This is a genomic window from Streptomyces sp. NPDC044064 (genome assembly GCF_056434245.1).
Window position 1 is genome coordinate 1 of record NZ_JBWKFN010000011.1, and the last position, 57,065, is coordinate 57,065.

Here is a 57,065-nt window from a genome sequence, read left to right on the forward strand (position 1 = left end):
CGAGATCCGCAAGCAGAACCCCGCCTTCGGACTCGGCACCTACACCGAACTGCAGTCCTCCAACCCCGCCGTCCTCGCCTTCCTCCGCGACTACGGCGACGACCTGGTGCTGTGCGTGCACAACTTCTCCCGCTTCGCACAGCCCACGGAACTCGATCTGAGGGTCTACGACGGACGGCACCCCGTCGAGCTGATCGGCGGCGTGCGGTTCCCGGCGATCGGTGAACTGCCCTACCTGCTGACCCTCGCGGGCCACGGCTTCTACTGGTTCCGGCTCACCCGAGTCGCATCCCGCATCGGCCGCCGCTGAGCACCGGCGCCGAGGAAAGGACGCGTCACCATGCCGAAGACCATCACCCCCCGGCCGAGAGCCGCGGCCGGCACGGACCGGCCCCTGGCCTCGCTGAGCGGGCTGCTGCGTGAATGGCTGCCCCTGCAGCGCTGGTTCGCGGGCAAGGACCGGCCCGTCACCGATCTGTCCCTGCTGTCCATGAGCGAGCTGTTCCCGGGATGTCTGCACCTGCTGGTCCACGCCTCGCACGCGCCGGTGCCCACCCCCGGCGGCACGCCGCCACCCGGCGACTGCTACCAGCTGTTCCTGGGCGTGCGCGAGCATCTCGCACCGCGGCTGGAGCGGGCGTACGTCGGCCGCGTCGAGGAGGGTCCGTTCGCCGGCCTCGCCGTGTACGACGCGCTGCAGGACCCGCGCTCGGCCCATCTGCTCCTGGAGCGGCTGCGGCAACCCGGCACCTCGGGTCCGCTGTGCTTCGAGAAGGCCCCGGGCGTCCATCTGCCCGGCGGGCTCCCACCACGGCTGCTGGACGCCGAGCAGTCCAACTCGTCGATCGTCTACGGCGACGCGTACATCCTGAAGCTCTTCCGGCGCATCCAGCCGGGCGTCAATCCCGACCTCGAGGTGCCGGGTGCACTGGCCGCGCAGGGGTGTGCGCGGGTACCGGCTCCGGTCGCCTGGTTCAGCACGAGTGCTCCGAGCCCGGCCACGCTGGGCGTCCTGCAGCCGTTCCTGCCGGACGCCACCGACGGCTGGACGCTGGCGCTGCGCGCGCTCGCCACGGGTGACGACTTCACCGCCGAGGCCCGGGAGCTGGGCCGGTCCATGGCCGAGGTGCACCTCGCGCTGGCCGACGCCTTCCCGCCGGCCGGGCCGGGCGAGAACGGCCGTACCGCGGAGGCGATGTGCGCGCGGCTGGACGCGGCCACGCACGCGGTGCCCGCGCTGCGGCCCTTCGTACCGGGCCTGCGGGCCGCGTTCGGCGCCCTGGCCACGTGCGACACCGGGCCGCCGGCCCAGCGCATCCACGGCGATCTGCACCTCGGGCAGGTGCTGCAGGCAGGGCGCGACTGGTTCGTCATCGACTTCGAGGGCGAGCCGTCCCGGCCGCTGGCCGAGCGGCGGGCCCCGCAGTCCCCGGTGCGGGACGTGGCCGGGATGCTGCGCTCCTTCGACTACGCGGCCCGGCAGCGCCGCCCCTGGCGGCCGGAGTGGGCACGCCGTTGCCGCGAGGCGTTCTGCGCGGGCTACGCGGCCCGCGCCGGGTGGGATCCACGCAAGAAGCACGCGCTGCTGCGCGCGCACGAGACGGACAGGGCGGTGTACGAGGTGCTGTACGAGGCGAGACACCGTCCGGACTGGCTTCCGGTGCCGATGGCCGCGATCCAGCGGCTCGCGGTGTGGGGAGGCTGACGTCATGACACGGAACGACACCGCACTTCCGCGGCCGGCGGGACCCGCCCCTTCCGCGGCCGTCCCGCTCGACCAGGGCGACCGCGACCGTCTGCTCGGCGGCGCGCACCACGACCCGCACGCCCTGCTGGGCGCCCACCCGGTGGCGGGCGGCACGCTGTTCAGGGCGCTGCGCCCGAACGCCCGCAAGGTCAGCGTCGTCGTCGACGGGATGCACAGCGCACTGGCGTCGGAGGGCGGCGGTCTGTTCGCCGCCGTGCTGCCGTACGACGAGATCCCGTCGTACACGCTGCATGTCACGTACGACGACGGTGAGGAGGAGACGGAGGATCCGTACCGTTTCCTGCCCGCTCTCGGCGAGCTGGACCTGCACCTGATCCGGGAGGGCCGGCACGAGCAGCTGTGGCGGGCGCTCGGTGCCGAGCCGATGACCCATCAGGGGGTCGCGGGCACCCGCTTCACCGTGTGGGCGCCGAACGCCCGGGGTGTGCGGGTCGCGGGCGACTTCACGTACTGGGACGGCACGCAGTACCCGATGCGGTCGCTCGGCGCGTCGGGCGTGTGGGAGCTGTTCGTGCCGGGCATCGGCGAGGGCGCGCGGTACAAGTTCGAGATCACCTCGCGCCACGGCGACCGGTTCCTGAAGGCGGACCCGATGGCCCGCCGTACGGAGGTCCCGCCCGCGACCGCCTCGGTCGTAGCGGTCTCGCGGTACGAGTGGGGCGACGCCGAATGGATGGCCCACCGGGGCGACTCACCCGTCCACGAGGCGCCGTTCTCGGTGTACGAGGTCCATCTGCCCTCCTGGCACCCGGGACTGACGTACCGCCAGCTGGCGGACGAACTGCCCGCCTACGTCAAGGAGATGGGATTCACCCATGTCGAGCTGATGCCGGTCGCCGGGCATCCCTTCAGCGGCTCCTGGGGCTACCAGGTCACCTCCTACTACGCGCCCACGCCCCGCCTGGGCTCCCCCGACGACTTCAAGTACCTGGTGGACGCGCTGCACCGGGCCGGCATCGGCGTGATCATGGACTGGGTGCCGGCCCACTTCCCCAAGGACGACTGGGCGCTGGCCCGGTTCGACGGTGAGCCGCTGTACGAGCCCGGGGACTGGCGGCGGGCCGAGCATCCGGACTGGGGCACGTACGAGTTCGACTACGGGCGGACCGAGGTGCGCAACTTCCTCGTCGCCAACGCCGTTTTCTGGTGTGAGGAGTTCCACATCGACGGGCTGCGGGTGGACGCCGTCGCCTCCATGCTCTACCTCGACTACTCGCGGGACTCCGGACAGTGGGCGCCGAACGTCTTCGGCGGGCGGGAGGACCTGGACGCGGTGGCCTTCCTGCAGGAGATGAACGCCACCGTCTACCGGCGCTGCCCGGGCGTGGTCACCATCGCCGAGGAGTCCACCGCCTGGGACGGGGTGACCCGGCCGACCGACAGTGGCGGGCTCGGCTTCGGGCTGAAGTGGAACATGGGCTGGATGCACGACTCGCTGGAGTACATCCGGCACGAGCCGGTGCACCGCAAGTACCACCACAACGAGATGACGTTCTCGATGGTGTACGCCTACACCGAGAACTACGTCCTCCCCATCTCCCACGACGAGGTCGTGCACGGCAAGCAGGCCCTGGTGTCGAAAATGCCGGGCGACTGGTGGCAGCGGCGGGCCAACCACCGCGCCTATCTCGGCTTCATGTGGGCCCACCCCGGCAAGCAGCTCCTCTTCATGGGTCAGGAGTTCGCCCAGGGCGCCGAGTGGTCCGAGGCGCACGGCCCCGAGTGGTGGCTGCTTGACGAGGACTACCACTCCGCTGGGGACCACCGGGGCGTACAGCATCTCGTGCGGGACCTGAACACGCTGTACCGGGCCACTCCGGCGCTGTGGCAGCGGGACACGGATCCGGGCGGTTTCCGATGGGTGCAGTGTGACGCGGCGGACGACAACGTCTTCGCGTTCCTGCGGTTCGACACCGAGGGATCACCCTTGCTGGCGGTGTCGAACCTCTCTCCCGTGGTCCGTGACGACTACCGTCTCCGGGTTCCCGACGAGGTCCCCGGCTGGCAGGAGGCGCTGAACTCGGACGACGCGCGCTACGGCGGCAGCGGTGTCTGCGTCGGCGCTCCGGGGGCGATCAAGCCCGAGGACGGGTTCCTCCGGCTCACGCTGCCGCCGCTCGCGACTGTCTGGTTGACGCCCGTGCGCTGAACCCACAGGTGTCGGCTGCCCGCTCCGGGGGGCAGTCAGGGTCGTACAGACCTACGACTGCTCCTCGTCACCCACAGAAGGGCGGCCCACGTGCGCACTGTCGGAGTGGAGGAGGAACTCCTTCTGGTCGACCCGGACAGCGGGGAGCCGAAGCCGCTGGCGGCCGTGTTCCTGGCCCGTGCCACCCAGGACGATCCCGGACAGGACGTGTTCCAGAAGGAGTTGTTCGGGCAGATGCTGGAGTTCGCCACGCATCCGCAGGCGGACATGGCGGACCTCGGCGCCGAGATCGTGCGCTGCCGCAAGGAGGCGTCCCGGCTGGCCGGCGAGATCGGCTGCGCGGTCGCCGCGCTCGCCACGTACCCGATGCCGGTGACCCCCTCGCTCACCGTGCACGAGCGCTACCAGTGGATGGCCGGGCGGTACGGGATGACGGCCCAGGACCAGCTCGTGTGCGGCTGCCATGCGCATGTCTCGGTGAAGTCCGACGAGGAGGGCGTCGCCGTCCTCGACCGGATCCGGCCGTGGCTCCCGGTGCTCCTGGCACTGAGCGCCAACTCGCCTTTCTGGCAGGGCCGGGACACCGGCTACGTCAGCTACCGCGGCCGGGTGGTGCGCCGTTGGCCGCAGGCGGGCCCGAACGAGCTGTTCGGCTCCGCCGAGCGGTACCACCGGCTGGCGCGGGACATGGTGGCCAGCGGGGTCATCCTCGACCGGGGGATGCTGTACTTCGACGCACGCCTGTCCGCGAGCTACCCGACGGTGGAAATCCGGGTGGCGGACGTGTGTCTGCGCGCGGACACCACCGTCCTGATCGCCACGCTGGCCCGTGCCCTGGTGGAGACGGCTGCCCGTGAGTGGCGGGCGGGCCTGCCGCCGCTCGACCACAGTGTGAGCCTGCTGAGGCTCGCCGCCTGGCAGGCCGCCCAGTCCGGTCTGGACGAGGACCTGTTGGACCCCGTGACCATGCTGCCCCGGCCGGCGGCGGAGGTGCTGTACTCCCTGCTGGAGCACACCGGGGACGCGCTCACCGACAGTGGTGACGCGGCCGGCGCCGAGGAGGCCGTCGCCAGGGTGCTGCGCCGGGGCAACGGCGCTCACGAGCAGCGGCTGCTCATGGAACGGACCGGCAGCCTGCGGGACGTCGTCACCGCCTGTGTGCGGCACACCCAGGACTGAGGGGCGGTCCGCCGGGGTCCGGGTTCGCGTGACTGGTGTGCGCAACGGCCTCTGGACACGCGCAGATCATCAGCGGATCACGACTTGCCTGTTCCTGGCCCCGAAACCGCTTGCCTGGGCTACATTCGAGCACCGCGCCGGCAACTGAGCCGACCGGCGGAGTCACCCTCCGTACACCTCGGGAGCAGCGCATGCGCGACGACGCCCTCGCTCCAGCAGCCGTACCGCCGCTGACCGGCGGGCTCGCCGACAGCATCTTCGAGACCGCGGATCGCAGTCCGACCCTGCCCCTCCTCGCGCGGCGCTCTGATGCGGCGCCCGGCGTGTGGGAGGAGATGACGGCGGTCGAGCTGCGGGACGAAGTGGTCGACCTGGCCAAGGGCCTGATCGCCTCGGGGATATCCCCGGGCCACCGGGTGGCCGTGATGGCGAGGACGCGTTACGAGTGGACGGTGTTCGCCCACGCACTGTGGACCGTCGGCGCGGAGGTCGTCCCCATCCACCCGGCGTCCTCACGGGACCAGGTGGAGTGGATCCTGCGGGACGCCAACTGCGTGGCCGTGGTGGTGGAGGACGAGCAGGGCATCATGACGGTCGGCACCGTGTGTGCGGGGCTGCCGCGGCTGAAGCACGTCTGGCAGCTGGACGCGGACGCGCTGGGCCGGCTGGCCGAGCAGGGCGCGCTCGTTCCGCTGACGACGGTGGACTCGCTGCGCCGGATCGTGCTGCCCGACGCGACGGCGGTCATCGCCTACACGTCGGGCACCACCGGCCGTCCGCTGGGCTGCGCACTGAGCCACCGCGGCCTGGCCCACCCGGTCGACATCCTGCTCGCCGGCTGGGCGCACACCGCGGCGCCCCCGGGCGAACAGCCGTCGGTGCTCGCCTTCCTGCCCTTCTCCCATGTGTACGGACTCATGGTCCAGGTGATGTGCGTGCGCGGCGGGGTCCTGATGGCGCACGAGCCGGAGATGACGGCGCAGGCCCTCGCCTCGGCGCTGCAGACGTTCCGGCCGACGTACCTGTACGGCGTGCCGTCGGTGTTCGAGAAGCTGTACAAGACCTTCCTGAGGACCGCTCAGCAGGCGGGCCGGGGTGCACTGTTCGAGCGGGCGGCGCAGACCGCGCGGGACTTCGCCGAGGCGGAGGAGCGCCGGCGGCTGGGCCTCGGGCCGGGTCCCGGGTTCGACCTACGGCTGCAACACGCCCTGTACGAGCGGACGGTGTACCGCAGGCTGCGGGCCGCGCTCGGCGGCCGCGCCGTACGGGGCACCTCGGGCGGCTCGTCGCTCAGCCGGGAACTGTCCCTGTTCTACGAGGGCATCGGGCTGTACCTGCACGACGGTTACGGGCTCACGGAGACGTCCGGCGGGATCACCATGCAGCCGCTGGGCCGGGAGAAGTCCGGGACCGTGGGCCGGCCGCTGCCGGGCACCGAGGTCCAGGTGGCCGACGACGGCGAGATCCTGGTGCGCGGCCCGTCGGTGTTCCAGGGCTACGTCGGCGAGGAGGCCCGGACGCGGGCCACGCTGTACGGCGGCTGGCTGGCCACCGGGGACATCGGACGGCTGGACTCCGAGGGCTATCTGACGATCACCGGCCGGAAGAAGGACGTGATCGTCACCAGCAGCGGCAAGAGCGTGGCACCGGCCCCGCTGGAGCAGCGGCTGCGCATGCATCCGCTGGTGCACCAGGCGGTGGTCGTCGGCGACGACCGGCCCTGCGTGGGGGCCCTGATCACGCTGGACCCGGAGTTCCTCGCGCACTGGCGGGCCGGCCTGGCCCTGCAGCCCGAGTCCCCGAGCCGGGAGGCCCGGGAGGAGAACGCGCTCAGGGAGGAGATCGCGCGGGCCGTCGCCTCGGCCAACAGCGCGGTGTCCCGCTCGGAGTCCATCAGGGTCTACCGCATCCTCCCGGAGCCGTTCGCCCCGGACAACGGGCTGCTGACACCGTCCATGAAGCTGCGCCGGGACGCCATAGCGCGGCACTACGCCGCCGAGATCGACGCGATGTACGAGGCCCGGTCGCGCGCGGCACGGCGGCCGGATCACGAGGAGCCGGCCGACTGGGACGATTCGGACAACGTCTTCCGCTAGGAGGTGCGGGCAGGGAGCCCGGGCGGCCGGGTGGACGGGTAACCGGCCCGGCTGGGGGAACCCGAGCAGTGGAGTGATCAGCAACGACGACCGCCCTGGTCGCGAGGGGCCGCCGGCCCCGACCGGACGGGGCCGGGGAATGCGAGATGGCGACAGAGCCGCGTGGCGACGACACACCGCACCCGGAGGAGTGGGCCGAGCGGGCGTTCTCCTTCCCGGGTGAGCTGCGCAACGTGACCGGGGCACGGCTCGCCGCGGAGGAGTTCCTGTGCGCCCTCGCCCGGGACGCGCCGCCCGGCACGCCCGAGTGCTGGGACGACATCCTGCTGGTCGTCACGGAACTGGCCGCCAACGCCGTCCAGTACGCCCCGGGACCCTTCGGCCTGCGGATGCGCCGCACCTTCGACGGGGTGCACGTGACGATGCACGACACCAGCACCACCCGGCCCGAGCCGCGCCCCTTCCAGCCGAGTGCGGGCGGTGGCGGGATCGGCTGGCACCTGGTGCACACGCTGTGCAGTCAGGTGAGCGTGGTCGTCGAGGACCGGGGCAAGGACATCCACGTGTTCCTGCCCTGGTGACGGGGAACGCCGCGTGCGCGGTGCCCATGAGTACGACGTGTATCTGTGCGATACCTGGTTACTAAGAGCCCCAGCGGGGGCATGCTGGTGCCCACGCGTTCGTCTGCCTGCCGCACCCAGCTGGCGGAACGGCTCGGTGCACGGTGGGATCGGTGTGGCCGCAGCGATCCTGGGCACGCGAACGGCGTGGAGTCGGACCGCCTGGAGCCGCAGAGAGGGATGAACACCGTGACACGACCCAGGATCCTGGTGGTTGGCGCAGGCTTCGCCGGAGTCGATTGCGTCCGCCGCCTGGAGCGGAAGCTCGCCCCGGACGAGGCCGACGTCACGCTGGTGACGCCGTTCTCCTACCAGCTCTACCTCCCCCTGCTGCCCCAGGTCGCCTCCGGTGTGCTGACACCGCAGTCGATCGCCGTCTCGCTGCGCCGCAGCAGGAAGTACCGCACCCGGATCATCCCGGGCGGTGCGATCGGCGTGGACCTGAAGTCCAAGGTCTGTGTCATCCGCACCCTCACCGAAGACGTCGTCAACGAGCGGTACGACTACATCGTGCTGGCCCCGGGCAGCGTGACCCGCACCTTCGACATCCCGGGGCTCACCGAGCACGCGTTCGGGATGAAGACCCTCGCCGAGGCCGCCTACATCCGCGACCACGTCATCTCGCAGCTGGACCTCGCGGACGCCAGCGACGACCCGGCCGAACGGGCCGCCCGGCTCCAGTTCGTGGTGGTCGGCGGCGGTTACGCGGGCACCGAGACCGCGGCCTGTCTGCAACGGCTCACGCACGCGGCCGTGCAGCGCTATCCGCGGCTCGACCCGAACCTGATCAGGTGGCACCTCATCGACATCGCGCCCAAGCTCATGCCGGAGCTGGGCGACAAACTGGGCCGCAGCGCGCAGGAGATCCTGCGGCGGCGCGGCATCGACGTCTCGCTGGGCGTGTCGATCGACAAGGCGGGAGCCGAGGAGGTCACCTTCACCGACGGCCGGGTGGTGCCGACGCACACCCTGATCTGGACGGCCGGTGTGGTCGCGAGCCCGCTGATCGCCACGCTCGGCGCGGAGACGGTCCGCGGCAGGCTCGCGGTCACCACCGAGATGACCCTGCCCGGTCACGACGGGGTGTTCGCGCTCGGCGACGCGGCCGCCGTGCCCGACAAGACCAAGGCCGAGGAGAGCGCGGTCTGTCCGCCCACCGCCCAGCACGCCATGCGCCAGGGCCGGAAGGTCGCCGACAACGTCATCGCGACCCTGCGCAACCAGCCGCTGGTGCCGTACGTGCACAAGGACCTGGGCCTCGTCGTCGACCTGGGCGGCAAGGACGCCGTGTCCAAGCCGCTGGGCATCGAGCTGCGGGGCGTGCCCGCGCAGGCGGTGGCCCGCGGCTATCACTGGTCGGCGTTGCGCACCAACGTCGCGAAGACCCGCGTCATGACCAACTGGCTGCTGAACGCGGTCGCAGGCGACGACTTCGTCCGCACCGGCTTCCAGTCCCGCAAGCCGGCCCGGCTGAAGGACTTCGAGTACACGGACACCTATCTGACACCGGAACAGGTCCGCGCCCGGGCGGAGGGTGGCGACTCCGCGAGTTCCTGATGTGACCCGGATCACTGGAGACTGCCGGTCACTTCCGGGCCGGCCGGCGGTCTTCTCTGATGATCAGCACACGTCACACGGATGGGACACACCGCCATGACCGAGAAGACCGTGCAGGGCCCGGCGAGCTACTTCCCCTCGATCGAGAAGAAGTACGGCCGTCCGGTCGCCGAATGGCAGGAGCTGGTCCGTGCCTCCCCGCTGACCAAGCACATGGAGCTGGTCGCCTGGCTCAAGTCCGAGCACGGTCTCGGGCACGGGCACGCCAACGCTCTCGTTGCGTACACGCTGGCCGAGGGCAAGTAGCAGGCCGGCCGAGGGCGGGCGGGCCGGGCCGCCGTGCCATGCTGGGACGGAGATCAAGTTCCGGCACGGGAGAGAGCGCGGCGGCGTGAGGGCAGCGGTTCGGTCGGGGTGGGCACGAATGCGGGTCCGGCTCGCGGCGTCCGATCCCGGGCTGCTGCGGCTCACCGCGGGTCTGCGCACGGTGGCCGCCATCGTCCTCACCCTTGCCGTGCTGGCCCTGCTGCGGGTCCCGGTCCCGCAGCTCGTCGCGGGCGCCATGGCGTCGATGGTCGCGACCTTCGCCCTCCGCGAGAAGCAGCGCTCCCAGCAGGCCGTCACCCTCGCACTGGGCCTGCCGGTGGCGCTCGCCTCGGTGTCGCTGAGCGCGCTGCTGAACCAACGGGTCGTCGTGGGCGACGTGTTCTTCGTCGTTCTCATCTTCTGTGCCGTCTACGGCCGCCGGTTCGGCGACCGCGGCACGGCGCTGGGCCTCATCGGCTTCCAGATCTACTTCCTCTCCCTGTTCGTGCACGCGACCACCGCCACGCTGCCCGCCCTGTACGGCGTGATCACCGTGGCGTTCGTGTGCAGCGCCGCCGCCCGGTTCGTCCTGCTGCCCGAGACCCCGGCGGGCACCCTCGGCCTGCTGCGGCGGGCCTTCAGGGCCCGGCTCGGGCAGCTGGTCGCGACCCAGATCGAGCTGCTGGACGCCGGTCCCGACGAGGCCGAGAAGGTGCTGGAGCACCTGCGCACCGGCACCGCCCGGCTGCACGAGACGGCGCTGATGATCCAGGGCCGGCTGGAGGACGGCACCGCCGACGAGGCGACGGCACGCCTGCTGCAGCGCCGTGTCGCCGACGCCGAGATCGCCGCCGAGCGGCTCGGACTGCTGCTGCTCACGGCGCGCAGCGCCGAACGGACGGACACGCTCACCCTGCACCTGCCCGGCGCGCCCCTCCCGTCCGGCGGCGCACTGCCGGTGCGGGACGAGGCGACGACGGTGCTGCGCCGGGACCTGGAGGCGCTGCGCCTGCTGGTGCTGCGCCCGATCGGCGAGGCCTCGGGAACCGCGCTGGCGCAGGTGCGCAACCGGCTGCTCGGCTACCGCGAGGAGGAGAACCTGCCCAGGGCTTCCCCGGCCGTACAGGACGTCTACCGGGGGCTCGGCGAGGCCGCGCGGGCCGTCCTCGGGCTGCGGATCGCCCTGGACGGGCCGCAGGACGAGTCCGACGACACCCCGGCGACGGCTCGGTCCCGCGAGGAGCTGGACGCCGAGGACGCCGCCATCGAGAGCGGCGAGGAGACCGAGCCCGCCAAGCCGGAGCCGACCGGGCTCGGGCGGCCCACCACCCGGGCCGCCGTGCAGGTGGCCGTCGGGTCGGCCCTGGCCATCGTGGGCGGTGAGCTGCTGTCCAGCCAGCGCTGGTACTGGGCGGTGCTGACCTGCTGGATCGTCTTCCTGAACACCGCGTCGACCGGCGAGATCCTGGTGAAGGGCTACCGGCGGCTGGTCGGCACGGTCCTCGGCGTGGTGGCCGGCATCGGACTCGCGGGGCTGGTCGGACACCACACCTGGACGGCGTTCGCGCTGGTGCTGGTGTGCATCTTCGCCATGTTCTTCACCGCGCCCCTGTCCTACACGCTGATGTCGTTCTTCGTGACGGCGATGCTGGGGCTGCTCTACACGCTGCTGAGCACCTACAGCGTGTCGGTGCTGGTGCTGCGGGTGGAGGAGACGGCGCTCGGCGCGGCCTGCGGGATGATCGCGGCGGCGTTGGTGCTGCCGGTCCGTACCGACCGGCGCACCAACGACCTGCTCGTCGGCGTCCTCGACAAGCTGGCGCTCGTCACCCGGGCCGCCATGGACCAGCTGAGCGGCGCGCCGCCGGCCGACCTGGTGGACCAGGCGCGTGATCTGGACCAGGCGCTGGCCGATCTGCGTGCGGCCACCCAGCCGCTGACCCATCCGATCGCCCCGCAGCGCGGCCGCAGGGACACCGCCCGGTACGTGGTGGCCCTGCTGGAGACCTGCGCCTACCACGCGCGTTCGCTCGCGGCCACGGCCGAGCTGCTGCCGACGCACCCGTCGATCGCGGCTGATCCCCGGCTGCGCGGGGCGGGCCGGCGGATCGTGCACAACATCGAGGCGATCGCCGCGCACGTCGCCGACCCCCGCTCGACGGTGGAGATCGAGACCGGCCCCAGCATCGCGTCGATGCTGGAACCGGGCACCCTGCGCACCCCGCGCTACGGCCGGGTGACCGACCGGGTGCTGCGGCATCTGCAACGCCTGGACGAGGCGGTGTCGGGTCTGGCCCGGCCGCTGGGCATCGCGCGGGAGCGGTCCGGGAAGTGACGGCCGGTCACCCGGCGGTCCGGCCGCCCTGCCGCTGCCCCAGCGCCACGGCACGTACCCGGGCGCAGCTGCGGCTGATGAGCCGGGAGACGTGCATCTGGGAGATGCCGAGCCGGTCGGCGATGCGGCTCTGCGTCATGTCCTCGAAGAAGCGCATGTAGAGGATGGCCCGTTCCCGCTCGGGGAGCCGGCGCAGCCCCTCCTTGGCGGCCTCCCGGTCGACGACGACGTCGTACGAGGAGTCCGTGGCACCCAGCGTGTCGGCCAGGTTGTGCCCGTCTTCGCCGGTGGACAGCTCGGCGTCCAGCGAGAGGCTGCTGAAGCTCTCCAGCGCCTCCACGCCCTCGGCGACCTGTTCCTCGGTGAGGCCGGTGTGCGCGGCGATGTCGGCGGCGGTCGGCTCGGGGGCACCGGGGTGCTGGATGAGTTCGCGGCGGGCCAGGCGCACCCGGTTGCGCAGCTCCTGCACCCGGCGCGGCACCCGCACGGCCCACATCCGGTCCCGGAAGTGCCGCTTCACCTCGCCGGTGATGGTCGGGACGGCGTAGCTCTCGAAGGCTCCCCGGGAGGGGTCGTACCGGTCGATGGCCTTGACCAGGCCGAGCGCGGCCACCTGGCGCAGATCCTCGGTGGACTCCCCACGGTCGCGGAACCGGCCTGCGATCCGGTGGGCCATGGGCAGCCACTCGGTCGCCAGTTCGTCGCGGACGGCGTCCCGTTCGGGGCAGTCGTCCAGTTCCACGAGCCGTGCGAAGAGGGCCGCGGTGTCGGGGGCGTCGTCGTGGGTCCGCCGCTCCGAGGCGACGGATTTCGTGTCGGTCAGCATGCGGAATCGCTCCTGAACAGAGGTTTTCCGGTCCTGGACGGAAGCAAATTGCGCCTGCCCGCCCGCGCACACGGCAAACACGGCTTGTGAGCACTTCGGCCACCGGTGTGTCGTCCGGAGTGAAACGAGTCACGCGACCCGCTCTCGATTGGGCGAATTCCGGGAAGATGGTTTACCGTTCATCCATAAGTGGTGACGGAGTCGACCGGAACCGTCCTCCTTCACCGCCGCATACGGCCCTGGCTGGTCTCCCCCGTCCAGCCAGGGCTTTTTCATGCCTCCGCGGCACGTCGCCGGCAGAAACCCGCTTCCTTCGAGGTGCCCCGGACGGCGGCAGCGGCTGAAATGGGCTTGGGGAAACCACCCGAACCGCTGCCGGCGAGGAGTCCCGCGCCATGACCAAAGCGATAAAGCTGCTGACCGCCCTCCCGCAGGCCCAGCGCGAGCGGCTGATGGAGCTGGCCAAGGAGGTGTCCTTCCCGGAGGACACCCACATCTTCGAGGCGGGCGGCACCGCCGACCGCTTCTGGGTGGTCCGCTCCGGCGCGGTCCACCTGGACCAGCAGGTCACCGCCCGGCAGCGGGTCACCGTGGCCACGCTCGGCGCGGGCGACATGCTCGGCTGGTCCTGGCTGTTCCCGCCGTACGAGTGGGACTTCGGCGCCGTGGCCTTCAGCAATGTCCGGGCCTACGAGTTCGACGGACCGTCGGTGCTCGCCCTCTGCGTGGAGGACCCGCTGCTCGGGCTGTCGCTGGTGCGCACGGTCGCCGAGATCCTCGCCAACCGCCTGGAGACGACCCGCGGCAAGCTGATGGATCAGTACACGCTCCGTCGGCGCAGCGGCCCGCTCTGAGCTCCGCCGGAGGTACCGCGATGCGCCGTCGATCCACTGCGGCGCCGTCGTGGCCGGTCGCGCCCGCGCGGCGGAGCCGCACATCGACACGGCCCCGCGCCCCTGACGGGGCGCTTCAGATCCGGTAGCGCCGCAGCGCCGGGACGGCCGCGGCGAGCCCCAGCATGAGCACCACCACCAGCGCGCCCCCGCCCGCCACGGCAGTCCTGGGGCCGAACGCCGAGCCCGCGGTGCCGTGCAGCACGTCGGCCAGGCGCGGACCGCCCGCGACGACCACGGTGAACACCCCCTGCATCCGGCCGCGCATCTCGTCGGTCGCGGCGGACAGCAGGATCGCCCCGCGGAACACCATGGAGACCATGTCGGCGACCCCGGCCGCGGCGAGGAAGGCCATGGCCACCCAGAGGTTGCCGCTCAGCCCGAACCCGGCGACGGCCACGCCCCAGCCGACGACCGCGCCGATGACCATCCAGCCGTGCCGCCGCGCACGCGAGAAGACGCCGGAGAACAGGCCGCCGAGCACCGCGCCGACCGGGATCCCGGCGAACAGCACACCGAGCGCCAGCCCTTCGCCGTAGGAGCCGTACGTCTGCGCGGCCAGCTGCGGGAACAGGGCGCGGGGCATGCCGAAGACCATGGCCACGATGTCGGCCAGGAACGAGAGCAGCAGCACCTTGTGCCCCGAGATGTAGCGGAACCCGGCCGCGATCTCGCGCACCCCGGCCCGGCGGGCCGCGCCGGCGCCCAGCGGCGGCAGCGCGGGCAGCCGGAACACCGCCCACACGGTGACGCACAGCGCCAGCGCGTCGATCAGGTACAGCTCGGGCAGCCCGATGACCGGTATCAGCGCTCCGGCCAGCAGCGGACCCGCGACGAGGCCGGTCTGCATCACCGTCGAGCCGAGCGCGCCCGCCGCCGCGAGCTGCTCGGCCGGGACGAGGCGGGCTATGGAGGCGGTGCGGGCCGGGGAGTTGAGGCCGAAGAAGGCCTGTTGCACGGCGAGCAGCAGCATGAGGACCACGACGGAGTCCAGGCCGGTGACGGCCTGCGTCCAGAACAGCACCGAGGTCACGGCGATCCCGCTGTTGGTCACCAGCAGCAGCTTGCGCCGGTCCACCGTGTCGGCGACCGCCCCGCCCCACAGCGCGAACACCACCATGGGCACCAGACCGGCGAGGCTGGCGTAGCCGACCCAGGCCGAGGAGTGGGTGATGTCGTAGATCTGCTTGGGGACGGCGACCGCGGTCAGCTGGCTGCCGACGGCGGTGACGACGGTCGACGACCACAGCCGCCGGTAGGCGGGGATGCGCAGCGGCCGGGTGTCCATCGCCCAGCGGCGCCAGCCGCGCCGGGGCGGGGCCGGGGCGGCCGGGCTTTCGCTGTCGGCACCGGTGTCGGGATCGGTGCTGCTCTCGCTCGTATCCACGGGCTTCCTGGTTGCTCGATACATCTTTCGATTTCGAGCCTCACTATGGCAGCAACTTCCCCGCCTGCCGAACGGGTTGTCCCAGGATCCGGCGCCGCAGGATCCGGTGTCTGAGGATCCGGTGTCTCAGGATCCGGTGTCTCAGGATCCGGCGAGGAGCGTGGCGCCGAGCGCGAGCATGGTGACGGCGACCAGACCGTCCAGGACCCGCCAGGCCGTGGGCCGGGCGAGGAAGCGGCCGAGCAGCCGCGCGCCGAAGCCGAGCGCGGCGAACCAGCACAGGCTCGCGAGGGCGGCCCCGAGCCCGAAGGTCCAGCGCAGCGGGCCGCGGTCGGCGGCGAGGGAGCCGAGCAGGAACACGGTGTCGAGGTAGACGTGCGGGTTGAGCCAGGTCATCGCCAGGCAGGTCAGGATGGCGCGCCGCCGTGAGCCGGCCGCCTCGCCCTCCGCACGCAGGCCGGTACCGGGCCTGAGGACGCGGCGGGCGGCGAGGGCGCCGTAGCACAGCAGGAACGCGCCGCCGATGAGCCCTACGGCCCGTACCGCGCCCGGCCAGGCCACCACGACCGCGCCGACCCCGCCGACGCCGAGGGCTATGAGCAGCGCGTCGGACAGGGCGCAGATCCCGACCACGGCGAGGACGGCGTCGCGGCGCACCCCCTGGCGCAGGACGAAGGCGTTCTGGGCGCCGATGGCGACGATCAGGGAGAGGCCGGTGCCGAATCCGGCGGCCGCGGCGGTCAGTGCGTGGTTCATACCGTCGACGTTAAGCAAACGATCACTGCAGGTACAGCTAAAGATTCTTACGTATCCTTAGCGCTCGTGATGGAGGAGCTTCCCCTGGAGCAGGTGCGGACGCTGCTCGCCGTGGTGGACGAGGGCACGTTCGACGCGGCGGCCGCGGCCCTGCACGTGACGCCGTCGGCGGTCAGCCAGCGGGTCAAGGCGCTGGAGCAGCGCACCGGCCGGGTGCTGCTGCAGCGCACCAAGCCGGTGCGCCCGACGGAGTCCGGGGCGGTGCTGGTCAGGTTCGCCCGGCAGCTGGCCCGGCTGGAGCGGGACGCGCGCGGCGAGCTGGGCCTGAGCGGTGCCGGCGAGCCGACGCGGGTGTCGGTCGCGGTGAACGCGGACTCGCTGGCGACCTGGTTCCTCGGCGCACTCACCCGGGTGGAGGGCCTCTGCTACGAGCTGCACCGCGAGGACGAGGCGCATACGGCGGCGTTGCTGCGCGAGGGCCTGGTGATGGCGGCCGTGACCTCCTCGCCCGACGCGGTGCCGGGCTGCTCGGTCCGCCCGCTCGGCCGGATGAGGTACTTGGCCGCGGCCGCACCCGGGTTCGCCGAGCGGTATCTGGACGGGCCGCTGCGGGACCTCCTGCCCGAGGCGCCCGTCGTGGTCTTCGACCGCAAGGACGACTTCCAGGACGGCTTCGTACGGCGGCTGGGCGGCACGGGCGCCAGCCGGCTGCGGCACTACGTGCCGTCCTCGGAAGCCTTCGCCGAAGCGGTCACCGCGGGCCTCGGCTGGGGCATGATCCCGGAGCCCGAGGCCCGGCCGCTGCTGGCCGAGGGCCGCCTGGTCCTGCTCGCCCCGCGGGAGTGGGTCGACCTCCCGCTGTACTGGCAGCAGTGGAAACTGGACTCCCCCGCGCTGGCGGCACTGGCCGAGGCGGTGACGGCGACGGCGGCCGAGGCGCTGCGCCGGTGACGGCGAAGGTCAGGGCACCTGCGGGGCGAGCCGCCCGGCCGCGCTGTCCAGCAGCATCTCCAGGGCCGTCGGGTAGGCGCTGGTGACCATGCGCCGGGCCAGCAGCGGAGCCGCCTCGGCGATGCGGGGGTGGGTGGCGCGGGGCAGCCGGGCGTAGGTCGAGTGCCACTTGTCCTCGTCGGCCCGCTGGGAGGCGCTCGGCAGGGCCAGGGACGCGGCGTCGAGTGCGGCGAAGGCCAGCGTCTGGTCGATGAAGGCGTGGTAGACGCGGACCGTCTCCGGCAGAGAGAACCCGGCCGTGCGCAGGACGTCCAGGACCGCCTCGTCCGCGGCCAGTTCCTGGGCGCGCCCGGTGACCCGGCTGGCGGTCAGCAGCGCCGCCTGCGGGTGCGCGACGTACGCGGCGTGGATGCGCAGTCCGATCGTCCGCAGGTCCGCCCGCCACTGTCCCGTCGGCTCCCAGCCCGCCAGAGCCTGCCCGATGAGCGCGTCACCGATGGCCAGGGTCAGGTCGTCCATGCCGCGGAAGTACCGGTACAGCGTGCTGGGGTCGCAGTCCAGGGCGAGACCCAGGCGACGCGCGGTGAGCCCGGTGCTGCCGTGCTCACGCAGCAGACGCAGCGCGGTCTCGACGATGAGCGGCTCGGACAGCACGGTGCCGCTGCGGGTCGGACGGCGCCGGCGGCGCTTCTCCTCGGGCACCACGGGCTTGGGCACGGCGGGTCCTCCCTGCGGTCCTTATGCCAACGGCATTGACCTTACGCCATGCCCCGGCGTTTGATTCCCGGCAAGGCGCGCCTGCCCCGTCCCCTATACGTTCGTGTCAGGCAGGGAGATTTCGTCATGCGTGTACTGCTCGTGGGAGCCGGCGGTGTGGGCACCGCCATCACCCGGATCGCGGCCCGCCGCCCGTTCCTCGACCTGATGGTGGTCGCCGACTACGACCCCGCCAGGGCCGAGGCGGCGGTCGCGGCCCTCGGCGACGCCGGAAGCCGGTTCCGCGCCGAGCGCGTGGACGCCTCCGACGAGGCCGAGGTGGCCCGGCTGCTCGCCGACCACGGCTGCGACGTCCTGCTCAACGCCACCGACCCGCGCTTCGTCATGCCCCTGTTCCGCGCTGCGCGCGCCGCCGGCGCCGGTTATGTCGACATGGCGATGTCCCTGTCCCGGCGCCACCCCGAACGGCCGTACGAGGAGTGCGGGGTCAAGCTGGGCGACGAGCAGTTCGCGCTGGCCGAGGAGTGGGAGAAGGCGGGCGCGCTCGCCCTGGTCGGCATGGGCGTGGAGCCCGGGCTGTCGGACGTCTTCGCCCGCCACGCGGCCGACGAACTCTTCGACACCATCGAGGAGATCGGCATCCGCGACGGCGCGAACCTCACCGTCGACGGCTACGACTTCGCACCCTCCTTCAGCATCTGGACCACCATCGAGGAGTGCCTGAACCCGCCGGTCGTGTACGAGGCCGGGCGCGGCTGGTTCACCACGCCCCCGTTCAGCGAGCCGGAGGTGTTCGACTTCCCGGAGGGCATCGGCCCGGTGGAGTGTGTGAACGTCGAGCACGAGGAGGTGCTGCTGGTGCCGCGCTGGGTCGGCGCGGAGCGGGTCACCTTCAAGTACGGCCTGGGCGGCGAGTTCATCGAGACGCTGAAGACCCTGCACCGGCTGGGACTCGACCGCACCGAGGCGGTGACCGTGCCCGGCCCGGACGGACCGGTCGCCGTCTCGCCGCGGGACGTGGTCGCCGCGTGCCTGCCCGATCCGGCGACGCTGGGCGACCGGATGCGCGGCAAGACGTGCGCGGGCACCTGGGTGCGCGGCACGAAGGACGGGGCGCCGCGCGAGGTGTACCTGTACCACGTCGTCGACAACGAGTGGTCCATGACGGAGTACGGCAGTCAGGCGGTGGTGTGGCAGACGGCGGTCAACCCGGTCGTCGCCCTCGAACTGCTCGCCACCGGCGCCTGGTCGGGCACCGGCGTCCTCGGTCCGGAGGCCTTCCCCGCACGTCCCTTCCTCGACCTGCTGACCGAGTACGGCTCCCCGTGGGGGGTCCGGGAACAGTGACGCGGCCGGTATCAGTCGTTTCACCGCGCATCGACAGGTGACCCGAAGGCGAGTACGCATCTTCCAGGGGCAGGTACGACCTCGATCGCAGGTGACGTTGATGGACGACTGGCGAGACCGCGCCGCATGCCGCCGCGAGGAACCCGACCTCTTCTTCCCGATCGGCACCACGGGACCGGCACTGGTGCAGACAGAGCGGGCGAAGGCGGTGTGCGGCCGCTGCGGCGTCCGCGAGCAGTGCCTGCGCTGGGCACTGGACACCGGACAGGCCGCGGGCGTCTGGGGAGGCATGACGGAGACGGAACGCCGCACCCGGGCCCGGCGCATGGGGGCACGGCGTCCGCGCTAGGGCCGGTGTCCGGCAGGGCTCTGCGGCAGGAGAGACCCGCGGCCGATCGCATCGGTGAGGGGCGCCCCGTGCCTGATCACGGGGCGTCCACCGGCGCCGGAGCGGCCGGCAGCCGCAGGGTGAACACCGCGCCCGCGTCCGGCTCGCTCGCGGCCTCCGCCGTACCGCCGTGGGCCGCGACCAGATGGCGGACGATCGGCAGGCCGAGGCCGCTGCCGCCGGTGCGGCGGCTGCGGGACTTCTCGGCGCGCCAGAACCGGTCGAAGACGTGCGGAAGGTCCTCCGCGGCGATGCCCGAGCCGGTGTCGGTGACGGTCAGCAGGACCGACTCGCCGTCGCGGCGGGCGGCCAGGCCGACCGTGCCGTCGGCGGGGGTGTGCCGCAGCGCGTTGGAGACCAGGTTCCCGAGCGCCTGCCGCATGCGCACGGGGTCCGCGTCCAGCCAGGCGGTGTCGTCGGCCTCGGTGCGCAGGGCGACCCCGGCGGCGTCGGCGGCGACCCGGTGGGCGGCGGCGACCTGGTCGAGCAGGTCGCCGGCGTGCAGCGGCTCGCGGTGCAGGCGCAGCGTGCCGGCGTCGGCGGCCGCGAGATCCTGCAGGTCGTCGATGATCCGCTGGAGCACCAGCGACTCCTCGTGCAGGGAGGCCAGCAGGGCCGGGTCCGGGTCGACGACGCCGTCTCGGACGACCTCCAGCCAGCCACGGATGTTGGTGAGCGGGCTGCGCAGTTCGTGGGCGATGTCGCTGACCATGGCCTTGCGCTGGGCCTCCAGGCGTTCGCGTCGCTCGGTCAGGTCGTTGAACGCCTCGGCGAGGATGCCGGTCTCGTCCCGGGTGGTCACCGGCACCCGCACATGCCGTTCGGGCGGCTGCTGCGCGGCCGCGGTCAGCGCGCGCAGGGGTCGTACGAGCCTTACGGCGACGACGGCGGTCACGGCGACGGTGACGGCGAGGACCAGCCCGGCCGCGCCGACCACCTTGGCCTTGTTGCCCGTGGACATGTCGAAGCGGGCGGGGTTCTGGTCCCCGATGCCCAGGAACAGGTCGGCGACCGGGGCGACATACGGCTCCAGCTGGATGCGGCGGGCGCTCAGCACACAGCTCTTCGACGCCTGGACGGCGGCCCTGCTGTCGGCCACCCGGGGGGTCTTGGCCACCAGGAAGCCGCCGCCGAAGGGATCCCTCGCACTGGGGTCGAAGGTGAGGAACAGCCGGCCGCCGATGTCCAGCCCCGCCCGTTTCAGGCACGGCCGGGCCAGCGCCGTGAGCTCGGTCAGGGCCTGCTCCTCCGTCGGCGTGGGGGTGTTCAGCTGCCCGTCCGCGCACTGCTGCGAGGCGTAGGAGATGTCGGTGTCATCCGGGGTGCTGACCACGGGACGGCCGCTCGGGGTCCGCACGACCGTGCCGTCGACGCCGAAGTGCTCATAGCACTCCCTGCGCTTGGCGGCCAGCGCGTCCAGCCGGTGCCGCTCCCCGGCCGTGACCCGGTACGGCCCCACCACCCGGGGATCGATGCCGCTGAGCCGGCTCCCGGAGTCGGTGTAGGTGTCGGTGCGCAGGGGGTCGACGGTGGCGGCGGGCCGGGGCGGCAGCGGGGTGCCGCCGGGCGCGGAGTCGGCGATCAGGGTGCCGTCGGCGTTCGTCAGGGCGATGCGCCGGCCGGTGCCACGGGCCAGGTCACGGACCGTGCGCCGGACACCCGTCCAGTCCGGGTGGGCGGCGGCGTACCCACTGAGCCGGGCGAGGATGCTGTTGTCGGCGGCGAGGTCCTGGCCCTGTTCCTCCTTGAGGGCACTGGTGGTGGTCGTCACCGCGAGCCAGGCGGTGGCCGCCACCGAGCAGACCGCGATGAGGGCCGAGACGAACAGCAGCCGGACGAGCAACCGTTTGCGCAGCGGTACGCGGCGCTTCACGGCCGGCCGCCGGTCAGCTTGTAGCCGACGCCGAACACCGTCACCAGACGCATCGGCCGCCGCGGGTCGGCCTCGATCTTCCGGCGCAGGTTCATGATGTGCACGTCGACGGCGCGCTCGGTGGAGGCCCGGTCGAAGCCACGCGTGCACTGCAGCAACTGCCGCCGGGAGAACACCCGGTCGGGCTCCCCCGCCATGGCCAGCAGGATCTGGAACTCGGCCGGCGTGCACTCCACCGGCTTTCCGTCGCAGCGCACCTCGTGGCGTACGGGGTCCACGCCGATCCCCCCGGCCCGTACGACCGGATCATCGCCCCGGACGCTGCCGCCGCGCCCGCTGCGCCGCAGGACGGTGCGGATCCGGGCCATCAGCTCGCGCGGGCTGTACGGCTTGGTCATGTAGTCGTCGGCGCCCAGCTCCAGCCCGAGCAGCACGTCGTCCTCGGCGGCGCGTGCGGTGAGCATCACCACCGGGATGTCCGGATCCTCTCCGCCGCGCAGCACCCGGCACACCCCGAAGCCGTCGACGACCGGGAGCATCAGGTCGAGCACGACCAGGTCGGGTCTCAGGCGCCGGGCCGCGTCGAGAGCGGCGGCGCCGTCGTGCACCACCGTGGCGGTGTGCCCCTCGGCCAGCAGGGAGCGGCGGATCAGTTCGGCCTGCTTCTCGTCGTCCTCGGCGACCAGCACATGTGCGCACACGAGTTCGGATCCTAGGACGCTCAGAGGGCGAGCCAGTCGGCGTACCCCATGACGACCACCGGATGCCGCTTCGGATCGAGGGTGCGCAGGAGGTCCTTCATGTGGGACTTGGCGACGCTGACGCAGCCGTGGGTGGGGCCGCCGTGGTCGACGTGGAACCAGACTCCGCCGCCCCGGCCCGCGCCCAGGGGGCGGGTCCAGTCCAGCGGAGAGGTGCCCGGCCTGCGGTTGCAGTCGATGGCGACGACGTAGTCGAAGGACCCGGGGAGGGGCTCGCCCTCGAAGCCGGTGCCGGGCGGGACGAAGCCGCTGGAGTGGTGGTACGCAAGCCTGTTGCCCGGGTCCGCCGGCAGGCCGCCGGCGTCGCTGAGCGTGTAGACGCCGACCGGGGAGCGCAGGTCTCCGGCCGTGTGGTGGGCGCTCCAGCCGTGCAGGGCGATGGGGGTCCCCCCGGTCGAGCGGAGCCGAGACTGGGGGAGGGCGGGCCACGCGGTGCCCGGCTGCCGGCCGGTGGCGGTGCGCTCGTGCAGCACGACCGCGGACAGCGGGGAGTTCCTGCCGCGCCCGGTGACGACGACGGCCTGCCGGGAGCGGTCCGGTATCGCGGCATGGATCTTGGGGCCGAGGCCGGCCATCCGCCGGGGTGCCGGCTCCGCCACGGGCTCGGACGTGGGGGTCGGTGCGGGGGTGGCCGTCGGCGCCGGGCGGGCCGCGGAGGTGCGGCGCTCGGTCGCCTCGGCTCCACCGCCGCAGCCGGTGAGCAGCAGCGGGGAGACGAGGAGAGCGACGGCGGATCTGCGATCGAACATGGGTCGACCCTGGCCGACACATGTTTGGAACCCGTCAGGTTCCGGCAGCGGAGCCGCTAGGCCTTGCTCGGCTTGCCCTTCGTGTAGAGCCAGGTGTGGAAGAGACCGTCCAGGTCCTTGCCGGACACCCGCTCGGAGAGCTTCACGAACTGGGCCGTCGTACCGTGCCCGGCCCGGTGCTCGGTCGCCCAGGTGCGCAGGATGCGGAAGAAGTCCTGGTCACCGACCGCCTTGCGCAGCTCGTGCAGGACCATCGCGCCACGGGCGTAGACGGGCGTGTCGAAGAGGTTCTTGCCGCTGCCCGGGTCGCCGGGCGGGAAGGCCCACAGGTGGTCGTTCGCCGGGCGGGCGTAGAGCGCGTCGAAGGTCTTCTGGGCGCTGTCGCCACCGTGCTGCTCGCTGTAGAGCCACTCGGCGTAGGTCGCGAAGCCCTCGTTGAGCCAGATGTCCTTCCAGGCGGTCAGCGAGACCGAGTCGCCGAACCACTGGTGGGCGCTCTCGTGGACGAGGGTGCTCAGGTCGGGAGCCGAGTCGTAGACGGGCCGGCTCTGGGTCTCCAGGGCGTAGCCGACGTCGGGCGCGTGGTCGACGATGGAGCCGGCCGCGCGGAACGGGTACGGCCCGAACAGCTTGCTCTCCCACTCCAGCACGGAGGGCAGCTTCTTCAGCACCGGCGCGGCCGCGCGCGCCTCACGGGCGTCGACGGCGTTGTAGACCTGGATGCCGTCGTGGGTGGTGTACTGCTCGACCTTGAACTTGCCGACGGTGGCGGTGGCCAGGTAGGCGGCCATCGGCTCGGCCTGGTGCCAGCGGAAGGTGGTGCGACCGTTCTCGGTCTGCTGCCCGCGCAGGACACCGTTGGCGACGGCGGTGCGCCCCTTCGGGACCGTGATCGTGAAGTCGTACGACGACTTGTCCTTGGGGTGGTTGTTGCCCGGGAACCACGTCATGGCGCCCTGCGGCTCGCCCGCGACGAACGCCCCGTCGTCGGTGCGGATCCAGCCGTCGGCGGAGCCGTCCGGGTCGGTGACCGACTTGGGGGTGCCGTGGTAGGTGACGGTGACCCGGAACTCCTGGTCCTTGCGCAGCGTGTGGCGCGGGGTGACGACGAGTTCCTGACCGTCGCGGCGGAAGCCGGCGGCGGTGCGGTCGACGGTGACGCCGGTGACCTTCAGGCCCTTGAGGTCCAGGTCGAACCGGGTCAGCTTCTGGGTGGCGCGGGCGGTGAGGACCGCCTTGCCGTCCAGGCGCCGGGAGGTGGTGTCGTAGCGGAGCGTCAGGTCGTAGTGCTTGACGTGGTAGCCGCCGTTGCCGCTCAGCGGGAAGTACGGGTCACCGGCGCCCGAGGTGCCGATGGTGCCGGCCGACGCCGTTCCGGCGGCGCCGAGCAGTGCCGCCACGGCGACGGGGACGGTGGCGAGGACCGCCTCACGGCGGAGGACCGCGGTGCGTCGTGGTGAGGTCTGTCTGTGCGCTGCCGTCATGGGCGCTCCTTCGGGGGTGGCGATGATCATTCGTCCACAGACTAGGGCCGCGGCTGTCTCCGTTTCCCCCTCATTCAGGTCAAGTCACGCCGCGTTGCCGCCCGGTGTCGCGGGGCGGCCGAAGTACGCTCGCAGAGCCGTCCGCGACCGAGGGGAGCCAGACCGTGAGTGTGCGCGTGCGCCGGATCTACGAGCCGCCGGAGTCCGACGACGGCCTGCGGGTGCTGGTGGACCGGCTGTGGCCGCGCGGCCTCGCCAAGGAGGCGGCGCAGATCGACGAGTGGCCCAAGGGCCTCACGCCGTCGACGGAGCTGCGCCGCTGGTACCACGCGGGCGAGGGCTCGTACGAGGAGTTCCGCGGCCGCTACGAGGCGGAGCTGACGGGTCCTGAGGCCGTCGAACTCCTCGACGGCCTCAGGAAGTCGGCCCGCAAGGGGCCGGTCACGCTGCTCACGGCGTCCAAGACGCCGGAGCGGAGCCATGCCACGGTGCTGGCGGACCTGCTGAAGGGCTGACGTCAGCCCGTCTGCCGGGCCGCCGCCCGGCCCGCGGCGCGGCCCGAGAACAGGCAGCCGCCGAGGAAGGTGCCCTCCAGGGCGTTGTAGCCGTGGACGCCTCCGCCGCCGAAGCCTGCCACCTCGCCCGCCGCGTACAGGCCGCCGACGGGTGTGCCGTCGGGGCCGAGGGCGCGGGAGTCGAGGTCGGTCTGGATGCCGCCGAGGGTCTTGCGGGTCAGGACGTGCATCCGGACGCCGATCAGGGGGCCCGCAGCCGGGTCGAGGATGCGGTGCGGGGCGGCGACCCGGCCGAGGCGGTCGCCGATGTAGCGGCGGGCGTTGTGGATGCCCTGGACCTGGGAGTCCTTGCTGTACCGATTGGCGATCTGCAGGTCGCGGGCCTCGATCTGGCGGCGTACCTCGGCCGCGTCGAGCAGGGGCTTGTCGGTGAGGCCGTTCATCTTCTCGACCAGCCGCTCCAGGCTGTCCGCGGTGACGAAGTCCGCTCCCTTGTCGAGGAAGGCCTGGACGGGGGCGGGGGCGCCCCTGCCGAGCAGCCGGTCGCGCAGCACGGCCGCCCGGTCCTTGGCGGTGATGTCGGGGTTCTGTTCCGAGCCGGAGAGCGCGAACTCCTTCTCGATGATCTTCCGGGTGAGGACGAACCAGGAGTGGTCGTACCCGGCGATGTCCTCGGTGGTGCGCAGGTACTTCAGGGTGCCGAGGGTGTCGTAGCCGGGCAGGCACGGGTCGGGCAGGCGGCGGCCGAGGGCGTCGAGCCAGACGGAGGACGGTCCGGGCAGGATGCGGATGCCGTGGCCCGGCCAGATCGGGTTCCAGTTCTGCAGGCCTTCGGTGTAGTGCCACATGCGGTCCCGGTTGACCAGGCGCACACCCGCCTCGGCGCTGATGTCGAGCATGCGGCCGTCGACGTAGGCGGGGACGCCGGTGACCATCTCGGCGGGAGGCGTGCCGAGCCGCTCGGGCCAGTAGCGGCGGACGATGTCGTGGTCGGCGCCGATGCCGCCGGTGGTGACGATCACGGCCTGGGCGGTGAGTTCGAAGTCGCCGACGCGGTCGCGGTTGGAGGCTACGCCGCGCGGCGCGTCGTCGTCGGCCAGGACCGTGCCGCGCACGCCGCGGGCCGCTCCGTCCTCGAGGACGAGTTCGTCGACCTGGTGGCGGTGGTAGAAGGTGAGGAGCCCGTCCCGGGCGGCCTGCCGGGCGTACCGGGCGAAGGGTTCGACCACGCCGGTGCCGGTGCCCCAGGCGATGTGGAAGCGGGGTACGGAGTTGCCGTGCCCGTCGGCGCGCAGGTCGCCGCGCTCGGCCCAGCCGACGGTCGGCAGCAGCGTGATGCCGTGCCCCTCCAGCCAGGACCGCTTCTCGCCGGCCGCGAACTCGACGTAGGCGCGGGCCCAGCGCACCGCCCAGGAGTCCTCGTCCTCCAGGCGGTCGAACCGGGCACTGCCCCGCCAGTCGTTCCAGGCGAGGTCGTAGGAGTCCTTGATGCCGAGGCGCCGCTGCTCGGGCGAGTCGACGAGGAAGAGCCCGCCGAAGGACCAGAACGCCTGGCCGCCGAGGTTGGCGGCGTTCTCCTGGTCGACCAGGGCGACGCGCCGGCCCCGGCTGGTGAGTTCGTGCGCCGCGACCAGGCCGGCGAGGCCCGCTCCGACGACGATGACGTCCGCGTCCATGGCGTCCGTTCCTTCCTTCCGCTTGCGTCTGCTTGTGTCTGCTTCCTTCTGCGGCTCAGGCCGGGGTGCCGCTGCCGTCGGTCAGCAGGGCGGTGAGCAGTTGCCCAAGCCAGGTGCGGGCCGCGTCGACGTCCTTGTCCAGCAGCAGCTGGGTGGTGACGCCGTCGTAGGCCGCGACCACCGCGCGGGCGGCGCCGTCGGCGTCGCCGAGCACGGCGGGCAGTTCGGTGTGGCCGCGGGCCCGGAACAGCCGGTCGGCGATGGCCTCCCGGAGCCGGGTGCGGTGGTCGAGGAGGGCGTGCGCGACGGCCGGGTCGCGGGCCGCGTGCACCAGGAAGTCGGTCTTCACCAGCAACCAGTCCACGTCGAGGAGCAGGACCTCGGTGACCCGGTCCACGGAGGCGGGCACGTCGAGGTCGGGCCCGTCCTGGGAAAGGGCGTCGGCCACCTGGGCGGCGATGAGGTCGGCGCGCTCCTGGTAGAGGGCGAAGAACAGCTCGTCCAGGGTGGCGAAGTTGGAGTAGAAGGCGCCCCGGCTGTAGCCGGCGGCCTCGCAGACCTCCTCGATGGAGACGCGGCCGAAGCCCTTGGCGGCGAACACCGCGAAGGCGGCGTCGAGCAGGTTGGCCCGCGTCCGCGCCCGCCGCTTGGTGACCCTCCGGGCCGTGTCCTGCGCCGTCATCGCCGAGACCTCCGTCGCCCCCGTTTGATACAGGAATGTATCCGATACACCTGTGTATCGAAAGACTCGCCACGATGGGAACGTATTTTCGATTCAGGAGTACGCTGGATCCATGTCCACGCAACTGCAGGGCTCCCTGTTCGACCAGACCGACGAGCTGCGGCTCGGCACCCTCGACGGACTGCACCGGACCGAGCTCGGCCGGGGCGCCTGGATCGACGTGCTGCCGGGCTGGCTGAGCGGCGCCGACGACCTGTTCGAGCAGCTGGCGGCCGAGGTCCCGTGGCGGGCGGAACGACGCAAGATGTACGACAACGTGGTGGCCGTACCGCGTCTGCTGGCCTTCTACGCGGCACAGGACCCGCTGCCCCACCCCGTCCTGGTCGAGGCGCGCACGGCCCTGTCCGCGCACTACGCCGAGGAGCTGGGCGAGCCCTTCACCACCGCCGGTCTGTGCTTCTACCGCGACGGCCGGGACAGTGTGGCCTGGCACGGCGACCGGATCGGGCGGGGCGCCCGGCAGGACACGATGGTCGCGATCCTCTCCGTCGGCGCGCCCCGGGACCTGCTGCTGCGGCCGGCCGGAGGCGGCGGCACGACGGTCCGGCGGCCGCTCGGGCACGGCGACCTCATCGTGATGGGCGGCTCCTGCCAGCGCACCTGGGAGCACTGCGTCCCCAAGACCGCCCGCGCGACGGGGCCGCGGATCAGCATCCAGTTCCGCCCGCACGGCGTACAGTGACCGGCCCGTGACGGCCGCCCTCTTGCGGAGGACGGTGCGCCATCTGGTTGGCTGTCCCCCGACGACCGGTTGCTCTGGGCCTCGGGGAGATCATGCAGGCAGACGTACGCCAAGTCGCCGACGGCACCTATCTGGTGCACGGCCACAACACCAACTGGGTGATCCTCAAGGACGGCGACGCCGTCACGCTGGTGGACACCGGGTACCCCGGGGACCGGCAGGGCGTCCTCGAATCCCTCGCCGTGGTGGGCAGTTCACCCGAAGCGGTCGCCGCCGTGCTGATCACCCACGCGCACAACGACCACGTGGGCTCCGCCGAGTACCTGCGCAGCAACTACGGCACCCCGGTCTACCTGCACCCCGCGGAAGTCCCGCACGCGCGCCGGGACTTCCTCCAGCAGGCCACGATCGGCGACGTCGTGCGCAACTCCTGGCGGCCCGGTGTGGTCCCCTGGGCGGTACATGTGATCCGGGTGGGCGGGATCGAGCACAACCCGGTCACCGCACCCGAGCCGTTCCCGGCCGAGGGCGCGCTCGACCTGCCGGGCCGGCCCGTCCCCGTGCACACCCCCGGCCACACGGACGGCCACTGCGTCTTCCACCTGCCCGACGCCGGCATCGTCATCTCCGGCGACGCCCTGGCCACCGGCCACGCCACCTCGCGGCTCAAGGGCCCCCAGATGCTGCACGACTTCTTCCACCACGAGCGCTCCCGGGCCGTGGCCTCGCTGGACCTGATCGGGGCGCTCGACGGCGACACCCTGCTGCCCGGGCACGGCCCGGTCCACCGGGGCTCGGTGCGGGCCGCCGCCGAACAGGCCAGGGAACGCGCCTCCTGAGAACGCCGGCGGGGCCTTAGGGTTCGTGCCATGGCCTTGCAGATCAGTGCCACGAACCCGGAGCACCCCGCACTCCTGCTCGAACTCCCCTGGGACGTGCCCCTGGAGGAGTGGCCCGAGGAGTACCTCGTGCCACTCCCCCGGGGCATCTCGCGGCACGTCGTGCGCTACGCGCACGCCGGCGACGAGGTGATCGCGGTCAAGGAGCTGGCGGAGCGGCCCGCCCTGCGCGAGTACGAACTGCTGCGTGACCTGGACCGGCTGGGCATCCCGGCGGTCGACCCCCTCGCGGTGATCACCGGCCGCACCGACCGCGTGGGCGCCCCGCTGGAGCCGGTGCTGGTGACGCGGCATCTGCGCGGCTCGCAGCCGTACCGCTCGATGTTCGAGACGACCATGCGCCCGGCGACCATGCACCGCCTGATGGACGCCCTGGCGGCGCTGCTGGTACGGCTGCACCTGGCCGGGTTCGCCTGGGGCGACTGCTCACTGTCCAACACCCTGTTCCGCCGGGACGCGGGCGCCTACGCCGCGTACCTGGTGGACGCCGAGACCGGCGACCTGCATCCCCGGCTCAGCCCCGGGCAGCGGGACTACGACCTCGATCTGGCCCGGGTGAACATCAGCGGCGAGCTGCTCGACCTGGAGGCGTCGGGCGCGCTGCACCCGTCCGTCGACCCCGTCGAGTTCGGCCACGAGATCTGCACCCGCTACGGCGGCCTGTGGCAGGAGCTGACCCGCACCTCGGTGTACCCGGCGGGCAAGTACCACTACATGGAACGACGGATACGGCGCCTGAACGACCTCGGCTTCGACGTCGCCGAGATGCAGATCGAGCACTCCTCGAACGGCGACTCGGTCACCTTCGTGCCCAAGGTCGTCGACGCCGGCCACCACCAGCGCCAGCTGCTGCGGCTGACCGGCCTGGACACCGAGGAGAACCAGGCCCGGCGGCTGCTGGGCGACCTGGAGAGCTGGATGGCCGGACAGGACGACCACGCGCCCGGCGACCCCCTCACCACCCGCCCCGAGGTGCTGGCACACCGCTGGGTGCGGGACGTGTTCCGGCCCACCGTCCGAGCCGTCCCGCCGGAGCTGCGGGGCACCATGGATCCAGCCGAGATCTACCACGAGCTGCTAGAACACCGCTGGTACCTGTCCGAGCAGGCGCAGCACGACATAGGCCTCGACACCGCGGTCGAGGACTACATCGCGAACGTTCTCCCCAGGGCCCGGGCGACCCTGTTGCCGACGACCCCGGACTAGATCACGCGCACCGGGTCCGCGTACCGGGTCACTCGTGCGGGACCACGGCCACCGGGCACTCGGCGTGGTGCAGCACGCCGTGGGCGACCGAGCCGATCCGGGCGCCCACCGCCGTGCGGTGCGCCCGCCGGCCGACGACCATCAGCTGGGCCCGGCCGGCCACCGAGAGCAGCACCTGCCCCGCGCTGCCCATCTCGATGTGCTCGGCCACGGGCACCTGCGGGAAGCGCTCGCGCCACGGCCGGAGCGCCTCGCTCAGGGCCTTGCGCTCGTACGGTTCGAGCCCGCCGGCTTCGTCCAGGAGCTTCAGCGAACCAGGGCTGTAGGCGAAGACCGGCGGCACCGTCCAGGCCCGGACGGCCCGGACGGTGGCGCCGCGGGCGGCCGCCGTCTCGAACGCGAACCGCAGTGCGGCGGCGCTGTCCTCCGGTCCGCCCTGCTGGCCGACCACGACGTCCCGTCCGGCCGCCTCCGCCGCCGGCTCGTTCCCGGCGCGCACCAGGACCACGGGCCGGTCCGTCGCGGCGACCACCTGCTGGCCGACGGAGCCCAGCAGGAACCCGACCACCGTGCCGTGCCCACGCGAGCCGAGCACCAGCATCTCGGCCTCCGCCGCGGCCGCGACCAGCGCCTCGACGGCTCCGCCCTCGACCACGTCGACGCTCGTGCACAGCTCCGGATGCCGTGCGGAGAAGGCGCGCACGGCGTCCGACACGCCGTCCGAGACCCAGCCGTGCTGGGTGTCCCGGTCGGCCGCGTGCAGGCCCTCGTGGAAGCGCCAGGCGTGCACCACGCGCAGGGGCAGCCCCCGGCGTACGGCCTCCCGGCCCGCCCAGTCCAGCGCGGCCAGGCTCTCCTCCGTACCGTCCACCCCTGCCGTGATCGGGCGTGTCATGCTCGGGCCTCCCAGCCTTCCGTGTCCGTGGGGCCAGTCTTCACCACGGCGCGGTCCTGCCGCCGGTGGCCGTCCCCCGGGGCCGTATCCCGGAGCGATCCGGGGCGATCGAACATACGATGGGCGGGAACCGGTGCGGTGGACTGCGCTCCAGACGATCCACCGTCCCGTGGAACCGATCGCTCGGGGTGGGAGACCCATGGCACAGGCTGCCGACGCAGCGCGGACCGTCATTCTGACCGTGGACGACGACCCGGGGGTCTCCCGCGCCGTCGCCCGTGACCTCCGGCGGCGCTACGGCGAGTCGTACCGGATCGTGCGCGCCGAGTCGGGAGAGTCCGCCCTGGACGCGCTCCGGGAGCTGAAGCTGCGCGGCGACCTGGTGGCCGTGATCCTCGCCGACTACCGGATGCCGCAGATGAACGGCATCGAGTTCCTGGAACAGGCCCTGGACGTGTATCCGGGGGCGCGGCGCGTGCTGCTCACGGCGTACGCGGACACCAGCGCGGCGATCGACGCGATCAACGTCGTCGACCTCGATCACTATCTGCTCAAGCCGTGGGACCCGCCGGAGGAGAAGCTCTATCCGGTGTTGGACGACCTGCTGGAGGCATGGCGCCACAGCGACTACCGGTCGGTGGCCACCACCAAGGTCGTGGGGCACCGGTGGTCGGCGCGGTCGTCGGACGTGCGTGAGTTCCTGGCCCGCAACCAGGTGCCGTACCGGTGGTACTCGGTGGAGGAGCCGGAGGGGCAGCGGTTGCTGGCGGCGGCCGGGCAGGACGGCCAGCGGCTGCCGCTGGTGATCACCCCGGACGGCACGGTGCTGGTCGAGCCCGAGGCGCCGGAGCTGGCCGCACAGGTGGGCCTGGCGACGACACCCACGGCCGACTTCTACGACCTCGTGGTCATCGGCGGCGGTCCGGCCGGGCTGGGCGCTGCCGTGTACGGCGCTTCGGAGGGCCTCAGGACCGTGCTGGTGGAGCGGTCGGCGACCGGCGGGCAGGCCGGGCAGAGCTCCCGGATCGAGAACTACCTCGGCTTCCCGGACGGCGTCTCCGGTGCCCAGCTCACCGACCGGGCGCGGCGGCAGGCGGCCAAGTTCGGCGCCGAGATCCTGACCGCGCGCGAGGTGACGGGACTGGAGGTCAACGGCGCGGCCCGGATCGTACGGTTCGCGGACGGCTCGGCGATCGCGGCGCACAGCATCATCCTGGCGACCGGCGTGCAGTACCGGCAGCTGGAGGCTCGGGGCTGTATCGACCTGACCGGCTGCGGGGTGTTCTACGGCTCCGCACTGACCGAGGCGAACGCCTGCCAGGGACACGACGTGTACATCGTCGGCGGCGCCAACTCGGCGGGGCAGGCGGCGATGTACCTGTCGCGGTTCGCCAAGTCGGTGACGCTGCTGGTGCGTGGCTCCGACCTGTCGGCGTCGATGTCGTACTACCTGATCCAGCAGATCGGCGAGGCCCCGAACATCACGGTGCGCAGTCAGACGGTGGTCGACGCCGCGCACGGCTCGGACCGCCTGGAGCGGCTGACGCTGCGTCATGTGGCGAGCGGTGAGAGCGAACAGGTCGACGCCCAGTGGGTGTTCGTGTTCATCGGCGCGGCTCCGCTGACCGACTGGCTGGGCGACACGGTGCTGCGCGACGAGCGCGGTTTCATCCTGGCCGGGCCCGACCTGACCGCCGACGGGCGGCCGCCGGCCGGCTGGGAGCTGGACCGGCCGCCGTACCACCTGGAGACCAGCATTCCCGGCGTGTTCGTGGCGGGCGACGCACGCGCCGAGTCCGCCAAGCGTGTCGCGTCCGCCGTCGGAGAGGGAGCCATGGCCGTGATGCTCGTCCACCGGTATCTGGAGCAGTCATGAGCGGACAGCTGATGCCGTGCAGCCCGAGGGAGATCGGCTCCCTGTTCCTCTTCGAGAAGCTGACGCCGGAGCAGTTGGGCCGGCTGTGCAGCGAGGGCCGGGTGGAGCTGTTCCAACCGGGCCCGGTGTACACCGAGGGTGACCCCGCCACCTGCTTCTTCGCGATGATCGAGGGCACGGTCGTGCTCTCGCGGCGCGTCGGCGGCGACGACGTCGAGGTGACCCGCACCTCGCAGCGCGGGGTGTACGCGGGCGCCATGCAGGCGTACCTGAGTGACCGGGTGCGGCAGGCGTACAACAACTCGATGCGGGTGACGGAGCCGACGCGGTTCTTCGTGCTGCCGGCGGACACCTTCGCGGCCATCATGAGCGAGTGGTTCCCGATGGCCGTGCACCTGCTGGAGGGCCTCTTCTTCGGTTCGAAGAACATCCAGGCCACCGTCGGGCAGCGGGAGCGGCTGCTGGCGCTCGGCTCGCTGTCGGCCGGTCTCACGCACGAGCTGAACAACCCGGCAGCGGCCGCCGTCCGGGCCACGTCGACCCTGCGGGAGCGGGTCGCGAAGATGCGCCACAAGCTCGCGGTCATCGCCGAAGGCCCGTTCTCCCGGGACGCGTTGGCGGGCCTGATCGAGATCCAGGAGCGCACCGCCGAGCGGGTCGCGAAGGCTCCGGCGCTCAGCCCGCTGGAGGCCTCCGACCGGGAGGACATGCTCACGGAGTGGCTGGAGGACCACGGTCTCGACCACGGTTGGCAGCTGGCGCCGACCTTCGTGCAGGCCGGGCTCGACGTCGACTGGCTGGAGCAGGTCGCGGCGGCCGTGGACGAGGAGATCCTGCCCGGGGCGATCGGCTGGCTCAACTACACCATCGAGACCGAGCTGTTGATGACCGAGATCGAGGACTCCACCACGCGTATCTCGCAGCTGGTCGACGCGGCCAAGCAGTACTCCCAGCTGGACCGGGCGCCCTACCGGGTGGTGGACGTGCACGAACTCCTCGACAGCACGCTGCTGATGCTGTCGGGCAAGATCGGCTCGCGCATCCAGGTGGTCAAGGAGTACGACCGTACGCTCCCACCGGTCCCCGGCTATCCGGCGGAGCTGAACCAGGTATGGACGAACCTCATCGACAACGCGGTCTGCGCCATCAACGGCGCGGGCGGGGAAGGCACGTTGACCGTACGGACCGCGCTGGACCACGAGCGGTTGCTGGTGGAGTTCCGGGACACCGGACCGGGAGTCCCGTCGGAGATCAAGAGCCGTATCTTCGACCCGTTCTTCACGACCAAGCCGGTCGGTCAGGGCACCGGTCTCGGTCTCGACATCTCGTGGCGGATCGTCGTGAACAAGCACCACGGCACCCTGCAGGTCGAGTCGGTGCCCGGCGACACCCGTTTCCAGGTGCTGCTGCCGCTGACCGCCGAGACGCCGGACGACGCGGCGTCCGCCCTGACGACCACCTCCGAGGAGGCAGTATGAGCGACGAGGCCACGATCGACCCGAGCGTTCCGCCCAGCGGCGCCGGGTGCGTGGAGTGCGACGAGGCCGGTGGCTGGTGGTTCCACCTGCGCCGGTGCGCGACGTGCGGGCACATCGGCTGCTGCGACGACTCCCCCGCCAAGCACGCCACGAGCCACTACCGGGAGACCGGGCACCCGGTGATCCGCAGCTTCGAGCCGGGAGAGGGCTGGTTCTGGGACTACGCCAAGAACGAGCTGTACGACTCCGGTCCCGAACTCGCGCCCCCGGTCAGCCATCCGGCCGACCAGCCGACACCCGGACCGGCGGGCCGGGTGCCGGCCGACTGGGCCGAGACGCTGCGCTGAACCGGCAGCGGACCGGCAGGGAGACGGAGCACCGGGGCCGGCCGGGCCGGGGCGACCCGGCCGGCCCCGGCTCTCAGCGGGCGCAGTCGAGGCTGCCCGGGTCGACGGAGTCGGCCAGCGCCTGCATGCCCTTGTCGTTGGGGTGCAGATGGTCGCCGTTGTCGAAGAAGGGCAGGATCCGTTCGCGGACGTAGGGGCTGCGCAGGATGCGGTCGAAGTCGGTGACCGCGTCGAACTCCCCGCTGGTGCGGATGAACCGGTTGACGTCCCGGCGTACGGCTTCGCCGGCCGGGTCCCACTCGGACCAGCCCTCGAACGGGCCGACGGTCGCGACCACCACGCACTTCCCGGCGGCGTGCGCCCGCCGGAGGATCTCCCGGTATCCGGCGATCAGGTCGGCCGCGGTGACGCCGGTGTGGGCCTTGAGGTCGTTCACCCCCTCGAAGAGGGAGACTGTGCGCACTCCGGGCAGGCTGAGGACGTCCCGGTCCAGCCGGTGGAGAGCGCTCTGCCCGGCGCCGTCCGCGAGCACCTTGTTGCCGGAGATGCCCTCGTCGGCCACGCCCTGGACGGCCGTACCGGCTCCGCCGAGGCGCCGGGCCAGGTAGTCGGGCCAGCGCCGGTTGAGGTCGGTGGTGGACTGCCAGCCGTCCGTGATCGAGTCGCCGAGCACCGCCACGGCACCGGTGACGGCGTTCGGCGGGCGCACGGAGACGGCGTCGAGGTACCACCAGGATCCGGTCGTCCCGGTCCAGTTGGCCGCGCCGGCCTCGGCGGTGCGGTCGCCCCGGGCGAGGTACGACGTCTGCATCGCCATGCCGTGGCCGGTGGCCGGGCCCGCCGCGTCCGGGGTGTGGAGGCTGACGACCAGGTTGACGGCGGCGGGGACCTTTCCGGGCAGCGGGTCACTCCATGCGACGGCGCCGGCCGGGACGGTGACCGTGGGGGCGCCGTCGAAGGTGAGCCGCCGGTTGCTGCCCGGCCGGAGTGCGGCACCCTCGCTCTGCAGCCCCGCGTAGACGCTGTCGAGGGTCAGCGGTCGGTCGCCGAAGGCGTTGGACAGGCGGATGCGCAGGTCGCTGCCGCCGACGCTGGTGTGCACGACCAGCCGGTACGCGCTGTCGGCCGTGCCCTCGCCCAGCCGGTCGGCACCTGCCGCCCAGGTGACGACTCCGGAGCCCCGGGCGGTGGCCCCGGGGAACGGGCCGGAGGCCCTGGCGGGTACGGACTGGCAGGCGACGGCCACCAGCAGGACGGCGGCGATCCGGCAGACGCGCCCGAACCGGCCGGTCATTGCGCGAGGTCCTTCAACGTGACGGACTCGCCGGGCTTGAGGCGGACCGTCCGGGACGTGCCTGCGTATCCCACGGAGGTCATGGTGCCGCCGATGCTGCGGATCCGCACCTCGGTGGGTTTCCCGTCCCGCCAGTGCAGGTCGACGACGAAGCCGCCGCGGGCCCCGGCACCGGTCAGCGACCCGGAGGCGGCCCAGGCGTCCGGCAGGGCGGGCAGGAGTTCCAGGCGGCCGGGGCGGGAGTACAGCAGCATCTCCACCGCGGCGGCCGGGGTGCCGAAGTTGGCGTCGATCTGGAAGATGCCCCGGCCCTGCTCGGCCTGGTAGATGTCGAAGAGGTTGGGAGCGGTGCCGTTGCCGCCGCCGGTGGACGGGCGGAGGTTGTTGACGATCAGCCGGTAGGCCTTGCCCGCGTTCTTCAGCCGGGCCCAGCACAGCGCGCGCCAGGCGTTGGCCCAGCCGAAGCTGTCCATGCCGCGGGCGGTGAGCAGCGCGGTGGCGCCGGCAACGATGTCGGCGGGGGTGGAGCCGTCGGGGCGGATGCGGTCGCCGGGGAAGAGGCCGATCAGCGGGGACAGGTGCCGGTGGGTGGTCTCGCCGAGGTTGTCGGGGGACATCCACTCCTCCAGCCAGCCCGTCCTCGGGCTGACGACCGGGAGGTAGAGGCGGTCGCGGAGTGCGCCGACGGTACGGGCGTACTCGGCGTCCCGGCCCAGCTCGGCCGCGGCGGTGCGGAAGTTGCCGAAGAGCGCCCGGACGAGTTCCTGGGCGTAGGTGATGCCCTTGGCGTCGAGCGGGCCCTGCTCCGGTGACCAGTCGCTGTCGGCGATGAGGACTTCCCGGCCGGTGTCCGGCAGGGTGTGGGTGAGCAGCCGTGCCTCCCAGAACTGGCAGGCGCCCTTGAGGAGCGGGTAGATCTTCTTCAGATGGGCGCGCGATGCCGTGAACTCGTAGTGTTCCCAGAGGGAGTTGCACAGCCAGGCGTTGCCCGCCGGGTGCCACCACCAGCCGCCTCCGCCGTACGGGTTGGTCGAGATGGCGACCGTCCAGCCGGCGGTCCTGCCGCTGGAGTTGCGGTAGCGGTTGCGGGGGTCGTCGAAGAGTCTCCCGGTGAGGTCGGTCCATGAGGGGAGCTGGGCCACGCAGTAGTCGGTGAACGCGTCGAAGCAGGGCGAAAGGCCCGCCCGGTCGGCCATCCAGTAGTTCATCTGGATGTTGATGTCGGTGTGGTAGTCGCCCATCCAGTCCGGGTCGTTGCCGTCCAGCCACAGTCCCTGCAGGCCCATCGGCAGGCTGCCGCGGGAGCCGGAGATCATCAGGTAGCGGCCGAACTGCAGGTAGGCAGCCTCGAGTTCGGGGTCCGGTGTGTCGTCCAGGGCGCGGGCCCTGATCCGCTCCCAGGTGTCCAGGGCGCGCTGCGCGTCCGTCGAGGTGCCGAGCCGGATGTCGAACCGCCCGTACAGCGCCTGGTGGTCGGCGACGTGGGTGCGCAGCAAGGTGTCCGCCGGGTGGCCGGCGGCCGCGTGGACCTTGGTGCGGGCCAGGGCCCCGGGGTCGAGTGAGGGGTCGCGGTAGTGGGCGGCCGCGTCGGGCGCGTAGTCGGTGCCGCCGCTGAGCACCACGGTCAGGTCCCTGCATCCGGAGAAGGCCACGCGGGTGCCGTCGACACGGACGGTGCCGCCGCTGCCGTACGCGGTGACCGCGGCCGCGTACCGCAGTCCGTTGCGGAAGGAGCCGGCGAAGGACGTGGCGCTCGACGTCTCCTCGCCGTGCGTGCCCTCGAGGGACACCGTGCCGGTGTAGCGTCCGCCGCCGTTCTGGGTGAGGTGCAGGACCACGACGTCGTCGGGGCGGCTGGCGAACAGCTGCCTCTGGTACGTCACTCCGGAGCGGACGTACGACGTCGTGACCACTCCCTGGGCGAGGTCGAGGGTGCGGCGGTAGCCGGTGACGGCGCCCAGGTCGTGGTCCGGGATGTCGACGGTGAGGCGGGCGAGCAGGGTGAGCGAGCCGAAGTCGTCGCGGCCGTAGGGGAACTGGCCGTCGGAGTCGAGGGTGTCGTTGAGCCCGCCGGTCCACAGGGTGGCGTCGGTGACGAGCAGGACGTCGCGTCCGGGATCGTTGGTGGCGAGGGCACCGAGCCGGCCGTTGCCGACGGGCAGTCCCTGTTCGATGAGCGAGTGCTCGTCGGCGGGGGCCCGCCACCACAGCTGGTGACGGGGGTCGGGCGCGGTGGTCGCGGTGGGCCGCTGCGGGGCGGCGGCCGCCGTGAAGGAGGGCAGTGAGGCGAGGGCTCCGGTGGCCGCGGCGAGGGCGAGGAAGCCGCGTCTGCTGGGCGGATTCTCCATGGCGGGCTCCGATCACAGCCGGGGGGAGGCGGGGACGTCGATGCGGTCGATGTCCGGTGCGTAGTCCGAACCGCTGTCGAAGGTGAGGGTGTTGACCCCCGCCTTCAGGGTGACCGGCACGCTCACCGTCTCGACGCTCCCCCAGTCGCCGGTGGAGGGGAACTTGTGGCGGGTGGCGCCGCCGGAGTCGGCGGAGACGTTCACCGGGCGGGCGTCGCCGCTGACGTAGGCGACCTTGACCAGGTAGGTGCCGGGCCTGTCGACGACGACGTTGTCGAAGCGGAGCTTGCCGCCCAGGTACAGGTTGCCGACCTTCTTGCCGCCGGAGCAGGCGGAGCAGTCGGCGACGGACGCGTTGCCGCTGAGGGTGTTGCCGGCGGACTCTGCCTCGTAGCCGGTGGTGTGCAGGGCGCTGCCGTGCGGGGCGACGGTGAACAGGCGGGAGCCGTGGGCGGGCAGGGCCTCGGTGATCTTGTTCTTGTACGTGCCGAGGTCCTCGTGGTTCCACAGGTCCCGCACGGCCGCCCTGCCGGTGAAGCCGAGGGTGGACCAGTCGGCGGTGACGGCGGCCGGCGAGTCGGCGAGGTTGAACAGCGCGACGGTGTGGCTGCCGTCGGGGTTCTTCGCGGCCCACACCTGCTGCGGGTCGGAGGGCGTGACCGGCCGGGCGGGCGGCGTGTCGCCCTGGTCGAGGGCGATGACCTCCTTGTTGGTCAGCAGGGAGAGGCCGTAGCTGTCCAGCCTGGTCAGGTCGTCGCCGGTGTAGAGCGGGGACTTGGCGACGGCCCACAGGGTGGCGTAGGTCTGCCGTTCGGCCTTGGTCAGGCCGTCCATGGCGCCGTTGCCGACGTCGAGGGAGTCGAGGTCGTTCCAGCCGCCGGGGCCCGCGTGCCTCGTCCAGCCGGGGGTGTCGTCGAAGCGGTCGTCGACGGAGTTCTCCCAGCTGACGAGGGTGTTGCAGTAGCACTCGACGTCGGTGTCGACGCGCCAGCCGTTGGAGTACTTCTTCCAGTCGGCGGCGTGCCCGATGTCCAGGGACCAGGAGATCTCCAGGTGGACCGGCTGGCCGCTGGCGGCTATGGCCTGCTGCCAGGCGGCCACGTCGGCAACGTTGTCGTAGTTGTCGCCGCTCTTGAAGGAACCGGGTCCGACGCCGTCGAGCTTGAGGAAGTCATAGCCCCAGTCGGCGATGGCCCGGGCCTGGGAGTCGACGTACTTCTGGGTGCAGGGCCTGGCGAAGTCGAGCTTGTAGGCGCTGTCCCAGCCGTTGGTGGTGCGCAGGTCGCCGTAGACGATGTCGGCGGTGGTGCAGCCGTCGGCTTGCCATATCGGTACCTTGCCGTCGCCGTACGCCTCTTTCTCCAGGCCGACCGGCAGGTAGATGCCGGCCTTGAGGCCCTTGGCGTGGATGTGGTCGGCGACCGCCTTCATGCCGTGCGGGAAGCGGACCGGGTCGGGTGTCTGGCGGGCGTACCGGTCGAAGGCGGGCTTCCAGGTCTTGTCCCGCCACCAGCCGGCGTCGATGTTGACGTACTCGTAGCCGTACTTCTTCAGCTTGGCGGCGAGGGCGTCGGTCTGCTTCAGGACGTTCGCCTCGGTGAGGTAGCTGTAGTCGCCGTCCGGGTTGAGCCCCGGGTACTTGGACGACTGCATGCTCCAACTGGACCAGCCCATGTACGGCTTGGCGGCGGGGCCGGGCGGGGCGTCGGCGTGTGCCGCGGCCGGTGCGGTGGTGGCGAGGCCCGTGGTGAGGGCGAGGACGACGGCGGCTCTGAGCCCGCGTGCAGGCAGGACGGAATACGAGGGTGACCACATGGGCCGTACCTCCTGGGTGGGTTCGGGTCGGGGCGCTCAGCCTTTCCGGCTGCTGGGGGTCGAGGTGATGAAGGACTGGATCGCGGCGGCCGCGGCGCCGCGGGCCCACTCCTCGAAAGGGAGCGGGCGGGTCTGGACGTCGCACCGGGCGGCCGAGCCGAAGGCGGCGGCGGTGAACGCCGCGCGGATCTGCTCGGCAAAGAGGTCGTAGGCGGCCAGACCCTCGCCGGAGATGATCACGCGCTCGGGTCCGAGCAGGTTGGCCACGGTGGCGATGCCCCGGCCGATGGCCTCTCCGGCCCGCGCGTAGACCTCGCGGGCCCCGGCAACGCCCTGGTGGGCGAGGGCCACCGCCTCGGTGCTGTCCGCGACTTGACGGCCGGTCACCTCGCGGACGCGGGCGACGATGGCGGCGTCCCCGGCGATCGCCTCCACACAGCCGCGGTTGCCGCAGTGGCAGGGCGCTCCAGCCGGGTCGACGACGATGTGCCCGATCTCCCCCGCCACGCCGTGTGCACCCGCGACCACCTGTCCATGGACCACGAGTCCGCAGCCGATGCCCGCGCCGACGGTGACCACGGCGAAGTCCCTGAGGCCCGCTCCGGCGCCGAACCACTGCTCGGCGACGGTCAGCGCGCGCACGTCGTTGTCGACGGTGACCGGCAACCCGGTGGTCATTGCGGCGAGTTCGGCGAGGGGCACGTCACGCCACGCCAGGAACGGCGAGTAGCGCACCACACCCTCGGCGCGGTCGACGTCACCGGAGACGGCGATGCCGAGCCCGAGAACGGGGGCGCCCGACTCGGCGGCGTGGCCGAGGAGTTCCTGGACGAGGTCCGCGAGCGAGGCCAGCACCTTGCGGGTCGCCCGGTCCGGCAGAGGGACGCGCCGGGCGAGGCGGATGCGGCAGCACAGGTCGGTCAGCACGGCGATCAGCTCGTCGCCGGTGACCTTGACGCCTATGAACAGGGCCCGTTCGCCGTTGACCCTGACCAGGCCGGCGGGCCGGCCGAGGGCGGGGCGGGCCTCCTCGTCGGCGCCCTCCACCAGATAGCCGGCCTCCAGCAGCGGGCGGACGGCCTTGGTGACGGCGGCCGGGGACAGCCCCGCGCGGCGGCCCGCCTCCAGGCGGGTCAGCGGGCCGTGGGACAGGACCGTCGTGAAGACCTGCGAGGCGGCCGGCGTGTGGGCCGGGAACGTCTCGGCGGCGGGGGTCGAGCGCATGGCCGGGAACCTATGGCCATTATTTTCCGCTGTCAATAAAAGAAACAGCGGTTGTTGCGGGGGCAGTTGGCCCGGCTCCGGCTCATGCCCCGGACATGCGGATGCCCCGCGCGAGGCGGGGCATCCGGTGGTGCTGGTGTACTGCTGCCGTCCGTCAGTGGGCGGCCGACGGCGTGTTGGCGGCGGTGACGTTCACCGCGGCCCACGCCTTGTCCACCGTCTTGTACTCGGTGCTGGTGGAGCCGTACAGGTCCTTGGCCGCCTTCAGCGTCGCGAGGCGCGCCTGGTGGAAGTCGGTGGTGGAGACCATGTAGCGGGTCAGCGCACGGTAGAAGATGGCGGTGGCCTTGGTGCGGCCGATGCCCTTGACCGTGGAGCCGTTGTACGTCGGCGAGTTGTAGTTCACGCCGTTGATCGTCTTCTTGCCGCTGCCCTCCGCGAGGAGGTAGTAGGCGTGCGAGGAGACACCGGAACCGGCGTGCACCTCGGTGTAGTAGGTGTCCGGCGACCAGTAGTCGATCGTGCCCTCGAGCTTGTCGAGCGACGGGTGGTCGAGGCGGCGCAGGAACTTCTGGTCGAGGCCCAGCTTCTCCCCGATCAGGTAGTCCGGCGTGTCCTTCGTGTTGTTCGCGTAGAACTCCACGTTGGAGCCGAAGATGTCCGCGAGGGACTCGTTCAGCGAGCCGGGCTCACCGTACTGGTTGCCGTCCGAGTCGACGTAGGTCGGCTCGAGCTTGGCGGTGGCCTCCACGACGCCGTGGGTCAGCTCGTGACCGGTGACGTCGAGGACGACGAGCGGCTTCTTGAACATCGTGCCGTCGCCGTCGCCGTACAGCATGCAGTTGCAGGTCGGGTCCCAGAACGCGTTGGCGACCTTGTTGCCCCAGTGGACCATCGCGCGAGCGGCCTTGCTGTTGTTGGCAATGCCCTTGCGGTTGAAGGTCTTCTTGTAGAAGTCCAGGGTCTTGGTCACGCCGTACTGGGCGTCCGCGGCCGCGCTGGCACGGCTGCTGGTCTTGTTGTTGCCCCACACGTTGGTGGTGCTGGTGAACTTCGTGCCCGCGCCGAAGCTCTCCGTGTACTTGCCCTTGGCGTCCCGGGTCTCGGTGCCGTACCGGCTCGGGTCCTTGAGCTGGTAGTGGCCGCGCGAGGTCGCCGTGGTGGTCAGACCGACGTTGCCCACGAAGAGGGTCTTGCCGGTGCCGTGCGCGGTCGAGGGGTAGCTCGTCGCGCCGGAGACACCCGAGCCGAGCAGACCGGCACTGGCGTCGGAGCCGATGCCGGTGGCCGGGTCGATGGTCTCGCCGCGCTTGCGCAGCGTGTCGACCAGCTTCGGCGACAGGAACTGGTCCGCGTCGGGCGTGTTGCTGCGCACCTTGCCGGTGACGGCGTCGATGACGACGGTGCTGGAGGCACCCTTGTCGGTGACGGTCACCTGGTAGGCGAGGGCGGAGGCGCCGCCACGGGCGTCCAGGACCAGCTGGGCGTCACCCGCGTCGCCCTTGGCGACCTGGGCGGCCTTCGCCGCGGCCTGACCCGCGGTCAGCTTCGCCGTGGCGGTGGCGGGCTTGACGGACTTGCCGGCCGCGCGGGTGACACCCGCGTAGGCCAGCTGCCGGTTCAGGTGGACGATGAGGTCGCCACCAAGAACGGGCATTCCGTTGTGAGTACGGACGAAGCGGACGTGGCGTGCACCCTCGGGGTCGATCATCACGTCCTGGACGTGGAGCTCGTCGCCCTTCGAGACGCCCGTCGCTGCGTTGTGGGCGAAGGCCGCGGTGCGCGCGGCCTCCACCACCAGCGTGGCCGTCGAGGCGGCAGAGGCGGAGGACCGCTCCGCCCCCGTGGAGGGACCCGCGAAGGCCGTACCGGCCAGGCCCGTAGCAGCCGTGGTCACCGCGACGGCGACCGCCACGCTGCGTATGTGCGGTCTACGCAATCTGATCAGGGTTCCTTCGTTCGAAGGCAGCTGGGATCACCAACCGCCTTGAGACATGGCACTGTTGGGCGCCATGGGAGCTGGTCGGGCTCCGAGGGGTAACCCTTACGGATGAGTCATGCGCACGTAAAGCCGGAATGATCCATTTCGCGGTTTTCTATGACAATCCTTTACGAATGCCTGCCGCGAGAGTGATCACGATACGGCCAACTGTGTGTCGGCTGTGGAGACGTTGCCCGAATCCACTAGGTTCCCAGGCCGGAATGTGACCGATGTCGCATCGGCAACCGCATGGACGGAGTGAGGGCCGGATGGTCTCAGCAAGGGTGAGCAGGGGTGCGGTACTCGGAGCGGTCGCGCTGTCGCTCGTCGCGGTCCCGGCGCGGGCCGCGACCGCGCAGGCCGCCGCACCCACGCCGGCGGCGCTGCCGGCGCCCGACACCACTGGCCTGGACGCGGTGCTGCGCTCGGCGGTGGCACAGGGAGCGCCCGGTGCGCTGGCCCGGATCGACGACAACGGCAGCACCTACCGGCTCAGTCGGGGCGTCGCCGACCGCAGCACGCGGCAGAGCATCAGCACCGACGACCGCTTCCGTATCGGCAGCGTCACCAAGTCCTTCTCAGCCGTGGTACTGCTGCAGCTGGCCGACGAGCACAAGCTCGACCTGGACGCACCGGTCAACCGCTACCTGCCCAGGCTGCTGCCGGACGACCGCATCACGGTCCGGCACGTCCTGAGCCACCGCAGCGGCCTGTACGACTACAGCAACGACATGTTTGCCCAGAGCGTGTCCGGCTTCGAGGCGGTACGGAACAAGGTTTACACCTACCAGCAGCTGGTCACCCTCTCCCTGCAGAAGCCCCGCACCAACGCGCCCGGCGCCGCGTACTCGTACTCCAACACGAACTTCGTCGTGGCGGGCATGCTCATCGAGAGGCTCACGGGGCACTCCGTGAAGACCGAGTACGAGAACCGCATCCTCAAGCCGCTGAGCCTGACCGACACCTTCTACGTCCATCCCGACACGAAGATCCCGGGCCGGTACACGCACGGGTACCTCGCCCCGGACACGGCCGGCGCCCCGCTCGTCGACGCCACCGCGCAGACGGTGTCGTGGGCGCAGAGCGCGGGCGCGATCATCTCCAGCGCGCGCGACCTGAACACGTTCTACTCCGCACTGCTGCGCGGGAAGCTGATGTCAGCCGCCCGGCTGGCGGAGATGGAGCGGTTCACCCAGGTCAACAGCACCACGGCGTACGGGCTCGGGCTACGGCGCCGGGATCTGTCGTGCGGGGTGTCGGTGTACGGGCACACGGGGGCGGTGCAGGGGTACTACACGTACGCGTTCGCCTCCAAGGACGGGAAGCGCAGTGTCGCCGCCGTGGCCAACACGTCCAACAACTCGAAGGTGCTGAACACGATGGCGGGGGTGCTGGAGTCTGCGTTCTGCGGCAAGCCGGCGCAGGCCATGAGCGGCTCGGCGATGACGGAGAGGGATCTGAAGGAGTAAGGGTTCGCCGTCGCCGGAACCTGCGGGGGCCTGCCGTGCGTTCCTTGTGATGTGACGAGCGAGTTGGTCCCCGGAGGGAATCTGGCCCTGCCGGGCGGTGCGCTGGTGTTGCGGGTTGCCGGGCCCTTCGATGTGTCCGCCCTCGTCACGGACGGGGGCGGGAAGGTCGGCGGGGACGCGGACTTCGTGTTCTACAACCAGCCGGATGCGCCCGGCGTCCGGTTGCACGGTGGCACGCTCCACCTCGCCCCGGCCCGGCTGCGGCCCGCGGCCACCCGGGTCACCGTGGCTGTCAGCGCGGCCGAGCCCGGCACTCCTCTCGGACGGTTGCCCGCGCCCCGACTGGAGGTCACCGACGCCTTCGGGCGCGCTCTGGCACGCTTCGTCCCGCCGCGCCTCGGGCCGGAGACCGTACTGCTGCTCGCCGAGCTGTATCAGCGGGGTACCGGGTGGAAGCTGCGGGCGATCGGGCAGGGGTATGCCGACGGGCTGGCGGGGCTGGCCCGGGACTTCGGGGTGGACGTCGTGGACGACGGCCCGCAGACGGGGCCCGCTCCGAATGCCGACGGCTTCCTCGGGCTGGTCAACTCCGCCCGGGCCCGGGCCGGCTCCCCTCCGGTGGCGCTCGACGCACGCCTCGGCTCCGCCGCCCGGGCGCACGCCGACGCGATGGCCGCAGCCGGCCGGCTCACCTCCGAGGGCCTGGACGGCGTCTCGGTTCACCAGCGGATCACGGCGACCGGGTACGCGTACGTCACCGTGGGCGAGCATCTCGTGTCCGGGCCGCGCACCCCGGCCGAGTTCGTCGCCTACTGCCTGGACACCGGCCAGGCCCGGCACACCCTGCTCGGCCCCGGCTTCACCCATCTCGGCCTGGCCCACGCCGACGCGGGCGACCGGTACTGGACCGCGCTGTGGGCCAGGCCCCTCACCCCGGGCGAGCTGTCCCGGACGGTCGCCGAGGTCGTCGCGCTGACCAACGCCGAGCGGGCGAGGGCCGGGCTGGCACCGCTGGCGGCGGATCCACCGCTCGCGCGGGCCGCGCAGGCGCACTGCGCAGACATGGTGGCCCGCGACTTCTACGCGCACACCTGCCCCGACGGCAGCCGGCCCTGGGACCGGGCCGCCGGGGCGGGCTCCCGCCGGCGCACCATCGGCGAGAACATCGCCTGCGGTCAGCGCTCCCCCGCCGAGGTGGTGGACGGCTGGATGAACAGCCCCGGCCACCGCGCGAACATCCTCGAAGCGGACTTCACGCACATCGGTGTCGGCTTCACCGGCGGCGGCCGGGCGGGCACCTACTGGGCCCAGCTGTTCGGTGGCTGACCGGGCACATAGCGTGATCTTGGCGGAGCGACACCTTCCGGGCCACCATGCCCCGCATGAAGGGTGATCTGTTTTCCAGTCAGCACATGGTGCGTCCGGCCGTCGAGCCGGGCATGGCCGTCGAGAACGCCAAATGCATCAAGTACGCGGTGAACGGTGAGATGTTCGCCCGCCAGGGCGCGATGATCGCCTACCGCGGCGGTCTCCAGTTCGAGCGCAAGGGCCAGGGCGTGGGCGGCATGCTCAAGCGCGCGGTCACCGGTGAGGGTCTGCCGCTGATGGCGGTCCGCGGACAGGGCGAGGTGTGGTTCGCGCACGAGGCGCAGAACTGTTTCATCGTCGAGGTGGAGCAGGGCGACCAGTTCACCGTCAACGGCCGCAACGTCCTGTGTTTCGACCCGTCGCTGTCGTACGAGATCAAGACCGTGAAGGGTTCGGGCATCGCCGGCGGCGGCCTGTTCAACAGCGTGTTCAGCGGACAGGGCCGGCTCGGCCTGGTGTGCGAGGGCAACCCACTGGTCATACCGGTCTCGGCCCAGTACCCGGTGTACGTCGACACGGACGCGGTGGTCGGCTGGACCGCGCATCTGCAGACCTCCCTGCACCGCTCCCAGTCGTTCGGCTCGATGCTGCGCGGCGGCTCCGGGGAGGCCGTCCAGCTGATGCTCCAGGGCGAGGGGTACGTCGTGGTTCGTCCCAGCGAGGAGACCCCGCAGAAGGTTCAGCAGCACTGACGCCCCGTGAGGTGATCTACGCCTCACGAGCAACCCCCGTTGCCGTACCGGCGTCTTGACCGACAACAGACCAAGCCCTGACCCCCGGGCCAGGGCATGTTTTCGGCGCGCTATACACATCATGTATACACACCGTGTATAGAAAGGCATGCATGTACGGCAAGGCTTTCGCCCCGGAGTACCAGGGCGCCCTGACCACCCTGTCCGTCAACTCCTCGCTGACCGACGTCCTGAGCGAGGGCACCGAGCGGCTGCGCGAGGCCGAGCGGTCGGGCCGCCCCGACGAGGCGGCCCGCTGCGGTCTCGCCGTCGCCGAGGCGCACCGGCGGCTCGGCCAGGTGCGGGACGCCGACCGGGCCTGGAAGGCGAGTTACCGGTCCGCCCGCGAGGCCGGGGACACGGCCGCGATGGCGTGGGCACTGTGGAGCGGCGGCACACTGGCCCGGCAGCGCGGCGCCTTCCCGCTGGCCTGGCGGCTGCTCGGGCTCGCGGCCGAACTCGGCGAGCAGGGGGGCGACATCGTTGTCCGCGGCTACTCGCTGGCGGGCCTCGCGGAGACCGGCCGCATCCAGGGCGACTACGAGGCGGTGGGCCGGCTGCACGAGCAGCTGCTGGCCGAGGCCCGCAGGCGCGGGGAGGCCCGGCACACCGTGTGGGCGCTGGAGGGCATCGCGCAGATGCACCGCAACACCGGGAAGTACGACAAGGCGTACGCACTCTTCGAGGAGGCGGCGCAGATAGCCGAGCGGGCCGAGGACCGGCGCGGCCACGCCTGGGCACTGCGCGGGCTCGCCGACGTCATCTCGGTCCGCGACGCGGACACCGAGCGGGCGCTGGAGCTGCTGGCGCGGGCCGAGGCCGGCTGCCGGGCGATGAACCTGTCCAGCGCGCTCGCCTACAACCACAAGATGCGGGGCAACGTCTTCTACCGCGCGGGGCGGTACGCCGAGGCCCGGGACCTGTACGAGCTGGCCCTGGAGGAGTTCCGGGCGATGAGCGAGCCGCGCGGCGAGGCGCTGGCCCGGCTGGGCCTGGCCAAGTCGCTGGCCCGGCTGGGCCACGACCGCGCCGAGACGGCGGCCGAACTCGCCGACCTGGCCCGGGTGCTGGAGCGCAGCGGACTGAGGCACGCACGGGAGATGGTGACCCGGGCGCAGGCGGAGTTCGGCCTGGACGCGGAGGTCGTACGGTGACCGGGCTCCACCCGGCGGTGCAGGCGCCGCCCTCGGCTCCGGAGATCCTCGGCCACTGCCGGGAGTTGGTGCGCCCCGCGCTGGCGGAGGCGGTGGGACGGCTGCACCCCTGGGTGGCCGAGATGGCCGCGTACTCCTTCGGCTGGTGCGAGGTCGGCGGTGCCCCCGCCGCCGCACCGGGCGGCAAGGGCGTGCGGCAGGCGCTGGCGGTGCTCGGCGCCCGGATGGCCGGCGCCGAGGGGCGGGCCGGGGTCCCGGCGGCGGTCGCGGTGGAGCTGGTGCACGCCTTCTCGCTGCTCCACGACGACATCATGGACGGCGACGCCACCCGGCGCCGGCGCCCAGCCGTCTGGAAGGCGTACGGCACGGGTCCCGCGGTCCTCGCCGGGGACGCCCTGTTCGCGCTCGCCGTGGAGACCCTCGCCGCCGAGCCGGGCGGTCCGGGTGCCGTACGCATCCTGTCCACGGCCCTCGCCGATCTGGTGCGCGGGCAGGCCGACGACCTGCTGTTCGCCACCCGGCCGTTCGGCGGGCCGGAGCGGGTCACGCCCGAGGAGTACCGGGCGATGGCCGAGCACAAGACGGGCGCGCTGCTGGGCTGCGCCGCCGCGCTCGGGGCCGCGCTCGGCGGGGCACCCGCGGCGGTCGTCACCGCGCTGGACCGCGCCGGGCGGCATCTGGGCGTCGCCTTCCAGCTGGTGGACGACGTGCTGGGCATCTGGGGCGACCCGGCCGTCACCGGCAAGCCGGCCGGCGGCGATCTGCGCGAGCGCAAGAAGACCTTCCCGGTGCTGGCCGCGCTCGGCTCCCCCGCGGGCCGCCGGCTGCCGGCACTGCTGGACCGGCCCGGCCGGACCGAGGAGGCGGCCGCGCTGATCGAGCAGGCGGGCGGCCGCGCGGCGGCACTGGCCGAGGCCCGCATGCACACCGCCGTCGCGCGCTCCCTGCTCGCGGAGGTCCCGTCGCCCGCCGCCGTCGAGGAGACGCTCCGGCTGCTGGACTTCCTGGTGGCCCGCGACCTCTGAAGCCGCGTTGGTCCCGGACACGTCCGAGCGCGGCGGCGCACCCGGGCATTTACCGTCGGTTACCCCCAGGTCGATGCCCGGTCATGTGTCGTTATCGCAAACTCGCAAGCGCTTTCGACGAGTTGAATAAAAGGCAGAAACAGGGCCGGAGTTTCGGATTCTTTGAACACTCCCCCGCACACCCCGCGTACCTGTGAGAAAGGACGAGTCAGGGGTTCCAGCGAGGGATGACCATGGTCAAGGCGCACGTCTCCGCACACGAGTTGGTCGCCGGCCGGTACCGGCTCCTCGAGGTCTTCGCCCGGGAGACGAACCGGCTGTGGTGGTACGCGGAGGACGTGGCGGCGAACCAGCCCCGCCTGGTGGCACAGACCGGCCTCCCCGAGGACTGCGACGCGGACACCGTGCGCCGTGCCACGGCCCGGGTCGTCCGGACCTCCGAGGCCATGCGGCTCCTGTGCCCCGGGCAGGTCGCCACGGTCGTCGACGCCGTCGTGGAGTCGGGCACCCTGTGGACGGTCACGGACTGGATCGACGGCACCCCCCTCGGTGAACTCCTCGACCGCGAGGGCCCGCTCACCCCGGCGCGGGCTGCGCGGATCGGGCTCGAGATCCTCGACGTGCTCCAGGCCGCGCACGACGAGGGCATCACCCACGGCGAGCTGAGCCCCGGCCAGGTCTTCGTCCGGGACGGGGGCCCGGTCGTGGTCGCCGGGTTCGGGCTGGCGGGCGCGACGCTGGCCCCGAGGCTCACGGCACCGTCGTACGCCTCGCCGGAACAGGCACGCGACGAGCGCATCGGACCGGCGGCCGACCTGTGGGCGCTGGGCGCGATCCTCTACACGGCGGTCGAGGGGCGCCCGCCGTTCCGTGACCGGGGCCGCCCGGACGCCACGCTGAAGGCCGTGGACCGGCTGCCCCTGCGCACCCCGTTGCGCACCGGCCCGCTCACCCAGTCGGTCCAGGGGCTGTTGCGCAAGAACTCCCGGGAGCGGCTGACCCGGCCGGTGGTCCGCGAGGCGCTCATCCGGGCCCTCGACGGGGACGCCGACGCGGACCGCGACCCCGCCCCCTCGCCCCGGCTGCGCAGCGCCTACGCGGCCGTGCGGCAGGCGGGCCCGGAACGCGGCAGGCGGATGATGGTGGCCGGGACCGCGCTGGCCGTCGTCACCGTCACGGCGGCCGTCCTGACCGCGACCCACCAGCTGCCCGGCACCTCCACCGCGGCCAAGCCGCCGCGGCCCACCGCCACCACCGCCCCACCGGCCGACCGGACCGAGAACAACACCCCCAGCCCGAGCGCCCGCCCCAGTAGGACCACGAGCACGAGCAGCAGACCGAGCCCCAGCAGCTCCCCGTCCCCGGCCCTGCCGGCCGGCTTCCACCGCTACACCGCCCCGGAAGGCTTCTCCGTGGCCCTGCCGGACGGCTGGAAGCGGCTGACCACCACACGCGGGACCGACCACGCCTACCGCATCACCTTCGGCACGGACGCCGACTCCCCGACGCTCGCCGTCACCTACAGCGAGCAGGCCGGCCCGGACCCGGTCGCCGTGTGGCGGGACGAGGTCGAACCGGAGCTGGCGCGGCTCCCCGGCTATCAGCGGGTCGGCAGCATCCGGGCCACGACCTACCAGGGTCGCCGGGCAGCCGACCTGGAGTGGCTGTCCGGGTCCGGCGACGCACGGGTGCACACCTTCGGACGCGGATTCCTGCTCGGCGGCGGGCGCAGTTTCTCCCTGCGTTTCACCACTGCGGACAAGAACTGGGACGATGCCGGCAACCGGCTCGCGCTCAGGACCTTCCTGCAGACGTTCCGCGAGACCGGCAGCTGACCTGCGCCCCGCGCCGGACAGGCAGGGCCGGCAAAGCATGGCCAATGGGTGGATATAGGCTGTCCAGTCGCACTCGCGCACCGAGTGCGGTCCCGCCCAGACATGCCTCCAGGAGAGTCATCCGTGACCCTTGCGACCGACCTGTCCGAGACGTCCGTGCCGACCGCGGCGCCCCTGTCCGACCTCGTGGCGCGGGACGCACGCGAGTTCGGTGTCTACGCGCGCACCGGCGGCTGGGCCTTCGCGCTGATGGTGGCGCGCAGCGTGCGGCCGGGCGGGCAGGCCGCCGGTGAGACGCCGAAGGTGTCGGCGAAGGAGTTCGCGGAGCTGGCCGGCTGCTCGCCCGAGCGGGTCATGCGCTACTACAAGGCCTGGGACCGCGCGGCCGACGACGGGCTCGTCCCGCACTTCGAGGCGCTCCGGCCGGGCCAGGACTCCGAGCTGCCGGACGCCGACGCCTGGCTGAGCTACTACGTCTCCCGCAACAGCGCCGCCTCCGAGCGCGGCACCGCCATCGCGCAGGCCGCCGAGGCCGAGGGCATCCGTCCCACCAAGGCCCTGGAGGTCGCCGAGAACCCCACCGCGCTGCGCGCCGCGATCCTCGCCGACCCCTCCACCGCCCGGGCCGCCCGCTCGGCCCTGCTGGACCGGCTCAAGGAGGACCCGGACCTGCAGGCCGAGCTGGCCCGGGACGTCGTGCGCACGGACGACCTGAAGAAGGCCGTGGCGAGCGAGAGCCGCTCGGCCGACCGGATCGGCTACGTCCGGCAGATCGCCGAGTCCGGGCAGATCAGGACGCCGGCCGGACAGACCGTGGACGCGCCCGTCGGGCTGCGCGAGGAGGCCGAGCGGCATCTGTCGCTGATCGACGAGCTGGAGGACGGCGAGGGCACCGGCGAGTGGGCCACCGAGGCCTACGACACCCTGAAGTCCCTCGTCGCCGAGACGGTCGAGGCCGACCCCGAGCTGCGGGTCCAGGAGCGGCGGACGAAGTTCTACAGCAGCCTGCAGAAGGCGACCCGGGCTTTCGAGGAGCTGACCTTCGACGACGCCCAGGACTTCTACGAGGACGACATGGTCCAGCGTCTGGAGGACCTCCAGCAGGCCATCGGCACCTGTCTGACCGCGCTGCGCGGAGCACGCGGAAGCCAGTCGTAGGGCCCGGCGGGCGTCCTCAGTCCGGGCTGAGTAGCGGTACTCATGCCCGGGCCCGCCGGCCGCCGCCACGATGGGGGCTCCTTCCTCTCCTCCCGCAAGGAGCCCCGCCATGACCGCAGCGCACCCCGCCCCGCTGCCCGCACCGCGCCGCGTGCCGCCCGCCCTGTTCGCGGGCGTGGTGGCCGTGGGCCTCGGCGTGTCGGCGTGGGACGTGCGCGACCGCACGACCTGGTTCCTGGAGACGGTCTGGGCGCTGGTCGGGCTGCCCCTGGTGGTGCTGGTCCGGCGGCGCTTCCCGCTGACCGGGCTGCTGTGCGGGCTGCTGGCCGTACACGCGCTGGTCCTCGCGGTCGGCGGCCACTACACCTACGCGCAGGTGCCGGCCGGTGACTGGGTGCGGGACACCTTCGGTCTGTCCCGCAACCCGTACGACCGGTTCGGGCACCTGATGCAGGGCTTCGTCCCGGCCGTCCTCGTCCGCGAACTGCTCACCCGCACCTCGCCGCTGCGCGGCAGCCGCTGGCTGGCCCCGCTCACCGTGTGCGCCTGCCTCGCGTTCAGCGCCTGCTTCGAACTGCTGGAGTGGGCGGCCGCCGTGATCGGCGGGCACGGCGCGGACGCCTTCCTCGCCACCCAGGGCGATGTGTGGGACACCCAGTGGGACATGTTCTGCGCCCTGATCGGCGCCGTGCTGTCGCTGCTGCTGCTCAGCAGGGTGCACGACCGTCAGCTGGCCGCCCTGGAGGCCCGCACGGCCGGCTGACCGCCCGGAGCGCAGCTACCAGCGCTGCTCCACCTGGTCCTTGATCCGGCGCTGGTACAGCTCGCGGATCGCGGTGAACGCCTCCGCGGGCAGCGGCGGCAGCTTGGCGGCGGCCGCGTTGGCCCGGGCCTGCTCCGGGTTGCGGGCTCCGGGGATGACGGTGGTCACGCCGGGCTGCTCGGCGATCCAGCGCAGGGCCAGCTGGGCCGGGGTGTACCGCTCGGGGGCGAGCGCGGCGAACTCGGCGGCCGCCTCGACTCCGGTCGCGTAGTCGATGCCGGAGAAGGTCTCGCCCTGGTCGAAGGCCTCGCCCTGCCGGTTGTAGGTGCGGTGGTCGTCGGCCGCGAAGACCGTGTCCTTCGTGTACTTGCCGGACAGCAGACCGGAGGCGAGCGGCACGCGCGCGATGATGCCGACGCCCGCCTGCCGTGCCGCCGGGAGCACCTCGTACAGGGGCTTCATGCGGAACGGGTTGAGGATGATCTGCACGCTCGCCACGTTCGGCCGGGCGATCGCGGTCAGCGCCTCGGCGCAGGTCTCCACGCTCACGCCGTACGCGGCGATCCGCTCCTCGGCCACCATGGTGTCGAGGGCGTCGAACACCTCGTCCGAGGAGTAGACGGGGGTGGGCGGGCAGTGCAACTGCACCAGGTCGAGGCGGTCGACGCCGAGGTTGCGGCGGGAGCGGTCGTTCCAGGCGCGGAAGTTGTCCAGGACGTAGTTCTCGGGGATCTGCTCGACCCGGCGGCCCATCTTGGTGGCGACGAGCACGTGCAGATCGGGCCGGCCGCCCAGGAAGGCGGCGATGGCCGACTCGCTGCGGCCGTCGCCGTACACGTCGGCCGTGTCGAAGAAGGTGACCCCGGACTCGGCCGCCGCCTCCAGGACGGAGCGGGCTTCCTCGTCGTCCACGTCGCCCCAGTCGGCGCCCAGCTGCCATGTGCCGAGTCCGACGACCGATGCCCGCTGACCCGACCTGCCGATTACGCGTTCGTCCATGGCGTCAGTCTGTCACCAGGTCCCACGTCCCGCGGAACGCCTCGCTCCGGCGGGAGTCCGTGCGTGTTTCACCCACATGAGTGATTGAGGACTCGACGGAACGCCGGTTCCCACAGTTGCGGTACGCCGAGCGGTGGAGCGCCACCTCGGCCGGAAACCCCGGCGGCTCACGGGCGCCGAACCTCTGCCCGGGGAAGGGAAGTTGCTCGCTGAACGACCGATCACGGACTCAGGCCAGGGGCCGCTTTGCAGGCCGTCGGGTGACTCAGGCGCCGGGCGTCAGCTGTTCCTGTACGAGGGGCCCGTAGCGGTCGGCGATGGCGTCGATGTCGGTCGCGCGCAGGTGCGGGCCGCGCGCGATGCCGTACATCGCCCCGAGCCCGAGGAGGCCGGCGACGGCGAGTTCGGCGCGCAGGCCCGCGTCGGGGCCGGTGAGCCGGGCGGCGAGGCGTTCGGTCACCTGGGCCCGGAAGTTGGCGCGCAGGATCTCGCCGTGGTCGCCCTGCAGCGGCGCGAAGGCGATGCGCACCAGCGGGTCGGCGCCGCGCTCGCGCTGACTGGCGAGCACATGGCGGACCATGTGACGGCCCAGCTGCTCCAGGGGCGCGTCGAGCAGGTCGTCCGCGTCGGTGTCGAAGGACATCACGCGGGCGAAGAGGGCGTCCTTGTTGCCGAAGTACTTCAGGATCAACGGCGGGCTGACACCGGCCCGTTCGGCGACGGCCTTCAGCGTGATGTCGGCGTGCGCGTGCCGGGCCAGCAGGTAGCGGGCGGCCTTGAGGATGACCGCCTTGGTGGCCTCGGCGTCCCGGCGCGCAGGGGCTTCGGAGACGTGCGTTCGGGGGCCGGATGGAGTGCTCACGGCACTCATGCTCCCTCCATCGCCTGGTCCCGCGCGCCCCGGGTGGCTCGTCCGGCCCGCCGGGTGTCGCCGGAGGGCTCGTCGCCCGGGATGGACAGGGCCGCGGCGCAGGCGACCAGGGCTATGGCGCCGGCCATCGCGAAGGCCAGCAGGTAGCCGTGCAGTGTGGGCACCGGAACACCGCCGACGGGACTGCTGTGGTGGACGAGGACGGCGGCGACGGCGGCGCTGGAGACGGCCTGGCCGATGGTGCGCATGAGGACGTTGACGCCGTTCGCGGAGGCGGTCTGGGCGGCCGGGACGGCCCGCAGGATCAGGGTGGGGAGCGCGGAGTAGGCGAGGGTGGTGCCGGTCGCGACCACCGTGGCACCGAGGATGATCATCCACAGGTCGCGGCTGTCGGCGATGCGGACCGCGTAGCCGCAGGCGATGACGGCGGCGCCGAGGGCGAGGGTGACGCGCGGGCCGCGCGCGGCGGAGATGCGGGCGGACAGGGGCGAGAAGAGCAGCATGGTGACACCGCCGGGCAGCAGGCACAGGCCGGTGGCGACGATGGACAGCCCGAGGCCGTAGCCGGTGGCCTTCGGCGCCTGCACCAGCTGGGCGGTCACGAGCGAGTTGGCGTAGAAGGCGAACCCGGTCAAGAGGGCCGCCACGTGGGACAGGCCCACCCGCGGCCGGGTGACCAGGCGCAGGTCGACCAGGGGCCGCTCGGTGCGCAGCTGCTGCCACCACCACAGGGCGAGGACGGCGACGGCCACGAGGAACAGCCCGAGGATCCGGGGGCTGCCCCAGCCCCACTGGCCGCCCTGGGAGACACCCAGCAGCAGGCACACCAGCCCGGCGGCCAGGCCCAGCGTGCCGAGGACGTCGAAGCGGCCGGACTCGCGCACCGGCGACTCCCTGACCGCCCACCAGGTGGCCGCGACGCCGAGTGCGCCGAGGGCGCTGGTCAGCCAGAACATGGTGTGCCAGTCGGCGTACTGGACGACCAGCGCGGCGAGCGGCAGGCCGAGGGCGGCGCCGATGCCGACCGTGGAACTCATCAGCGCCACCGCCGAGCCCCGGCGCTCGGGCGGGAGCTCGTCGCGCAGGATGCTGATGGAGAGCGGGACGACGGAGGCGGCGGCGCCCTGGAGGGCGCGGGCCGTGATGAGCACGCCGATGTCGGAGGACAGGGCGCACATCACCGAGCCGACGGTCATCAGGCCCAGCGCGGCGATGAGCACCCGGCGCTTGCCGTACATGTCGCCGGCCCGGCCGAGCACGGGGGTGAGCACCGCCCCGGCCAGCAGGGTCGCGGTGACCATCCAGGAGACCGCGGCCGCCGAGGCGTGGGTCAGCCGTGGCAGGTCGGGCAGGAGCGGTACGACCACGGTCTGCATGACGGCCATGAGGATGCCGCCCGACGCGAGCACCGGGATGGTGAGGCGGTCCCGCAGCCGGGGCGCCGCGGTGGACGTGCCGGGCGGCTGGGGTATCGGGGCGGGGTGGCCCATGGGCGCTCCTGTGAACGTCTCGGACTGATCGGTGAATAGGAATTCACCTTATCGAGTGAATGGCCATTCACCCAAGATTTCACCCCGCACCGCGGCCGCCCGTCAGGCGAGCGGGGCGCGCCGGTTCCGGTGCGCCGTCGCCCTGGCGTGCAGAGCGCGGGCCGCCCTGGGGCCCAGCCAGCGCTTGAACCTGCGCAGCACCTCCAGCCGCCCTGCCGCCTTGTCGATGCCGTAGTAGAGCTGCGGCGGGACGTACGGCAGCAGCGGGGAGTGGCGCTGGCCGAGCAGGGCGAACATGCGGTGCGGGGGCAGGTGGATGTAGCGGGGCAGGTTCTCGTACCACCGGGCGCTGTAGCGGGCGGCGCTCTGCGCGCAGAGCAGTTCGGACCTGCGCTGCCGTTCGTAGGCGTCGAGCGCCTCGGGGAGGGTCGCGTGCTCGCCCAGGGCGGCGGCGAGGCACAGGGCGTCCTCCAGGGCGAGGGTGGTGCCCGCGCCGATGGAGTAGTGGGTGGTGTGGGCGGCGTCGCCGAGCAGGACGAGGTTGCCGCGGTGCCAGGTGCGGTTGGTGAGGGTGCGGAAGGTCGGCCAGGGGGCGCCGCGGCCGGCGACGAGGGGGTGGCCGTCGAGGATTTCGGCGAAGAGCTTCTCCAGCAGCGCGAGCCCCTCGCCCTCGTCCGTCCGGTCCAGGCCGAGGCCGGTGAGGGTCTGCGGGGAGCACTCCATGACGCAGGTGCTGTGTTCGCCGCTGTAGCCGTAGCCGTAGCACCAGATCCAGCCGTGCTCGGTCTCCACGAAGGCGAAGGTGAAGGCGTCGAAGACCTTGGTGGTCCCGAGCCAGAGGTAGTGGTTGCGGCCCTCCGCGAGCTGCGTGCCGAAGTGGTCGGCGTGGCGGGTGCGCAGCGCGCTGTGGACGCCGTCGGCCGCCACGACCAGGTCGGCCCCGGGCAGGTCGGCGGCCGTGACCTCGCTCTCGAACTCCAGCCGCACACCGAGGGTCCGGGCGCGCTCCGCGAGGATCTCCAGGAGGCGGTGGCGGCCGATGCCGTGGCCCTCGTCGCCGGGCTGCCGGGTCACCTGGTCAC

The 57,065-nt window shown here is 72.3% G+C and carries 48 protein-coding genes (1 of these 48 running past the window's edge); 28 read left to right on the top strand and 20 right to left on the bottom strand.

Features of this window, described 5'->3' with window-relative positions:
• The 9 genes from AC07DS_RS19020 to AC07DS_RS19060 all read left to right on the top strand — a co-directional run.
• On the top strand, positions 1-310 hold a 310-nt coding region (locus AC07DS_RS19020; RefSeq protein ID WP_479146727.1), incomplete at its 5' end, for an alpha-glucosidase C-terminal domain-containing protein.
• 30 nt (positions 311-340) lie between these two features.
• Positions 341-1,705, top strand: coding sequence for a maltokinase N-terminal cap-like domain-containing protein (locus AC07DS_RS19025; RefSeq protein WP_479146729.1), 1,365 nt, complete (start codon positions 341-343; stop codon positions 1,703-1,705).
• A 4-nt stretch (positions 1,706-1,709) separates the two neighbouring features.
• On the top strand, positions 1,710-3,917 hold the full coding sequence (gene glgB / locus AC07DS_RS19030; protein WP_479146731.1) for a 1,4-alpha-glucan branching enzyme: 2,208 nt from the start codon (positions 1,710-1,712) through the stop codon (positions 3,915-3,917).
• Positions 3,918-4,007: 90 nt separating this feature from the next.
• Entirely contained in the window at positions 4,008-5,096 is a 1,089-nt protein-coding gene (locus tag AC07DS_RS19035) for a glutamate--cysteine ligase 2 (RefSeq protein WP_479146733.1), read from the top strand.
• Positions 5,097-5,287: 191 nt separating this feature from the next.
• Entirely contained in the window at positions 5,288-7,192 is a 1,905-nt protein-coding gene (locus tag AC07DS_RS19040) for an AMP-dependent synthetase/ligase (protein WP_479146735.1), read from the top strand.
• Positions 7,193-7,338: 146 nt separating this feature from the next.
• Positions 7,339-7,773: an ATP-binding protein gene (locus AC07DS_RS19045; RefSeq protein ID WP_479146737.1), complete on the top strand. Its 435-nt coding sequence runs from the start codon at positions 7,339-7,341 to the stop codon at positions 7,771-7,773.
• Between the two features lie 219 nt (positions 7,774-7,992).
• Positions 7,993-9,369 (top strand): NAD(P)/FAD-dependent oxidoreductase, encoded by a 1,377-nt coding sequence (locus AC07DS_RS19050; protein WP_479146740.1) that lies wholly within the window; start codon positions 7,993-7,995, stop codon positions 9,367-9,369.
• Between the two features lie 96 nt (positions 9,370-9,465).
• Positions 9,466-9,675 (top strand): DUF4287 domain-containing protein, encoded by a 210-nt coding sequence (locus tag AC07DS_RS19055; protein ID WP_479146743.1) that lies wholly within the window; start codon positions 9,466-9,468, stop codon positions 9,673-9,675.
• Positions 9,676-9,793: 118 nt separating this feature from the next.
• Positions 9,794-12,010 carry an FUSC family protein gene (locus tag AC07DS_RS19060; RefSeq protein ID WP_479146744.1) on the top strand — a complete coding sequence of 739 codons (2,217 nt, stop codon included), beginning with the start codon at positions 9,794-9,796 and terminating at the stop codon, positions 12,008-12,010.
• 7 nt (positions 12,011-12,017) lie between these two features.
• Here the strand turns inward: AC07DS_RS19060 and AC07DS_RS19065 are convergent, their stop codons facing one another.
• On the bottom strand, positions 12,018-12,836 hold the full coding sequence (locus AC07DS_RS19065) for a SigB/SigF/SigG family RNA polymerase sigma factor (protein WP_479146746.1): 819 nt from the start codon (positions 12,834-12,836) through the stop codon (positions 12,018-12,020).
• Positions 12,837-13,231: 395 nt separating this feature from the next.
• Between AC07DS_RS19065 and AC07DS_RS19070 the strand changes: the two genes are divergently transcribed.
• A complete protein-coding gene (locus AC07DS_RS19070) occupies positions 13,232-13,690 on the top strand; it encodes a cyclic nucleotide-binding domain-containing protein (RefSeq protein WP_479146749.1) in 459 nt (152 codons plus the stop codon).
• Positions 13,691-13,805: 115 nt separating this feature from the next.
• Here the strand turns inward: AC07DS_RS19070 and AC07DS_RS19075 are convergent, their stop codons facing one another.
• Positions 13,806-15,116 carry an MFS transporter gene (locus tag AC07DS_RS19075; RefSeq protein WP_479146751.1) on the bottom strand — a complete coding sequence of 437 codons (1,311 nt, stop codon included), beginning with the start codon at positions 15,114-15,116 and terminating at the stop codon, positions 13,806-13,808.
• Positions 15,117-15,257: 141 nt separating this feature from the next.
• A complete protein-coding gene (locus AC07DS_RS19080; protein WP_479146753.1) occupies positions 15,258-15,872 on the bottom strand; it encodes a LysE/ArgO family amino acid transporter in 615 nt (204 codons plus the stop codon).
• A 66-nt stretch (positions 15,873-15,938) separates the two neighbouring features.
• On the opposite strand from AC07DS_RS19080, the gene AC07DS_RS19085 reads away from it, so the two are divergent.
• Entirely contained in the window at positions 15,939-16,823 is an 885-nt protein-coding gene (locus tag AC07DS_RS19085; protein ID WP_479146755.1) for a LysR family transcriptional regulator ArgP, read from the top strand.
• Positions 16,824-16,832: 9 nt separating this feature from the next.
• On the opposite strand, the gene AC07DS_RS19090 is transcribed toward AC07DS_RS19085, so the two are convergent.
• Positions 16,833-17,540: a TetR/AcrR family transcriptional regulator gene (locus tag AC07DS_RS19090; RefSeq protein ID WP_145881703.1), complete on the bottom strand. Its 708-nt coding sequence runs from the start codon at positions 17,538-17,540 to the stop codon at positions 16,833-16,835.
• 126 nt (positions 17,541-17,666) lie between these two features.
• On the opposite strand from AC07DS_RS19090, the gene AC07DS_RS19095 reads away from it, so the two are divergent.
• Positions 17,667-18,887, top strand: a complete 1,221-nt coding sequence (locus AC07DS_RS19095) for a saccharopine dehydrogenase family protein (protein ID WP_479146757.1) — start codon at positions 17,667-17,669, stop codon at positions 18,885-18,887.
• Between the two features lie 100 nt (positions 18,888-18,987).
• Positions 18,988-19,236, top strand: a complete 249-nt coding sequence (locus AC07DS_RS19100; protein WP_479146759.1) for a WhiB family transcriptional regulator — start codon at positions 18,988-18,990, stop codon at positions 19,234-19,236.
• 76 nt (positions 19,237-19,312) lie between these two features.
• Here AC07DS_RS19100 and AC07DS_RS19105 read toward each other — a convergent pair whose 3' ends face one another.
• From AC07DS_RS19105 to AC07DS_RS19120, 4 genes are read right to left on the bottom strand one after another with little or no spacing between them, the layout of a single operon-like run.
• Positions 19,313-21,148 carry a sensor histidine kinase gene (locus tag AC07DS_RS19105; protein ID WP_479146761.1) on the bottom strand — a complete coding sequence of 612 codons (1,836 nt, stop codon included), beginning with the start codon at positions 21,146-21,148 and terminating at the stop codon, positions 19,313-19,315.
• Positions 21,145-21,849, bottom strand: coding sequence for a response regulator transcription factor (locus tag AC07DS_RS19110; RefSeq protein WP_479146763.1), 705 nt, complete (start codon positions 21,847-21,849; stop codon positions 21,145-21,147). Before AC07DS_RS19110 ends, AC07DS_RS19105 begins: the two co-directional genes overlap by 4 nt.
• A gap of 20 nt (positions 21,850-21,869) precedes the next feature.
• A complete protein-coding gene (locus AC07DS_RS19115; protein ID WP_479146764.1) occupies positions 21,870-22,658 on the bottom strand; it encodes a L,D-transpeptidase family protein in 789 nt (262 codons plus the stop codon).
• A gap of 56 nt (positions 22,659-22,714) precedes the next feature.
• On the bottom strand, positions 22,715-24,142 hold the full coding sequence (locus AC07DS_RS19120) for a M1 family metallopeptidase (protein WP_479146766.1): 1,428 nt from the start codon (positions 24,140-24,142) through the stop codon (positions 22,715-22,717).
• Positions 24,143-24,306: 164 nt separating this feature from the next.
• Between AC07DS_RS19120 and AC07DS_RS19125 the strand changes: the two genes are divergently transcribed.
• Positions 24,307-24,657: a DUF488 domain-containing protein gene (locus tag AC07DS_RS19125; RefSeq protein ID WP_479146768.1), complete on the top strand. Its 351-nt coding sequence runs from the start codon at positions 24,307-24,309 to the stop codon at positions 24,655-24,657.
• Positions 24,658-24,659: 2 nt separating this feature from the next.
• On the opposite strand, the gene AC07DS_RS19130 is transcribed toward AC07DS_RS19125, so the two are convergent.
• Complete coding sequence (locus tag AC07DS_RS19130; protein ID WP_479146770.1) at positions 24,660-26,333, bottom strand: FAD-binding dehydrogenase; 1,674 nt, start codon at positions 26,331-26,333, stop codon at positions 24,660-24,662.
• A 55-nt stretch (positions 26,334-26,388) separates the two neighbouring features.
• A complete protein-coding gene (locus AC07DS_RS19135) occupies positions 26,389-27,015 on the bottom strand; it encodes a TetR/AcrR family transcriptional regulator (protein WP_479146771.1) in 627 nt (208 codons plus the stop codon).
• Between the two features lie 112 nt (positions 27,016-27,127).
• On the opposite strand from AC07DS_RS19135, the gene AC07DS_RS19140 reads away from it, so the two are divergent.
• The 3 genes from AC07DS_RS19140 to AC07DS_RS19150 all read left to right on the top strand — a co-directional run bounded on the left by AC07DS_RS19140 (position 27,128) and on the right by AC07DS_RS19150 (position 29,862).
• Positions 27,128-27,757, top strand: a complete 630-nt coding sequence (locus AC07DS_RS19140) for an alpha-ketoglutarate-dependent dioxygenase AlkB family protein (protein WP_479146773.1) — start codon at positions 27,128-27,130, stop codon at positions 27,755-27,757.
• Positions 27,758-27,849: 92 nt separating this feature from the next.
• A complete protein-coding gene (locus AC07DS_RS19145) occupies positions 27,850-28,596 on the top strand; it encodes an MBL fold metallo-hydrolase (protein ID WP_479146775.1) in 747 nt (248 codons plus the stop codon).
• Positions 28,597-28,626: 30 nt separating this feature from the next.
• On the top strand, positions 28,627-29,862 hold the full coding sequence (locus tag AC07DS_RS19150) for a DUF4032 domain-containing protein (protein ID WP_479146777.1): 1,236 nt from the start codon (positions 28,627-28,629) through the stop codon (positions 29,860-29,862).
• A 28-nt stretch (positions 29,863-29,890) separates the two neighbouring features.
• Here the strand turns inward: AC07DS_RS19150 and AC07DS_RS19155 are convergent, their stop codons facing one another.
• Entirely contained in the window at positions 29,891-30,757 is an 867-nt protein-coding gene (locus AC07DS_RS19155; protein WP_479146778.1) for a universal stress protein, read from the bottom strand.
• Between the two features lie 199 nt (positions 30,758-30,956).
• Here AC07DS_RS19155 and AC07DS_RS19160 point away from each other — a divergent pair, with 199 nt between their 5' ends.
• Genes AC07DS_RS19160 through AC07DS_RS19170 form a run of 3 tightly spaced genes read left to right on the top strand, consistent with a single transcriptional unit; the run spans position 30,957 to position 34,458 of the window.
• Entirely contained in the window at positions 30,957-32,633 is a 1,677-nt protein-coding gene (locus tag AC07DS_RS19160) for an NAD(P)/FAD-dependent oxidoreductase (RefSeq protein WP_479146780.1), read from the top strand.
• Entirely contained in the window at positions 32,630-34,111 is a 1,482-nt protein-coding gene (locus tag AC07DS_RS19165) for an ATP-binding protein (protein ID WP_479146782.1), read from the top strand. Before AC07DS_RS19160 ends, AC07DS_RS19165 begins: the two co-directional genes overlap by 4 nt.
• Positions 34,108-34,458, top strand: coding sequence for a UBP-type zinc finger domain-containing protein (locus tag AC07DS_RS19170; RefSeq protein WP_145881575.1), 351 nt, complete (start codon positions 34,108-34,110; stop codon positions 34,456-34,458). The genes AC07DS_RS19165 and AC07DS_RS19170 overlap by 4 nt, the downstream gene beginning before the upstream one ends.
• 73 nt (positions 34,459-34,531) lie before the next feature.
• Here AC07DS_RS19170 and AC07DS_RS19175 read toward each other — a convergent pair whose 3' ends face one another.
• The 5 genes from AC07DS_RS19175 to AC07DS_RS19195 form a co-directional block, all read right to left on the bottom strand.
• Complete coding sequence (locus AC07DS_RS19175) at positions 34,532-35,752, bottom strand: SGNH/GDSL hydrolase family protein (protein WP_479146783.1); 1,221 nt, start codon at positions 35,750-35,752, stop codon at positions 34,532-34,534.
• The gene (locus tag AC07DS_RS19180; protein WP_479146785.1) at positions 35,749-38,100 is read right to left on the bottom strand and encodes a glycosyl hydrolase family 95 catalytic domain-containing protein; all 2,352 of its coding nucleotides are present in this window, start codon (positions 38,098-38,100) and stop codon (positions 35,749-35,751) included. The genes AC07DS_RS19175 and AC07DS_RS19180 overlap by 4 nt, the downstream gene beginning before the upstream one ends.
• A 12-nt stretch (positions 38,101-38,112) precedes the next feature.
• Complete coding sequence (locus AC07DS_RS19185) at positions 38,113-39,915, bottom strand: alpha-galactosidase D (RefSeq protein WP_479146787.1); 1,803 nt, start codon at positions 39,913-39,915, stop codon at positions 38,113-38,115.
• 36 nt (positions 39,916-39,951) lie between these two features.
• Positions 39,952-41,139, bottom strand: coding sequence for an ROK family protein (locus AC07DS_RS19190; protein WP_479146788.1), 1,188 nt, complete (start codon positions 41,137-41,139; stop codon positions 39,952-39,954).
• A gap of 154 nt (positions 41,140-41,293) precedes the next feature.
• Positions 41,294-43,078, bottom strand: a complete 1,785-nt coding sequence (locus tag AC07DS_RS19195) for a M4 family metallopeptidase (RefSeq protein ID WP_479146790.1) — start codon at positions 43,076-43,078, stop codon at positions 41,294-41,296.
• Positions 43,079-43,389: 311 nt separating this feature from the next.
• Here AC07DS_RS19195 and AC07DS_RS19200 point away from each other — a divergent pair, with 311 nt between their 5' ends.
• The 8 genes from AC07DS_RS19200 (at position 43,390) to AC07DS_RS19235 (ending at position 52,623) form a co-directional block, all read left to right on the top strand.
• The gene (locus AC07DS_RS19200; protein ID WP_479146791.1) at positions 43,390-44,589 is read left to right on the top strand and encodes a serine hydrolase domain-containing protein; all 1,200 of its coding nucleotides are present in this window, start codon (positions 43,390-43,392) and stop codon (positions 44,587-44,589) included.
• 51 nt (positions 44,590-44,640) lie between these two features.
• Positions 44,641-45,915, top strand: coding sequence for a CAP domain-containing protein (locus tag AC07DS_RS19205; RefSeq protein WP_479146792.1), 1,275 nt, complete (start codon positions 44,641-44,643; stop codon positions 45,913-45,915).
• A 56-nt stretch (positions 45,916-45,971) separates the two neighbouring features.
• Positions 45,972-46,649, top strand: coding sequence for an AIM24 family protein (locus AC07DS_RS19210; protein ID WP_145881561.1), 678 nt, complete (start codon positions 45,972-45,974; stop codon positions 46,647-46,649).
• A gap of 152 nt (positions 46,650-46,801) precedes the next feature.
• Entirely contained in the window at positions 46,802-47,842 is a 1,041-nt protein-coding gene (locus AC07DS_RS19215) for a tetratricopeptide repeat protein (protein WP_479146794.1), read from the top strand.
• On the top strand, positions 47,839-48,867 hold the full coding sequence (locus AC07DS_RS19220) for a polyprenyl synthetase family protein (protein ID WP_479146796.1): 1,029 nt from the start codon (positions 47,839-47,841) through the stop codon (positions 48,865-48,867). Before AC07DS_RS19215 ends, AC07DS_RS19220 begins: the two co-directional genes overlap by 4 nt.
• A gap of 227 nt (positions 48,868-49,094) precedes the next feature.
• Positions 49,095-50,702: a serine/threonine protein kinase gene (locus AC07DS_RS19225; RefSeq protein ID WP_479146797.1), complete on the top strand. Its 1,608-nt coding sequence runs from the start codon at positions 49,095-49,097 to the stop codon at positions 50,700-50,702.
• A gap of 102 nt (positions 50,703-50,804) precedes the next feature.
• Positions 50,805-51,860 (top strand): hypothetical protein, encoded by a 1,056-nt coding sequence (locus AC07DS_RS19230; RefSeq protein WP_479146798.1) that lies wholly within the window; start codon positions 50,805-50,807, stop codon positions 51,858-51,860.
• Positions 51,861-51,969: 109 nt separating this feature from the next.
• Positions 51,970-52,623, top strand: coding sequence for a DUF2238 domain-containing protein (locus AC07DS_RS19235; RefSeq protein WP_479146800.1), 654 nt, complete (start codon positions 51,970-51,972; stop codon positions 52,621-52,623).
• A 15-nt stretch (positions 52,624-52,638) separates the two neighbouring features.
• On the opposite strand, the gene AC07DS_RS19240 is transcribed toward AC07DS_RS19235, so the two are convergent.
• The 4 genes from AC07DS_RS19240 to AC07DS_RS19255 all read right to left on the bottom strand — a co-directional run.
• On the bottom strand, positions 52,639-53,622 hold the full coding sequence (locus tag AC07DS_RS19240; protein WP_479146801.1) for an aldo/keto reductase: 984 nt from the start codon (positions 53,620-53,622) through the stop codon (positions 52,639-52,641).
• 265 nt (positions 53,623-53,887) lie between these two features.
• Entirely contained in the window at positions 53,888-54,493 is a 606-nt protein-coding gene (locus AC07DS_RS19245) for a TetR/AcrR family transcriptional regulator (protein ID WP_479146803.1), read from the bottom strand.
• Positions 54,490-55,983 (bottom strand): MFS transporter, encoded by a 1,494-nt coding sequence (locus tag AC07DS_RS19250; RefSeq protein WP_479146805.1) that lies wholly within the window; start codon positions 55,981-55,983, stop codon positions 54,490-54,492. Before AC07DS_RS19250 ends, AC07DS_RS19245 begins: the two co-directional genes overlap by 4 nt.
• Before the next feature lie 102 nt (positions 55,984-56,085).
• Positions 56,086-57,065: the 3' portion of an FAD-dependent monooxygenase gene (locus tag AC07DS_RS19255; protein WP_479147127.1), read on the bottom strand. It continues 244 nt past the right edge of the window; only the last 980 of its 1,224 coding nucleotides appear in the window; its start codon lies beyond the right edge, outside the window — the gene reads right to left on this strand; its stop codon occupies positions 56,086-56,088.

Bases quoted from the DNA above. Each gene is read 5' to 3' on its own strand.
- AC07DS_RS19025 (WP_479146729.1), top strand. From the start codon at position 341: ATGCCGAAGACCATCACCCCCCGGCCGAGAGCCGCGGCCGGCACGGAC.
- glgB (WP_479146731.1), top strand. From the start codon at position 1,710: ATGACACGGAACGACACCGCACTTCCGCGGCCGGCGGGACCCGCCCCT.
- AC07DS_RS19040 (WP_479146735.1), top strand. From the start codon at position 5,288: ATGCGCGACGACGCCCTCGCTCCAGCAGCCGTACCGCCGCTGACCGGC.
- AC07DS_RS19045 (WP_479146737.1), top strand. From the start codon at position 7,339: ATGGCGACAGAGCCGCGTGGCGACGACACACCGCACCCGGAGGAGTGG.
- AC07DS_RS19050 (WP_479146740.1), top strand. From the start codon at position 7,993: ATGAACACCGTGACACGACCCAGGATCCTGGTGGTTGGCGCAGGCTTC.
- AC07DS_RS19055 (WP_479146743.1), top strand. From the start codon at position 9,466: ATGACCGAGAAGACCGTGCAGGGCCCGGCGAGCTACTTCCCCTCGATC.
- AC07DS_RS19060 (WP_479146744.1), top strand. From the start codon at position 9,794: ATGCGGGTCCGGCTCGCGGCGTCCGATCCCGGGCTGCTGCGGCTCACC.
- AC07DS_RS19065 (WP_479146746.1), bottom strand. From the start codon at position 12,836: ATGCTGACCGACACGAAATCCGTCGCCTCGGAGCGGCGGACCCACGAC.
- AC07DS_RS19070 (WP_479146749.1), top strand. From the start codon at position 13,232: ATGACCAAAGCGATAAAGCTGCTGACCGCCCTCCCGCAGGCCCAGCGC.
- AC07DS_RS19080 (WP_479146753.1), bottom strand. From the start codon at position 15,872: ATGAACCACGCACTGACCGCCGCGGCCGCCGGATTCGGCACCGGCCTC.
- AC07DS_RS19095 (WP_479146757.1), top strand. From the start codon at position 17,667: ATGCGTGTACTGCTCGTGGGAGCCGGCGGTGTGGGCACCGCCATCACC.
- AC07DS_RS19100 (WP_479146759.1), top strand. From the start codon at position 18,988: ATGGACGACTGGCGAGACCGCGCCGCATGCCGCCGCGAGGAACCCGAC.
- AC07DS_RS19115 (WP_479146764.1), bottom strand. From the start codon at position 22,658: ATGTTCGATCGCAGATCCGCCGTCGCTCTCCTCGTCTCCCCGCTGCTG.
- AC07DS_RS19120 (WP_479146766.1), bottom strand. From the start codon at position 24,142: ATGACGGCAGCGCACAGACAGACCTCACCACGACGCACCGCGGTCCTC.
- AC07DS_RS19130 (WP_479146770.1), bottom strand. From the start codon at position 26,333: ATGGACGCGGACGTCATCGTCGTCGGAGCGGGCCTCGCCGGCCTGGTC.
- AC07DS_RS19135 (WP_479146771.1), bottom strand. From the start codon at position 27,015: ATGACGGCGCAGGACACGGCCCGGAGGGTCACCAAGCGGCGGGCGCGG.
- AC07DS_RS19140 (WP_479146773.1), top strand. From the start codon at position 27,128: ATGTCCACGCAACTGCAGGGCTCCCTGTTCGACCAGACCGACGAGCTG.
- AC07DS_RS19145 (WP_479146775.1), top strand. From the start codon at position 27,850: ATGCAGGCAGACGTACGCCAAGTCGCCGACGGCACCTATCTGGTGCAC.
- AC07DS_RS19150 (WP_479146777.1), top strand. From the start codon at position 28,627: ATGGCCTTGCAGATCAGTGCCACGAACCCGGAGCACCCCGCACTCCTG.
- AC07DS_RS19155 (WP_479146778.1), bottom strand. From the start codon at position 30,757: ATGACACGCCCGATCACGGCAGGGGTGGACGGTACGGAGGAGAGCCTG.
- AC07DS_RS19160 (WP_479146780.1), top strand. From the start codon at position 30,957: ATGGCACAGGCTGCCGACGCAGCGCGGACCGTCATTCTGACCGTGGAC.
- AC07DS_RS19165 (WP_479146782.1), top strand. From the start codon at position 32,630: ATGAGCGGACAGCTGATGCCGTGCAGCCCGAGGGAGATCGGCTCCCTG.
- AC07DS_RS19170 (WP_145881575.1), top strand. From the start codon at position 34,108: ATGAGCGACGAGGCCACGATCGACCCGAGCGTTCCGCCCAGCGGCGCC.
- AC07DS_RS19175 (WP_479146783.1), bottom strand. From the start codon at position 35,752: ATGACCGGCCGGTTCGGGCGCGTCTGCCGGATCGCCGCCGTCCTGCTG.
- AC07DS_RS19180 (WP_479146785.1), bottom strand. From the start codon at position 38,100: ATGGAGAATCCGCCCAGCAGACGCGGCTTCCTCGCCCTCGCCGCGGCC.
- AC07DS_RS19185 (WP_479146787.1), bottom strand. From the start codon at position 39,915: ATGTGGTCACCCTCGTATTCCGTCCTGCCTGCACGCGGGCTCAGAGCC.
- AC07DS_RS19190 (WP_479146788.1), bottom strand. From the start codon at position 41,139: ATGCGCTCGACCCCCGCCGCCGAGACGTTCCCGGCCCACACGCCGGCC.
- AC07DS_RS19200 (WP_479146791.1), top strand. From the start codon at position 43,390: ATGGTCTCAGCAAGGGTGAGCAGGGGTGCGGTACTCGGAGCGGTCGCG.
- AC07DS_RS19210 (WP_145881561.1), top strand. From the start codon at position 45,972: ATGAAGGGTGATCTGTTTTCCAGTCAGCACATGGTGCGTCCGGCCGTC.
- AC07DS_RS19215 (WP_479146794.1), top strand. From the start codon at position 46,802: ATGTACGGCAAGGCTTTCGCCCCGGAGTACCAGGGCGCCCTGACCACC.
- AC07DS_RS19225 (WP_479146797.1), top strand. From the start codon at position 49,095: ATGACCATGGTCAAGGCGCACGTCTCCGCACACGAGTTGGTCGCCGGC.
- AC07DS_RS19230 (WP_479146798.1), top strand. From the start codon at position 50,805: ATGCCTCCAGGAGAGTCATCCGTGACCCTTGCGACCGACCTGTCCGAG.
- AC07DS_RS19235 (WP_479146800.1), top strand. From the start codon at position 51,970: ATGACCGCAGCGCACCCCGCCCCGCTGCCCGCACCGCGCCGCGTGCCG.
- AC07DS_RS19240 (WP_479146801.1), bottom strand. From the start codon at position 53,622: ATGGACGAACGCGTAATCGGCAGGTCGGGTCAGCGGGCATCGGTCGTC.
- AC07DS_RS19245 (WP_479146803.1), bottom strand. From the start codon at position 54,493: ATGAGTGCCGTGAGCACTCCATCCGGCCCCCGAACGCACGTCTCCGAA.
- AC07DS_RS19250 (WP_479146805.1), bottom strand. From the start codon at position 55,983: ATGGGCCACCCCGCCCCGATACCCCAGCCGCCCGGCACGTCCACCGCG.